This is a genomic window from Mesorhizobium sp. B2-6-1, from assembly GCF_006440475.1.
Classification (GTDB): domain Bacteria; phylum Pseudomonadota; class Alphaproteobacteria; order Rhizobiales; family Rhizobiaceae; genus Mesorhizobium.
Map to the genome: position 1 here is coordinate 1 of NZ_VFUH01000015.1, position 55706 is coordinate 55706.

General features: G+C 61.1%; 59 protein-coding genes (1 of these 59 running past the window's edge). 25 read left to right on the plus strand and 34 right to left on the minus strand.

The genetic code is table 11. The features are described from left to right. The first annotated feature begins 173 nt into the window (after window positions 1-173). Both ndk and FJ443_RS25245 read left to right on the plus strand, forming a co-directional pair. Window positions 174-596 (plus strand): nucleoside-diphosphate kinase, encoded by a 423-nt coding sequence (ndk, locus tag FJ443_RS25240; protein ID WP_010915217.1) that lies wholly within the window; start codon window positions 174-176, stop codon window positions 594-596. Between the two features lie 131 nt (window positions 597-727). After that, window positions 728-1336, plus strand: coding sequence for a class I SAM-dependent methyltransferase (locus FJ443_RS25245; RefSeq protein ID WP_140517867.1), 609 nt, complete (start codon window positions 728-730; stop codon window positions 1334-1336). A gap of 25 nt (window positions 1337-1361) precedes the next feature. Here the strand turns inward: FJ443_RS25245 and FJ443_RS25250 are convergent, their stop codons facing one another. From FJ443_RS25250 to FJ443_RS25275, 6 genes are all read right to left on the minus strand, one after another. Beyond that, on the minus strand, window positions 1362-2123 hold the full coding sequence (locus tag FJ443_RS25250) for a YbaY family lipoprotein (RefSeq protein ID WP_140494392.1): 762 nt from the start codon (window positions 2121-2123) through the stop codon (window positions 1362-1364). 91 nt (window positions 2124-2214) lie between these two features. Further along, entirely contained in the window at window positions 2215-2697 is a 483-nt protein-coding gene (locus tag FJ443_RS25255) for a molybdenum cofactor biosynthesis protein MoaE (RefSeq protein WP_140517865.1), read from the minus strand. A gap of 1 nt (window position 2698) precedes the next feature. Continuing rightward, a complete protein-coding gene (gene moaD / locus FJ443_RS25260) occupies window positions 2699-2953 on the minus strand; it encodes a molybdopterin converting factor subunit 1 (RefSeq protein WP_140517864.1) in 255 nt (84 codons plus the stop codon). Window position 2954: 1 nt separating this feature from the next. Then, window positions 2955-3551 carry a CDP-diacylglycerol--glycerol-3-phosphate 3-phosphatidyltransferase gene (pgsA, locus tag FJ443_RS25265; RefSeq protein ID WP_140494400.1) on the minus strand — a complete coding sequence of 199 codons (597 nt, stop codon included), beginning with the start codon at window positions 3549-3551 and terminating at the stop codon, window positions 2955-2957. Window positions 3552-3722: 171 nt separating this feature from the next. Further along, window positions 3723-5786: an excinuclease ABC subunit UvrC gene (gene uvrC / locus FJ443_RS25270; protein ID WP_140666182.1), complete on the minus strand. Its 2064-nt coding sequence runs from the start codon at window positions 5784-5786 to the stop codon at window positions 3723-3725. Beyond that, on the minus strand, window positions 5783-6544 hold the full coding sequence (locus FJ443_RS25275) for an SDR family oxidoreductase (protein WP_140494404.1): 762 nt from the start codon (window positions 6542-6544) through the stop codon (window positions 5783-5785). The genes uvrC and FJ443_RS25275 overlap by 4 nt, the downstream gene beginning before the upstream one ends. 411 nt (window positions 6545-6955) lie before the next feature. Between FJ443_RS25275 and FJ443_RS25280 the strand changes: the two genes are divergently transcribed. After that, window positions 6956-7612 (plus strand): outer membrane protein, encoded by a 657-nt coding sequence (locus tag FJ443_RS25280; RefSeq protein WP_140494406.1) that lies wholly within the window; start codon window positions 6956-6958, stop codon window positions 7610-7612. A 62-nt stretch (window positions 7613-7674) separates the two neighbouring features. Here the strand turns inward: FJ443_RS25280 and FJ443_RS25285 are convergent, their stop codons facing one another. The 3 genes from FJ443_RS25285 to FJ443_RS31305 all read right to left on the minus strand — a co-directional run bounded on the left by FJ443_RS25285 (window position 7675) and on the right by FJ443_RS31305 (window position 9415). Further along, window positions 7675-8271 (minus strand): glutathione S-transferase family protein, encoded by a 597-nt coding sequence (locus FJ443_RS25285; RefSeq protein WP_140494408.1) that lies wholly within the window; start codon window positions 8269-8271, stop codon window positions 7675-7677. A gap of 384 nt (window positions 8272-8655) precedes the next feature. Further along, window positions 8656-9102 (minus strand): histone, encoded by a 447-nt coding sequence (locus FJ443_RS25290; RefSeq protein ID WP_140657910.1) that lies wholly within the window; start codon window positions 9100-9102, stop codon window positions 8656-8658. Between the two features lie 142 nt (window positions 9103-9244). Next, window positions 9245-9415 carry a hypothetical protein gene (locus FJ443_RS31305; RefSeq protein ID WP_181171800.1) on the minus strand — a complete coding sequence of 57 codons (171 nt, stop codon included), beginning with the start codon at window positions 9413-9415 and terminating at the stop codon, window positions 9245-9247. A gap of 226 nt (window positions 9416-9641) precedes the next feature. On the opposite strand from FJ443_RS31305, the gene FJ443_RS25295 reads away from it, so the two are divergent. Then, window positions 9642-9953 (plus strand): transcriptional regulator, encoded by a 312-nt coding sequence (locus FJ443_RS25295; RefSeq protein ID WP_140584483.1) that lies wholly within the window; start codon window positions 9642-9644, stop codon window positions 9951-9953. Between the two features lie 133 nt (window positions 9954-10086). Here FJ443_RS25295 and FJ443_RS25300 read toward each other — a convergent pair whose 3' ends face one another. From FJ443_RS25300 to FJ443_RS25320, 5 genes are all read right to left on the minus strand, one after another. Beyond that, a complete protein-coding gene (locus FJ443_RS25300; protein WP_140494414.1) occupies window positions 10087-10539 on the minus strand; it encodes a hypothetical protein in 453 nt (150 codons plus the stop codon). A 113-nt stretch (window positions 10540-10652) separates the two neighbouring features. Then, on the minus strand, window positions 10653-10913 hold the full coding sequence (locus FJ443_RS25305) for a DoxX family protein (protein ID WP_181168496.1): 261 nt from the start codon (window positions 10911-10913) through the stop codon (window positions 10653-10655). Window positions 10914-10948: 35 nt separating this feature from the next. Next, on the minus strand, window positions 10949-11797 hold the full coding sequence (locus FJ443_RS25310) for a 23S rRNA (adenine(2030)-N(6))-methyltransferase RlmJ (protein WP_140666184.1): 849 nt from the start codon (window positions 11795-11797) through the stop codon (window positions 10949-10951). Next, window positions 11794-12405 (minus strand): hypothetical protein, encoded by a 612-nt coding sequence (locus FJ443_RS25315; RefSeq protein WP_140666186.1) that lies wholly within the window; start codon window positions 12403-12405, stop codon window positions 11794-11796. The genes FJ443_RS25310 and FJ443_RS25315 overlap by 4 nt, the downstream gene beginning before the upstream one ends. A gap of 37 nt (window positions 12406-12442) precedes the next feature. Beyond that, window positions 12443-13051: a TetR/AcrR family transcriptional regulator gene (locus FJ443_RS25320; protein ID WP_224519188.1), complete on the minus strand. Its 609-nt coding sequence runs from the start codon at window positions 13049-13051 to the stop codon at window positions 12443-12445. 136 nt (window positions 13052-13187) lie between these two features. Here FJ443_RS25320 and FJ443_RS25325 point away from each other — a divergent pair, with 136 nt between their 5' ends. After that, complete coding sequence (locus tag FJ443_RS25325; RefSeq protein WP_140494422.1) at window positions 13188-13652, plus strand: carboxymuconolactone decarboxylase family protein; 465 nt, start codon at window positions 13188-13190, stop codon at window positions 13650-13652. 140 nt (window positions 13653-13792) lie between these two features. Further along, complete coding sequence (locus FJ443_RS25330; RefSeq protein WP_140666188.1) at window positions 13793-14392, plus strand: YdeI/OmpD-associated family protein; 600 nt, start codon at window positions 13793-13795, stop codon at window positions 14390-14392. A gap of 93 nt (window positions 14393-14485) precedes the next feature. On the opposite strand, the gene FJ443_RS25335 is transcribed toward FJ443_RS25330, so the two are convergent. After that, window positions 14486-14935, minus strand: coding sequence for a DNA polymerase III subunit chi (locus FJ443_RS25335; protein WP_140494426.1), 450 nt, complete (start codon window positions 14933-14935; stop codon window positions 14486-14488). A gap of 9 nt (window positions 14936-14944) precedes the next feature. Beyond that, window positions 14945-16465 carry a leucyl aminopeptidase gene (locus FJ443_RS25340; protein WP_140666190.1) on the minus strand — a complete coding sequence of 507 codons (1521 nt, stop codon included), beginning with the start codon at window positions 16463-16465 and terminating at the stop codon, window positions 14945-14947. A gap of 362 nt (window positions 16466-16827) precedes the next feature. Here FJ443_RS25340 and lptF point away from each other — a divergent pair, with 362 nt between their 5' ends. The 6 genes from lptF (at window position 16828) to rsmA (ending at window position 24432) form a co-directional block, all read left to right on the plus strand. After that, window positions 16828-18030, plus strand: coding sequence for an LPS export ABC transporter permease LptF (gene lptF, locus FJ443_RS25345; protein WP_140494430.1), 1203 nt, complete (start codon window positions 16828-16830; stop codon window positions 18028-18030). Then, window positions 18027-19112, plus strand: coding sequence for an LPS export ABC transporter permease LptG (lptG, locus tag FJ443_RS25350; RefSeq protein WP_181175139.1), 1086 nt, complete (start codon window positions 18027-18029; stop codon window positions 19110-19112). Before lptF ends, lptG begins: the two co-directional genes overlap by 4 nt. Further along, window positions 19112-21532, plus strand: coding sequence for an LPS-assembly protein LptD (locus FJ443_RS25355; RefSeq protein WP_181175135.1), 2421 nt, complete (start codon window positions 19112-19114; stop codon window positions 21530-21532). Before lptG ends, FJ443_RS25355 begins: the two co-directional genes overlap by 1 nt. Before the next feature lie 90 nt (window positions 21533-21622). Then, window positions 21623-22555: a peptidylprolyl isomerase gene (locus FJ443_RS25360; protein ID WP_181165136.1), complete on the plus strand. Its 933-nt coding sequence runs from the start codon at window positions 21623-21625 to the stop codon at window positions 22553-22555. A 13-nt stretch (window positions 22556-22568) separates the two neighbouring features. Then, window positions 22569-23585 (plus strand): 4-hydroxythreonine-4-phosphate dehydrogenase PdxA, encoded by a 1017-nt coding sequence (pdxA, locus tag FJ443_RS25365; protein WP_181172276.1) that lies wholly within the window; start codon window positions 22569-22571, stop codon window positions 23583-23585. A 10-nt stretch (window positions 23586-23595) separates the two neighbouring features. Continuing rightward, window positions 23596-24432, plus strand: a complete 837-nt coding sequence (gene rsmA, locus FJ443_RS25370; RefSeq protein WP_140666196.1) for a 16S rRNA (adenine(1518)-N(6)/adenine(1519)-N(6))-dimethyltransferase RsmA — start codon at window positions 23596-23598, stop codon at window positions 24430-24432. 57 nt (window positions 24433-24489) lie between these two features. Here the strand turns inward: rsmA and FJ443_RS25375 are convergent, their stop codons facing one another. From FJ443_RS25375 to fabD, 10 genes are all read right to left on the minus strand, one after another. Beyond that, the gene (locus tag FJ443_RS25375; protein WP_140666198.1) at window positions 24490-26739 is read right to left on the minus strand and encodes a molybdopterin cofactor-binding domain-containing protein; all 2250 of its coding nucleotides are present in this window, start codon (window positions 26737-26739) and stop codon (window positions 24490-24492) included. After that, a complete protein-coding gene (locus FJ443_RS25380; RefSeq protein WP_140555748.1) occupies window positions 26739-27242 on the minus strand; it encodes a (2Fe-2S)-binding protein in 504 nt (167 codons plus the stop codon). The genes FJ443_RS25375 and FJ443_RS25380 overlap by 1 nt, the downstream gene beginning before the upstream one ends. Then, the gene (locus FJ443_RS25385; RefSeq protein ID WP_140555750.1) at window positions 27239-28615 is read right to left on the minus strand and encodes a c-type cytochrome; all 1377 of its coding nucleotides are present in this window, start codon (window positions 28613-28615) and stop codon (window positions 27239-27241) included. The genes FJ443_RS25380 and FJ443_RS25385 overlap by 4 nt, the downstream gene beginning before the upstream one ends. Window positions 28616-28842: 227 nt before the next feature. Beyond that, window positions 28843-29499, minus strand: a complete 657-nt coding sequence (gene gmk, locus FJ443_RS25390) for a guanylate kinase (RefSeq protein ID WP_140494448.1) — start codon at window positions 29497-29499, stop codon at window positions 28843-28845. Between the two features lie 3 nt (window positions 29500-29502). Next, the gene (locus FJ443_RS25395; protein ID WP_140555752.1) at window positions 29503-30393 is read right to left on the minus strand and encodes a YicC/YloC family endoribonuclease; all 891 of its coding nucleotides are present in this window, start codon (window positions 30391-30393) and stop codon (window positions 29503-29505) included. Window positions 30394-30563: 170 nt separating this feature from the next. Further along, on the minus strand, window positions 30564-31772 hold the full coding sequence (mltG, locus tag FJ443_RS25400) for an endolytic transglycosylase MltG (protein WP_140494453.1): 1209 nt from the start codon (window positions 31770-31772) through the stop codon (window positions 30564-30566). Between the two features lie 102 nt (window positions 31773-31874). Then, a complete protein-coding gene (gene fabF / locus FJ443_RS25405) occupies window positions 31875-33137 on the minus strand; it encodes a beta-ketoacyl-ACP synthase II (RefSeq protein ID WP_140494455.1) in 1263 nt (420 codons plus the stop codon). A 34-nt stretch (window positions 33138-33171) separates the two neighbouring features. Next, window positions 33172-33408, minus strand: a complete 237-nt coding sequence (locus tag FJ443_RS25410; RefSeq protein WP_006203723.1) for an acyl carrier protein — start codon at window positions 33406-33408, stop codon at window positions 33172-33174. A gap of 270 nt (window positions 33409-33678) precedes the next feature. Further along, on the minus strand, window positions 33679-34416 hold the full coding sequence (gene fabG / locus FJ443_RS25415; protein ID WP_140494457.1) for a 3-oxoacyl-[acyl-carrier-protein] reductase: 738 nt from the start codon (window positions 34414-34416) through the stop codon (window positions 33679-33681). Window positions 34417-34548: 132 nt separating this feature from the next. Further along, window positions 34549-35490 carry an ACP S-malonyltransferase gene (gene fabD, locus FJ443_RS25420; RefSeq protein WP_140494459.1) on the minus strand — a complete coding sequence of 314 codons (942 nt, stop codon included), beginning with the start codon at window positions 35488-35490 and terminating at the stop codon, window positions 34549-34551. Between the two features lie 489 nt (window positions 35491-35979). Here fabD and FJ443_RS25425 point away from each other — a divergent pair, with 489 nt between their 5' ends. Further along, complete coding sequence (locus FJ443_RS25425; protein ID WP_140666200.1) at window positions 35980-36828, plus strand: hypothetical protein; 849 nt, start codon at window positions 35980-35982, stop codon at window positions 36826-36828. A gap of 67 nt (window positions 36829-36895) precedes the next feature. Here FJ443_RS25425 and FJ443_RS25430 read toward each other — a convergent pair whose 3' ends face one another. The 5 genes from FJ443_RS25430 to FJ443_RS25450 all read right to left on the minus strand — a co-directional run bounded on the left by FJ443_RS25430 (window position 36896) and on the right by FJ443_RS25450 (window position 41208). After that, window positions 36896-37504: a hypothetical protein gene (locus tag FJ443_RS25430; protein WP_140666202.1), complete on the minus strand. Its 609-nt coding sequence runs from the start codon at window positions 37502-37504 to the stop codon at window positions 36896-36898. Window positions 37505-37691: 187 nt separating this feature from the next. Continuing rightward, window positions 37692-38564, minus strand: a complete 873-nt coding sequence (locus FJ443_RS25435) for a lysozyme inhibitor LprI family protein (protein WP_181175136.1) — start codon at window positions 38562-38564, stop codon at window positions 37692-37694. Next, on the minus strand, window positions 38557-39123 hold the full coding sequence (locus tag FJ443_RS25440) for a hypothetical protein (protein WP_140666206.1): 567 nt from the start codon (window positions 39121-39123) through the stop codon (window positions 38557-38559). The genes FJ443_RS25435 and FJ443_RS25440 overlap by 8 nt, the downstream gene beginning before the upstream one ends. A gap of 91 nt (window positions 39124-39214) precedes the next feature. Beyond that, complete coding sequence (locus FJ443_RS31470) at window positions 39215-40150, minus strand: HNH endonuclease (protein WP_210239618.1); 936 nt, start codon at window positions 40148-40150, stop codon at window positions 39215-39217. A 314-nt stretch (window positions 40151-40464) separates the two neighbouring features. Further along, entirely contained in the window at window positions 40465-41208 is a 744-nt protein-coding gene (locus FJ443_RS25450) for a hypothetical protein (RefSeq protein WP_140666208.1), read from the minus strand. 170 nt (window positions 41209-41378) lie between these two features. Here FJ443_RS25450 and FJ443_RS25455 point away from each other — a divergent pair, with 170 nt between their 5' ends. From FJ443_RS25455 to FJ443_RS25470, 4 genes are all read left to right on the plus strand, one after another. Further along, window positions 41379-41936, plus strand: a complete 558-nt coding sequence (locus FJ443_RS25455; protein ID WP_140666210.1) for a recombinase family protein — start codon at window positions 41379-41381, stop codon at window positions 41934-41936. Between the two features lie 120 nt (window positions 41937-42056). Beyond that, on the plus strand, window positions 42057-42536 hold the full coding sequence (locus FJ443_RS25460; protein ID WP_140666212.1) for a hypothetical protein: 480 nt from the start codon (window positions 42057-42059) through the stop codon (window positions 42534-42536). A gap of 242 nt (window positions 42537-42778) precedes the next feature. Further along, the gene (locus FJ443_RS25465) at window positions 42779-43069 is read left to right on the plus strand and encodes a hypothetical protein (RefSeq protein ID WP_140666214.1); all 291 of its coding nucleotides are present in this window, start codon (window positions 42779-42781) and stop codon (window positions 43067-43069) included. Window positions 43070-43145: 76 nt separating this feature from the next. Then, complete coding sequence (locus FJ443_RS25470) at window positions 43146-43724, plus strand: hypothetical protein (RefSeq protein WP_140666216.1); 579 nt, start codon at window positions 43146-43148, stop codon at window positions 43722-43724. Between the two features lie 9 nt (window positions 43725-43733). Here FJ443_RS25470 and FJ443_RS25475 read toward each other — a convergent pair whose 3' ends face one another. Continuing rightward, window positions 43734-44654: a hypothetical protein gene (locus tag FJ443_RS25475; RefSeq protein WP_246681244.1), complete on the minus strand. Its 921-nt coding sequence runs from the start codon at window positions 44652-44654 to the stop codon at window positions 43734-43736. Window positions 44655-44914: 260 nt separating this feature from the next. On the opposite strand from FJ443_RS25475, the gene FJ443_RS25480 reads away from it, so the two are divergent. Beyond that, window positions 44915-45220, plus strand: a complete 306-nt coding sequence (locus FJ443_RS25480; protein WP_140666218.1) for a TM2 domain-containing protein — start codon at window positions 44915-44917, stop codon at window positions 45218-45220. A gap of 129 nt (window positions 45221-45349) precedes the next feature. Here the strand turns inward: FJ443_RS25480 and FJ443_RS25485 are convergent, their stop codons facing one another. Beyond that, window positions 45350-47209, minus strand: a complete 1860-nt coding sequence (locus FJ443_RS25485; protein WP_140666220.1) for a recombinase family protein — start codon at window positions 47207-47209, stop codon at window positions 45350-45352. 208 nt (window positions 47210-47417) lie between these two features. On the opposite strand from FJ443_RS25485, the gene FJ443_RS25490 reads away from it, so the two are divergent. Continuing rightward, window positions 47418-49346 (plus strand): LTA synthase family protein, encoded by a 1929-nt coding sequence (locus FJ443_RS25490; RefSeq protein ID WP_246678907.1) that lies wholly within the window; start codon window positions 47418-47420, stop codon window positions 49344-49346. Window positions 49347-49391: 45 nt separating this feature from the next. On the opposite strand, the gene FJ443_RS25495 is transcribed toward FJ443_RS25490, so the two are convergent. Continuing rightward, window positions 49392-51101 carry a pilus assembly protein gene (locus FJ443_RS25495; protein WP_140666222.1) on the minus strand — a complete coding sequence of 570 codons (1710 nt, stop codon included), beginning with the start codon at window positions 51099-51101 and terminating at the stop codon, window positions 49392-49394. Window positions 51102-51550: 449 nt separating this feature from the next. Here FJ443_RS25495 and rpsF point away from each other — a divergent pair, with 449 nt between their 5' ends. The 6 genes from rpsF to FJ443_RS25525 all read left to right on the plus strand — a co-directional run. Then, window positions 51551-52045, plus strand: coding sequence for a 30S ribosomal protein S6 (gene rpsF / locus FJ443_RS25500; protein WP_140494463.1), 495 nt, complete (start codon window positions 51551-51553; stop codon window positions 52043-52045). Then, entirely contained in the window at window positions 52045-52293 is a 249-nt protein-coding gene (gene rpsR / locus FJ443_RS25505) for a 30S ribosomal protein S18 (RefSeq protein WP_006203718.1), read from the plus strand. Before rpsF ends, rpsR begins: the two co-directional genes overlap by 1 nt. Window positions 52294-52507: 214 nt before the next feature. Beyond that, on the plus strand, window positions 52508-53092 hold the full coding sequence (rplI, locus tag FJ443_RS25510) for a 50S ribosomal protein L9 (protein WP_140494465.1): 585 nt from the start codon (window positions 52508-52510) through the stop codon (window positions 53090-53092). A 216-nt stretch (window positions 53093-53308) separates the two neighbouring features. Then, window positions 53309-54601 carry a cyclopropane-fatty-acyl-phospholipid synthase family protein gene (locus tag FJ443_RS25515; protein ID WP_140517844.1) on the plus strand — a complete coding sequence of 431 codons (1293 nt, stop codon included), beginning with the start codon at window positions 53309-53311 and terminating at the stop codon, window positions 54599-54601. An 85-nt stretch (window positions 54602-54686) separates the two neighbouring features. Beyond that, window positions 54687-55010 carry a YnfA family protein gene (locus FJ443_RS25520; protein WP_140666224.1) on the plus strand — a complete coding sequence of 108 codons (324 nt, stop codon included), beginning with the start codon at window positions 54687-54689 and terminating at the stop codon, window positions 55008-55010. Window positions 55011-55013: 3 nt separating this feature from the next. Then, window positions 55014-55706: the 5' portion of a small ribosomal subunit Rsm22 family protein gene (locus FJ443_RS25525; protein ID WP_140666226.1), read on the plus strand. Its footprint extends 279 nt past the window's final position; only the first 693 of its 972 coding nucleotides appear in the window; it begins with the start codon at window positions 55014-55016; its stop codon lies beyond the right edge, outside the window.

Below are 55706 nucleotides of genomic sequence, written 5' to 3' on the forward strand. Positions count from 1 at the left end.
GTCCGCTTCATCCCCAGCCTCCATCCGCTGGCGATAAAACCGGACAACTCACGTGCTACCTAATCCGGACAACTCATGTGCTTACGACACCTCTGTCGACTTCCTCTTGGCAATGAGCCGGCCGGCTTGTATAGAGCCCGCCACTCCCAATCCAACCAGACAAGGACGACCCAATGGCGCTCGAACGCACCTTTTCCATGATCAAGCCGGACGCAACGCGGCGCAATCTCACCGGCGCCATCACCAAGATGCTGGAAGATGCCGGTCTGCGCGTCATCGCTTCGCGCCGCGTTTGGATGAGCCGCCGTGAGGCGGAAGGTTTTTACGCCGTCCACAAGGATCGTCCGTTCTTCGGCGAGCTGGTGGAATTCATGTCGTCGGCGCCGACGATCGTGCAGGTGCTGGAAGGCGAGAACGCCATTGCCAGGAACCGTGAGGTGATGGGCGCCACCAACCCGGCCAACGCCGCCGAAGGCACCATCCGCAAGGTGCATGCGCTGTCGATCGGCGAGAATTCGGTGCACGGTTCAGACGCGCCGGAAACCGCCGCGCAGGAGATCAAGTACTGGTTCTCCGACACCGAGATCGTCGGCTGAGCCGACCCTGGCATTGTGACCGAAAAAGGCCGGCGGATTGCCGGCCTTTTTCATTGAAACGGATCGATCCGGCACTGCCGTTGAACCCTTGCCCGCGCTAAAGTCGGTCAGGCACAGGGAGCCGGCGAAGCATGACCAGCACCATTCCCGGCTTCTTCCAGGGCACCGAGATGCCATCGAGCGGCTGGTGGGAGGTGCTGTGGCCCGACCCCGGTGCCGTGCTTTCGTCAACGGGACTGAAGCCGGGCATGGAGGTGGCCGACCTCTGCTGTGGCGACGGCTGGTTTACGTTGCCCATCGCCAGGGTCGCCCGCCATGTCGTCGGCATCGATATCGATACCGACCTGCTCGACGTCACCCGTCGCCGGCTCAATGAAAACGGCACGAGGAATTTCGATCTCGTAGCGGGCGATGCCTATGAACTCGCGAGCCTGATATCCCGCCCCGTCGATTTCATCTTCATGGCAAACGCCTTCCACGGCGTGCCGGACCGGCCACGGCTGGCGCGAGCCGTTAGCGAAGCGCTCGTCCCTGCCGGACGCTTTGTTGTCGTCAACTGGCATCAGCAGCCGCGTGAACAAACCACGGTGCTCGGCGAGCCCCGCGGACCGAAGACCGAATTGAGGATATCGCCGGAACAGACCATTACGGCCGTCGAGGCGGCCGGCCTCAAATTCATCGAGCTGGTCGAGGTGCCGCCCTACCACTATGGCGCCGTGTTCGAAAAAATGGGCGGCTGACCTCCGCCGACAGGGTTTCACGGCATCAGCTCGCGGCGCTGAAACGCAGGATCTCGCGGCCGTTCCCGTCGGCGATGGTCAACTTGCCGGCATCGACTTTATACGAAGCCGCCTTTGCCAGAGCCTCGAACAGCGCTTTTTCCTCCGCCATCACCTCGGGCGCGCAGGCCTTGTAGGTCGAGCCGATGTCGCTGATCGCGATCTTCTGGCCATCGAGGTTGGCGGTGGCAAAATAGCTGTTGCAGGGACCGTTGCCGTCGGCCTTGCCTGCTTCACTCACCCGGAATGTCGCTTGCGATGCGGTGATGGCTACGCCGTCGACATAATCGAGAAGCCAAAGCTGATCGAGAACGGAAGCAGTGGGCTCGGGACTTGGCGTCACCATCTTGAGCATGATTGTTTGCGGCGCATCGGTCAGCGGATCGACTTGATGGCGCTCATCCGAGATGAACAGGAGCCTGTCGCCGACGGTGATGCGGGCCTGCAACGCATAGGTCATCCGCCGCTGGATCCGGGACGGATCGAATTTGACCGCAAAGCTGATCGGCACCTGGCCTGCCGGCGTCAGCTTCTGTTCGCCGACGATTTTGGCGGGCGCGTCGGCCAACGAGACATCGGCAAGCTGGACCGAGAGCACGGCATTGGGCGGCAAAGCGATGCGCTCGCGGTAGGTCACCTCGCCTTTCAGGGCTTTTTCGGCGGCCACGGAGAGTTCCGGCACGGCCAGTATACCGACGACCAGAGGCACGAAACCGAAGACGAAGAACTCCGCTATCCTGTCCAGCACGACCATCTCCCTTCCCCGGGCTGGCCACAGCCCAGGCTGACCAACAACGAATTGGCCAAAGGATTGCGGTCAATGCGTGGCTGATGCAAAATTATTCGGACGGTGGCCTTTTCCAGCGCCCTGCCGCCTGCTCGTCTTTCTCCTTGGCCTCGACCCAGCCGCCCTCGGAGCCGTCGGCATGATGCTCCTTTTTCCAGAAGGGAGCCTGCGACTTCAGATAATCCATGAGGAAATTCGCCGCCTCGAACGCGGCTTGCCGATGCACGGAGGCCGCCACCACCAGCACGATGTTCTCGCCTGGCCGGATCTTGCCATGACGGTGGATGGCGGTGATGCCCTGCAGCGGCCAGCGCTGAACCGCTTCGGCCGCGATGCGGGCGATTTCGGCCTCTGCCATACCCGGATAATGCTCGAGCTCAAGGGCCGAGAGCGTCCCCTGCTCGTCACGGCACAGGCCCGAGAAGGTGACCACAGCGCCGATGTCGGCGCGGCCTTGCGTCAGTCTGGCGATTTCGGCGGCGACGTCAAAATCCTGCGCCTCGACGCGCACGACAGGTACGACCGCGCCGGCCATCTCAGCCCCCGGTCATCGGCGGAAACAGCGCGATCTCGCGCGCGCCAGATATCTTTTCGCCGTGCTCGACATGTTCCTGGTTGATAGCGACGCGGATCACGTCGGGATATTGCAGCGCATGCTCGTATTCCTCGCCGCGCGACTTCAGCCAGCGCAAGAGGTCCGCGACCGTCTCGACGCCATGCGGCAAGTCCACGTCTTCGTCCGGCTTGCCGATTCGCTCCCGCACCCAGGCGAAGTAGATGAGCTTCGTCATCCTATTCGTCCATGATGTGCTTGAGGCCGGCACGGAAATAGTCATAGCCGGTGTAAAGCGTAACCAGGGCGGCGATCCACAACAGCACCAGGCCGGTCTGTGTGGTCAGCGGAAAAATCTTGTCGCCGGCCGGACCGGCGAGCAGGAAGGCGATGGCGACCATCTGGATCGTGGTCTTCCATTTGGCAAGCTGCGTCACCGGCACGGAGACCTTGAGCGCCGCCAGATATTCGCGCAGGCCCGAAACCAGGATTTCGCGGCACAGGATGATGATCGCCGCCCACAGCGACCAGCCGGCAATGCCGGCATGGCGGTCGGTGTCAGCGGCAAGCAGCAGCAGGCATGTCGCGACCAGCAGCTTGTCGGCAATGGGGTCGAGCATCTTGCCGATGTTCGAGGTCTGCTTCCAGGCGCGGGCGAAATAGCCGTCGAAATAGTCGGTGATGGACGCCAGCAGGAAAATGATCAGCGCCGACCAGCGGGCGAAGTCGCTCGACTTCAGATGCCCCTCGAGGAAGAAGCACAGCACCACCAGCGGCACCGCGATAATGCGGGCGTAGGTGAGGATGTTCGGGAGGTTAAACGCGCGCTGAGCCATATCCGGGGGAACTCTTTCTGCCTGCGTACTCAAATCAGAAGCTGATGTAGGGGGTCAACAGGCCAAAATCGATTGGCCAGCAAAAATAGGCCAATCTTGTCATCTCGCGGGCTACGCCGCGCCGCTCCTTGCTTCGCCCGGGAGCCGACGGTCGCTTTCGGGCGACATGCATCAGTTCTCGTGAAAATGGTTGTAAACCAGTCTGGCCACCTGCTCGGAAATGCCGTCGACCTTTACCAGGTCCTCGATTGCCGCGCGACCGACCGCCTTGGCGGTGCCGAAATGCATCAGCAGCGCCCGTTTGCGGCTGGGGCCGATGCCGCCGATCTCGTCGAGCGGGCTCTTGACCATCTCCTTCTTGCGGCGGGCCCGGTGCGAGCCGATGGCGAAACGGTGAACCTCGTCGCGTAGGCGCTGGACAAAATAGAGCACCGGGTCGCGTACCGGCAGCGAAAACGAGTCCCTGCCCTTGACGAAGAAGCGCTCGCGGCCCGCGTCGCGGTCCTGGCCCTTGGCGATGCCGATGGCCACGACCCGGTCCTCGATGCCGAGATCGGCGAGGATCTTGCGCACGGCGCTCATCTGGCCCTGGCCGCCATCGATCAGGATGACGTCGGGCCAGGCAGGGAAGCCGCCCGACATGTCGCCCTCATCGCTGTCCGCCTCGCCTGCCGCGGCATCATTGGGTGTCACATCGCCATGCTCCTTGAGCAATCGTGAAAACCGCCGCTCCATCACTTCGCGCATCATGCCGAAATCGTCGCCGGGCGTGATCTCGGTCGAGCGGATATTGAATTTCCGGTACTGGTTCTTCACAAAACCTTCCGGCCCGGCGACGACCATGGCGCCGACGGCGTTGGTGCCCATGATGTGCGAATTGTCGTAGACCTCGATGCGCACCGGCGGCTTTTCGAGCCCGAAGGTCTCGGCGAAGCCGGCGAGCAACCTGGCCTGCGTCGAGGTTTCGGCCAGCCGACGGCCGAGCGCCTCGCGGGCATTTTGCAACGCGTTGTCGGTCAGGTCCTTCTTCTCGCCGCGCTGCGGCACCGAGATCAACACCTTGCGGCCGGCGCGGGTCGAGAGCGCCTCGGCCAACAGTTCCTGGTCCTCCACGGCGTGCGACAGCAGAACGGCGCGCGGCGTCGGCTTGTCGTCATAGAACTGCGCCAGGAACGAGCCCAGCACCTCGGCCCCTTCCAGCGCCGGATCGGCCTTCGGAAAATAGGCGCGGTTGCCCCAGTTCTGGCCGGTGCGGAAGAAGAACACCTGGATGCAGACCTGGCCGCCCTCCTGATGGATTGCGAAGACATCGGCCTCGTCGACGGTCTGCGGATTGATGCCCTGGTGGCTCTGCACGTGCGAGAGTGCCGCCAGCCGGTCTCGATAGATGGCGGCGCGCTCGAAATCGAGGTCTTGCGAGGCCTGCTGCATGGCGGCCGAAATCTCGGTCTTCACCTTCTGGCTGCGGCCGGAAAGAAAATCCTTCGCCTCGGCAACCAGCTCGGCATAGTCGCTATGCGAAATCTCGCCGGTGCACGGACCGGCGCAGCGCTTGATCTGATAGAGCAGGCAAGGCCGCGTGCGGTTCTCGTAGAAGGAGTTGGTGCAACTCCTCAGGAGGAAGGCGCGCTGCAAGGAATTGATGGTGCGGCCGACCGCGCCCGCGGAAGCGAAGGGGCCGAAATAATCACCTTTGCGCGAACGCGCGCCGCGATGCTTGTAGATGCCGGGCGAGACATGGTCGCCCGTCAAGAGAATGTAGGGAAACGACTTGTCGTCGCGCATCAGCACGTTGAAACGTGGCCGCAGCCGCTTGATGAGGTTGGCCTCCAACAGCAGCGCCTCGATCTCGGTGCGGGTGACGACGAACTCCATCGTCGCGGTCTCGCGCACCATGCGGCCGATGCGGTTGGTGTGGAAGCGGCCTTGCGCGTAATTGGTGACGCGCTTCTTCAGGCTGCGGGCCTTGCCGACATAGAGCACGTCGCCATTGGCATTCATCATGCGGTAGACGCCCGGCGCATTGGGCAGCCGCTTGACCAGCGTCTGGATCACTTCGGCGCCGACCATGCCGTCGGCATCGCCGGCATGCGGCGTCCAGTCGATGGCGGTGAAGGCGACGTCCGGGCCGGCCGGTTCGACGGTCTCCTCCGCCGCCTCGTCCTCGAGGTCGATTTCGGGTGGCAGATCGTCGGCGCCGCCACGCATCTTGTGTTTCTGCTCTGCGGGACTCATTCCGTCATGCCTGTCACATCAGGTGTGCGCCATGCAAGATGCTGGCCGCCATCAAGCGCGATCATCTGCCCGGTAACCGAGCGGGCTTCCCAGAGATAGCGGATTGTGGCGCCGAATTCCGGCAATTGCGGGCCGCGTTTCAAAATGAGACCGGCGAGTTGCGCGGCAAAGTCGCTGTCGTCCTGGTGCGCGTTCTTCAAGGTCGGGCCGGGACCGATGGCGTTGACGCGGATGCGCGGGCCGAGCGCCTGCGCCATCATCTGGGTTGCCGTCCACAAGGCGGACTTCGACAGCGCATAGGAGAAGTAGCGCGGCGTCGGCCGCCAGACACGCTGGTCGATCATGTTGACGATCAGCCCCTCTCGCCTGTCCGGCAGGGCCCGGGCAAAGTTCTGCGCCAACAGCGCCGGGGTCTTCACATGAATAGCGAAGTGGCGGTCCCAGGCCTCCCAGTCGAAGTCAAGAACCGAATCGTCCTCGAACAGCGAAGCGTTGTTGACCAGCAGCGAGATCGGCCCGAGCGCGGCTTCGGCGCGGCCGACCAGGTCGCCGACCTCGGCCATGTCGGTCAGATCGGCGGCGACCACGGCGGCGTGGCCGCCGGCGCGGTTGATCCGCTGGGCAAGCGCATCCGCGTCGTCGCGCGAGCGGTTGCAGTGAATGGCGACGGCAAAACCGTGGGCGGCGAGATCCTCGACAATCGCGCTACCGATCCGTTTTGCCCCGCCCGTCACCAGCGCCGCGGTGGCTTTGCTCATCTGTTGTCAATCCTCGGTTTCGGCGCGAAGGAGGGCGCCGGCAAATTATGGCCCGCCACCCGTCAAATGGCGTTCGCAGCTGCGGCAACATTGTGGCGAAACGGCCGGTTCGGCATCTCGAGCCGGCCGGCAATGAGCCGGCCTCAACACAATATAGGAGGCTGGACTCCTTGCACCAAGCCACCTGCGGTGCAGCACGGCCAATCTGCTGACATTTCGCTGTTGCGAAGATGCAACGCCAAATTTCTGCCTCATTCGCGCCGGGGAATGACCCAAGTTCAGGTTCGCTTCAGCCGTATTTCGACACGACATTTGGAACCGACGAACGCCAGATCCGTTTCACCCCCCGGACGGGTTGATGGGCGATCGTAAGAACAAGCCTGTGTCCTGTGGCTTAAGGAGTAAACAACAATGCAAGCCAATCTCAAATTCGCACGGCCGCTGGCCGTAGCGCTCGGGCTCTTCGCCCTCGGTGGAACTGCCTATGCCGCCGATGTGGTCCAGGAAGAGCCGCCGGCGCCTGCCCCGGTCGCCGAACTGCCCGTCGCGTCCTGGGCCGGCCCCTATGCCGGTCTTAATCTTGGCTATGGCTTCAGCGGCCGTACCAAGGAAAAGGATTTCGACGTTGAAACCGATACCAAGGGCTTCATCGGCAGCGTCTTCGGCGGCTATCAGTGGCAGCAGGAGAACTTCGTCTACGGCGGTGAAGCCGAACTCGGCTACAACGGCGTCAAGGGCGACGATAATGGCATCGATTCCAAGGCCGGCTTCGAAGGCTCGCTGCGTGCCCGTCTCGGCTACGCTGTGACCCCGGAAATCCTGCTGTACGGCACCGGTGGTCTCGCCGGCAGGAGCCTGAAGGTGGAGGACAGCGTCCTCGGCGCCAGCGACCGCGCCACCATGATCGGCTGGACCGCCGGTCTTGGTACCGACATCAAGCTGACCGACAATGTGTTCGGCCGCGTCGAATACCGCTACACCGACTTCGGCAGCAAGGACTTCGATGGCATCGGCAAGGTCAAGGCCACCGACAACCGCGTCACCTTCGGCGTCGGTATGAAGTTCTAAGTCGTTCAAGCCACGACACGAAGAAGCCGGGCCTCGCGCCCGGCTTTTTTATTGTCGGCCGCTCACGCGGGAACGCAGGGTTTCAGGTCCGGGAATTTCTCATCGAAGCGCGCGGCCCAGCGGACCAGCCGGTTGCGGCCTTTTTCCCATTTCCCGGCGAAACGCAGCGCCAGGTAGCCAAGGCAGGCGCGCAGCGCCATCTGGCCGGCGGTGATCTTCTTCGGCAGTTTCGGCGGATTGGCGTTGAGTAGATCGAGCGCGGCGGTGATCTTCGCCCACTGGCGATCGAGCCAGGGCTGGTAGACCATCTCCTCGGGCCGCGTGCGGCGCTCATAAACCATCGACAGCGCACAGTCGCAGATGCCGTCCGCCAACGCTTCCAGCACTTCCGCTTCCAGCCGCTTGTCGGGATTGCGCGGAAACAGCGCGCTCTTCGACATCCGGTTGAGCTGCTGGGTGATGGCTCGGCTGTCGTGGATCGAGCGGCCGTCGTCGAGCACCAGCACGGGGATCTTGCCCAGCGGATTGGCGCCGATCAGTTCCGCCGGCTTGTCTTCGGTTTTGACAGGCGCCAGGTCGACCGCGATGCCGGCATAAAGGGCCGCCATTCGTACCTTGGAACTATAGGGGGACGTGGAGGCGTAAAGCAGCTTCGGCATGATCGGGTTCCTGTTGGCAGCCCGTCACTGTTGACCGGGCGCCCTCCCCCGCGCAACAGCCAGAAGCGGAAAAACCAGCCGCCAGCAGCCGGCGACCACTCCTGCATGCCCTGGTCTCTTGTACGCCTTGATCAGGATGCGCCACATGTGATGACGGCAACACTCCGACAGGCCGGACAAGACCAACGATCGTTCCGCCGCCGCACGATAGCGCGCAACAAAAAGCCCACCGGACTTCGCCCTGCGGCGAAGTCCTGGGAGCTGCGAAAGATATCTGACGTCCGCCCCTCTCGTTGCGCCCCAATGCCAGAGCAGAGGGCGCGAGGCCTCAACGGCACCTGCCCTCATTTCTGCCGACACGGTCCCCGGCGCGAAGAAACGTGACTACTTCTTCGCGGCCTTCACTGGCGCTGCTTTCTTGGCGGCTGGCGCCGCCTTCTTCACCGGTGCCGAAGACTTCGCCGCGGCAGCCTTGGCCGGAGCCTTGGCAGGGGCTGCCTTCTTGGCAGCGGGCTTGGTCGCGGCCTTGGCAGCCGGCTTCCTGGCCGGAGCGGCTTTCTTTGCCGGAGCGGCCTTCTTGGCCGGTGCAGCCTTCTTTGCGGATGCGGCGCTGGCCTTGGCGGGCGCTGCCTTCTTCGCCGCCGGTTTCGCGGCAGCCTTGGCTGCCGGCTTCTTGGCCGGTGCCGCCTTTGCCTTCGGCGCTGCCGCCTTCGGCTTGGCAGCGGGTGCTGCTTTCTTGACCGCGGTCGCGGCTTTCGCCGCCGCCGCTTTTACAGGTGCTTTCTTTGCCGGTGCCTTGGATGCCGGCGCTTTTGATGACTGCTTAGCCATGCGATGCCCCTTGCGTTATGCCGACGACCGTTAATGGCCCGGCGTGTCATGCTTATCTGACTCGCGCCTCGCTAGCCAGCGAAGCAATGATATGATTTTCTCAGCTTAAATTTTCGTTGCGATCGACACATGATCACACTCATCATCGCAAAAATATGGCGTTATCTTCCGATATCGCCAGCAATTTGGCATCGACATTCTCGATGCGCTGCGTGGGCGCGCCTGCCATGAAGCTGCAAAGATCAGGAAGCAGCTTCGCGCATTGATCTTCGGCTGCGAATATCATGAGCTGCGGCTTATAGAGAATGATCATCTTTTGCAGGCGACCGGTCCCTTCGGATTACAAGTGCAATGCGATGCGCCGATCTGGCGATCACCTTGTCAAGCCTGGCTTCATCACTGAATTGACAGATTACTCTGCATGCCAGAGTATTCTGACAAGTGTGTTCGATGTCTTTCACAAAGGCGAATGGTTAGTACTGCCCGAGCTGCAGAGCCGTAGGGTGACAGCTCAAGGTCCGCAGCGTTGGAGCCAATTGATGAGTGCCGACGACATCATCCATCAGAGTACGCGTCTCAGGATCATGGCCGCCCTGAACACGCTGGAAAGACGCGAGGCGCTGGAGTTCACGCAACTGAAAGCCATGATCGAAACCACCGACGGAAATCTCGGCGCGCATCTCGATACGCTGGCCAAAGCGGGCTACGTCGATGTTGAAAAGCTTTTCGTCGGGCGGCGGCCGCGGACACGGATCAAAGCAACGACGATCGGTCGCCGCGCTTTTCGCGGTCACGTTGCCTTTCTTCGAAAGATCATCGGTGAAGCCGAGGCGACGCGAGGCAGGAAATAGCACTGCGATTGGCAAACATTGTCGGCGCGTGCCGCGCGGCACATATTTTCGTCAGGGCCGATACCCCGAGTCGCAGAAAAGGGCCGCGGCTTGAGCCGCAGGCTCTAACGAAATCGAGACTGGAAACCGCCCGCTAGCGCAGGATGCGGCAGCGGCCGTTGTAGACCATCCAGCGGTCGAAGCCCGAGACGCAGAATTCGACATTGTCGCCGATCGAGGCAAAGCCCTGGCCTTCCTCGATCAGGTACCAGATGGCGCGGTCGCGGCCATCTGACAGGGCGACCGTGGCGCCGCAATAGCGCCGGCCGATCGGCCATTCCTCGCTGGCCGGCAAGTAGCGGTGCTGGTGGATGCGGTGGAAATCGGTGATCGCGACATCCGGCAGGTGCGGGACGTGCCGCACCTGATAGGAGAAGCGGCTGGTGATCTTGTTCAGCACCCAGGCTTCGCCGCAAATGCCGCTGTCCTCGTCAGAATAGACGGCAAGATCGGCGGCTTGCGCCGCCTGGGTGAAGCCAAGCGATGTGCCAAATGGCGTGCAGAGCGAGATCAGGGCGGCAAGGGCGGAGCGGGCGAAGCGAGTCATGGCAGCCTCTCAAGGTCGATTGCGTGCACTGTGCGGGATTCGCCGGGCGGCGGTCAAGCGATTGCATTGACAATGGTTTCCAGGGCGTGGCCGCCGGCTTTGGCCGCCGGCCATCAGCCGGGGCGCGCCGCCAGCAGCAGCCCGCCGATAACGGCGATGTTGACCAGGAAGGCGGACCTCAGCGCCTGTCTTTGCGGCCCGTGATGGCGCCAGAAGGGCAGGACGAGCAGGTTCGCCGCCACCGTGAACAGGATGAGCGCGCCGGCGGCATAGGGCACCGCGGCGCCGATGGCGAGGCAGAAGCCGGCCACCAATTCCAGCAGAGCGGAGCCGGGCCGGCCGCAGACCCGCTTTAACTGTTTGTCTTGGCGCATTTGTAAGGACGCCGCTCGCAGCCTGCATCCCGCTGCTACTCCCCTGCCAGCCAGTTCAGCGTCCAGTGGGCCGGCTTTTCCAAGACCAGCAATTTGTGCAGGGCCGGCAGGAGAATGCGCAATTCACCTTCCAGCGTGAAAGGCGGGTTGGCCACGACCAGGCCGCTGCCGTCGAGGTTGGGCTCTTGCGACGCGGGCCGGATTTCGAATTCGATGTCGAGCAATTTCGGAACGCCGGTTTCCTTCAGTGCCTTGCGGAAGCCAATCACCGCCTTGCGGTCCTTGATCGGATACCACAGCGCATAGATGCCGCCCGGCCAGCGCTTGTGCGCCTTCGCCAGCCCGTCGACGAGGCGGCCGAACTCGCCCTCTTCCTCGAATGGCGGATCGATCAGCACCAGTCCGCGCTTTTCCTTCGGCGGCAGGTGTGCGCCGAGCGCCAGCCAGCCGTCGAGCTCGATCACCCTTGTCTGGAAATCGCCGGCGAATTCCGTCTTCAGCTTCGCGACATCCTTCGGGTGCAGCTCGATCGCCGATAGCCGGTCCTGCTTACGCAGAAGGTGCCGCGCGACCAGCGGCGAGCCCGGATATTTTTTCAATGGACCGTCTGCGTTGCACGCACGCACCGCGTCGAGATAGGGAGCGAGCAGCATTGCGGCCTGGGCTTCGGGCGCGGCATCGACCAGCCGGCCGATGCCGCCTTGCCATTCGCCGGTCTTCTGCGCCTCGGGCGAGGACAGATCGTAGCGGCCGATGCCTGCATGAGTGTCGATGACGCGGAACGCCTTGTCCTTCTGCTTCAGATATTCAAGCAGCCGCGTCAGCACGACGTGCTTGAGGACGTCGGCAAAATTTCCGGCGTGATAGGCGTGGCGATAGTTCATGTGGAACCCCTGCCCCAACGTGGCGGCGGTGGCTGTGAATTCGGATTTTGCGGCCGGCCGCCGGCAGAACGCAAGGACAGCAGGAAGCCGATCAAGCCGATCGCCATCAGCGCGAAGCCAACCGGTCGCGCACGGCTGTCGGTCTCGCCCACACCGGAGCGCAAGACAAGATCGACCGCGCGTATCGGGATGTCGTCGGCGTCGCCGGGACCGACGGTGAAGACATAGGGGCCGGGGCCGACGGTCCGGATCACGCCAGCCTCATCGCGGAAGATCTTGTCGGGCAGTTGCGGGCTCGCCTGACGCGGATTGTCGGAATGATTGAACTGAAGCGTCGAGGCAAGCACCGTGCGGCCGCCGGAGGCGGCTGTCAGCGTCAGCACCGTGCGCTGCTGCGAAACGATGCGCTCGGCCCTCGCGGTCAAGTCGACCAGCACCCTGACCGGCGCATCGCGCGCGGCAAGCGGCACTGTGACCTGCCTGAAGCGGCCACCCTCATAGACCCGCCAGTTGCCGATCTGGTGACCGGAGAAATTGGTCATCGCCCATGGATAGATGGCGCCGACGCCGATGCCGGCGAGCAGGATCAACAGGAACAGAAAGCGCATTCAGGGAATCACCTTGTAATCGGACGTTGCCGGACAATTAGCCTGCATTGGCGCTGTCGCGCAGGCGCTCCATTTCGTCCAATAGCATGTCGAGGCCGAGTTCGAATGTCTTGTCGAAACCGCCGGTGCCGAAATAGGTCCCGGCCGCCATGACACTGGGGAAATCCTTCGCCAGTTGCTCGTCGTCGACGGTGGTCACCGCCGACGGGCCCTTGGCGTAGCCCGCTGTCTCGTCGAGGATCGCGCCCATGAGATAATAGCTGGCGGTGCGAAACAGCCTGGCGCTGAGTTCCGGGCCGAAACCGCCAGCCTCGAACAGGCCGATGACGCCGTTCAGCATCGCAAGGCAAGGCGGCGAATTCATCCGGTAGACGACAAGGAATGGCGCAAAGGCCGGATGCTCACTCGCAACACGGCGAAACTCATGCATGACCATCCGAATCCTGTCGCGCCACGGCATGCTGTCGTCGGGGATAACCATCCCGCTGACCTGGCGATCGACCAGCGCTTCATAGAGGTGCGCTTGCGAGGGGAAGTGATGATAAATGCTCATCGCCTCGCAGCCGAGCACGGCGGCGAGCTTGCGCATCGAAAAACCGGAAAGGCCCTCCTTCTCGATCACCTCGAAAGCGGCATCCTCGATCATCTCGCGGGATAGCCGTCCGCGTGCTCGCTTTTTTTTGATCGATGAGTCCATGGCCGCGCTTGACAACTTACAGCGTAAGGTTCATTTTTCGCTTCACCTTACACAGTAAGGCTAACAAAGACCAGAGGAGGAAAACATGTCACACCATCGCATTGCCAAATCCGTGCATTCGTCCCTCCATCGTGCGTTGGCTCTAACCGCCGTGGCCTGCGTCCTCGCCGCGGCCCCTGCCTATGCCGACGACTACGATGCAACCATAAAGGACATCCAGTCGACCATGGGCGGCGTGCCGAGCTTTGTGAAGCAACTTCCCAAAGCCGGTCTGCCCGGCGCCTGGGCCGAGGTCAAGGCCATCGAACTCAGCGACAAGACGGCGCTGCCGCCAAAGGTAAAGTCATTGATCTCGCTGGCAGTGGCGGCGCAGATCCCGTGCAACTACTGCATCTGGTCGGACACGCAAAACGCCAAGCGCGCCGGCGCTACCGATGAGGAAATCCAGGAGGCGGTGGCGATGGCGGCGCTGACCCGCCATTGGAGCACCATCTTCAATGGCATGCAGGTCGATTTCGACACGTTCAAGAAGGAAATGGGCGGGCAGTGAAACGACACCCGCGGTGGTCCGCGCCTGCGGGCCACCGCAGAACTGCCCTCATCCGACAGCCATCATCTTCGCCTTCGATTGTCATCCAGCGGGAAATGCCGCATTGAAAGTGCAATCGCAAAGCATGGACGAGGCCGCAAATGGCGCCGGTCAAGGTCGAGCCCGACAAGGTGCACGAATTCGAGGACGCCGAGAGCTTTTATACCTGGCTCGGCGAACATCATGACAGGGAAACCGAGGTCTGGATCAAAATCCACAAGACTGGCTCGGGACTGAAGTCGATCTCGGCAAAGGAAGCGATCGAGGTCGTGCTGTGCTGGGGCTGGATCGACGCGGTGCGCAAGGGGCTCGACGACAAGAGCTTCCTGCAGCGTTACACGCCGAGGACGAAGAAAAGCATCTGGAGCCAGATCAACATCGACAATGTCGCCCGGCTGATCGACGACGGCCGGATGACGCGGCATGGGCTCGCCGAGGTCGAAGCCGCCAAGGCCGATGGCCGCTGGGCGCGTGCCTATGCCAGCGGCAAGGACATGAAAATTCCCGATGACCTGCAGGCCGCGATCGATGCCGAGCCAGAGGCTCGGCAAATGCTCGAAAAACTCAGCGCGCAGAACCGCTTCGCGCTCGCCTTCCGTATCCACAACATGAAGACCGAAGCCGGGCGCAGGAAGAAGATCGAGAGTTTTGTCGAGATGCTCAAGCGCGGGGAGACGATCCATCCGCAAGTGAAGAAGTAAGGCTGCTCATGTGACGAGCGACAGGTTTCTTCCGGCTCGATGATCGCGATCCACATTATCAACAAGGCAGTGATCAGCCGCCGCTGACGTCCCTCAGGCCTTGCGTTCCCAGCGGCGGTCGGGCGTCTGCTGCCAATACGTCACCGCGTGGCCGGCGTCTTTCATCGTCTTCCAGTGCCCGCGGGCGGCCTCGACCTGGGCCGCATCGTGGCCGTCGAACAGGAACACGGCGCGCTCGTAGCCGCCAAGGTCCGGCGGCGCAGCGCCGTCCACCAGGAAGCGTATCTGCGCCGCGTTCGGGTTGCCTTCGCCGGTGGTCAAAAGGATCGGCTGTTCAGCGGGATGGGCTTCGCGATCAGTGGCGTGCGCGAGGAAAGAATCGTCACGGAACGTCCACAGATGCTGGTCGAGCGCGTCGCGCCGCTCCTCGGTGCCTGTCTGCACCACGGCGCGCCAGCCGCGATCGACGCTGCGCTCAAGGAGGCCGGGCAGCGCATCCTCCAGCGTCGATTCGGTCAGGTGATAAAACAGCACGTCGGCCATGGGTCCCGATCAGCTCTCGTAGTGGTCGCGCACGAGCCGGTCGAGCAGCCGCACGCCAAAGCCGGAACCCCAGGACTGGTTGATTTCGTTCGACAGCGCCCCCATGGCGGTGCCTGCGATGTCGAGATGCGCCCAGGGCGTGTCCTTGACGAAGCGCTGCAAGAACTGCGCGGCGATGATGGCGCCGCCATAGCGGCCGCCGATGTTCTTCATATCGGCATTCTTGGAATCGATCAGCTTGTCATATTCAGGACCGAGCGGCATGCGCCACAGTCGCTCCTGCGTCGACTGCCCGGCTGTCGCCAGGCGTTCCGCCAGTTCGTCATTGTTGGAGAACAGGCCGGCATAGTGCTGGCCGAGCGCGACCATGATCGCGCCGGTCAACGTCGCCAGATTGACCATGAACTTCGGCTGGAAGCGGTCATTGCAGTACCAGAGCGCGTCGGCCAGCACCAGGCGCCCCTCCGCATCGGTGTTGAGCACTTCGATGGTCTGGCCCGACATCGAGGTAACGATGTCGCCGGGACGCTGCGCATGGCCGTCGACGGCATTTTCCACAAGCCCGATGATGCCGACGACATTGGCCTTCGCCTTGCGGCCGGCGAGCGCATGCATCAGCCCGGTCACAGCCGCGGCCCCGCCCATGTCGCCCTTCATGTCCTCCATGCCGGATGCCGGTTTCATCGAATTGCCGCCAGTGTCGAAAGTGACGCCCTTGCCGATGAAGGCGACCGGGCTGTCCTTGGCCTTGCCGCCGTTCCACTGCATGACGGCCATGCGGGCGCCGCGCGGCGAGCCTTGCGCAACACCGAGCAGCGACCCCATGCCGAGTTTCTTCAGTTCCTTCTCGGCCAGGATCTCGACCTTGACGCCGAGGGCCTCCAGTTCCTTGGCGCGGGCGGCAAACTCGACCGGTCCCAGGACGTTTGCCGGCTCGTTGACGAGGTCACGTGCCAAAAGCACGCCGTCGATCACCGCCTCGGTCTCGGCGAAGGCCTTCTTCGCACCCGCCGGATCGGCGGTGTGGATGGTTATCTTGGCCGGCTTTTTCGGCTCGGCCTTGTCGCCTTGGCCATCGTCCTTGTCTTTCCTGGTCTTGTACTTATCGAAGGAATAGCTGCGCAGAAGAATACCCGCGGCAAGGCTGGCCGCCTGCGCACCGCTTGACGAGGCGCCGACCACGTCGAGCACCACCGCCACGTCCGTCGCCTTGCGTAGCGACCCCGCGATGGTGCCTCCAAGCTTCGTCCAGGCGTATTCGTCGAGCCCGGATACCTTGCCGGCGCCGATCGCGACCAGCCTGTCGAGCGAGCTTGCCTGTGGCGTCAGCACTTCCACCACGCTGGCGAACTTGGCCGTGAATTCGGCCACAGGGAAGGCCCGTTCCAGCGTCTTGCCGGGATCATACGCCGCGGCGGTTTCGCTCAGGCCACCATCATCCGCCGCCAGCACGAAGACCGTCCCCCTTCTGTTCGCGGCGGTCTGCGGCGCGGCGAATTTTGCGAAGGCGATCGAGGGTCTCTGGTTCATCATGTCCTGCTTTCGGGGAATGCGCGGCTCGCGCGAAGCGGTTGGGAGCGATCCGCGACATTTGGTCGTTTTCCGGCATTTGGCAAGACTTTGCCAAACGGGCTCCCCATATGGCACATGAATCGACGGCGATTCGTCGCGGCACGGCTCCGCTTTTTGGCCGCAACCTGTTGTTAACCATCGATGTTCGCCCTTTCTTATCCAATCCCGCCGACACTCCGGCCCAACGTGGCGCGCGATGTGGGACGGGAACCGGATCGTCTGCCTGACAGAGCCCGACGCAGCCAGTTGTGCGGGCGTCGCCGGACGGCTACCCTTATCCGGTGGCATGATGCCGTTCGAGAAAATTGAGAAAAGCCTTCATGAAGGTCGTTGAACGCTACATCATGCGCCGCGCTTTCGTGGTCTTTATTGCAGCGCTGGCCTGGACGCTGGCCATTGTCTGGACGACGCAGGTGCTGGCCAAGATCGACCTCGTCACCGACAGCGGCCAGTCGGCGCTGACCTTCTTCGAGGTTGCCGCCCTCATTCTTCCCTCGATCATTCCGATCGTGGTGCCCTTCGCGCTTGTGGTGGCGGTTGCGCAGACGCTCAGCGTCATGAATTCGGATTCGGAGCTTGCCGTCGTCAACGCAGCGGGCGCCTCGCGCTGGACCATCGTGCGGCCGATCATGATTCTCGCGGCCGCAGCCAGCGTCTTTTCCTTCGCCGTCGACAACGGCATCGACCCTTACGCGCGCCAGAAGAACCGGATGCTGGTGGCGGAGTCACGCGCGGATCTTCTGTCGCTGATCATCCAGGAGGGCACATTCCGCAAGATCGATGATGGGCTGTTCCTGCAGATAGGCGAGCGGCTTCCCGACAACCGGCTGGGCGGCATCTTCGTCGCGGATTCGCGCGAGGAAGGCGTCAACCTCGTCTACTATGCCAAGACCGGCAGCATCGTCGAACGCGGCGGCGAAAAGGTGCTGATGATGAATGACGGCGTCATCCATCGAAAGACGCTGACCGGCGACCTCTCGGTCATCCGCTTCACCTCTTACGCCTTCGACATGTCGGCCTTCATGGCGGCAGCGTCGGAGGTGACGCTGATGCCAAAAGACCAGACGACCCAGTACCTGCTCAACCCGAGTGCCAACGACAAGGTCTATCAGCAGCGCCCGAACGAATACCGGGCGGAGGTCGACCAGCGGTTCTCGGAATGGCTCTATTCCATGGTTTTCGCCCTGATCGCACTCGCGGTCGCCGGAGACGCACGCTCGCATCGCGAGGCGCGCGTCAATCCGCTGATCACGGCCATCGCGATATCGCTGTTCGTGCGCTGGCTGGGCTTCTTCGCCGCCAGCAAGGCCGACGAGGTCCCGCAATATGCGTATATGGTCTACGGCGTGCCCATCGTGTCGTCGGCGGTGGCAATCTGGTTCATCGCATCCAACCGGACGATGGAACTGCCAGTGGCCTGGGCAGATTGGCTGACGAATCTCGCCAGCCGGATGGCTGACGCCTGGAATGCCGTCAAGCTGCGCCTGTCCAGGCGCAGCGCCTCGGGCCAGGGGGTCAGCTGATGGGCTGGACGCTGGGACGCTACTTCTTCTTCCGCTATGTCACGATCACCGTGTGGTTCTTCATCGGCCTGCTTGCGCTGGTGTTCCTGATCGATTTCACCGAGCTTTCCGGCCGCACGACCGGCCTGCCCGGCTTCACCTATGGAACGGCGCTGGCCATTTCCGGACTCAGGATGCCGATGATCATGCTGCAGACCGTGCCGTTTGTCGGTCTCTTTTCGGCGATGGCGACGCTGGTCTCGCTCAACCGCAGGTATGAACTGGTCATAGCGCGCTCAGCCGGCGTTTCGGCCTGGCAGTTCCTTTTGCCGTGCTGCATCGGAGCGCTGTTGTTCGGCGTCCTGTCGGTCGGTCTCATCAATCCGCTCGCAGCGCACGCCTTTTCCTGGTCCGAACAGATCGAAACCCAGTTGCGCTCGGGCAAGTCGAATACGGTGTCGGCCGACGCCGCGCCCTGGATCCGGCAGAAAACCAGCTCCGGAGACACCATCATCGGAGCGCGCGCCATCCTCAACCAGGGCCTGGAGATGGCTGACGCTGTCTTTTTCATCCTCGACCCGCAAGGCGATATCGTCGAGCGCAAGGATGCCGCGCACGCCTACCTGCGGGACGGCTACTGGGAATTGCAGGACGTCAAGACCTTCAGGAACGGCACCATCCAGCCTGCGGCAAACGATCGCGTGCCGACCAATCTGAAGCCCGAATTCGTGCAGGAGCGGCTGGCGCGCCCGGAGACCATTCCATTCTACGATCTGCCGGGAAAAATCGAGGTTGCCCGTTCCTTCGGCCTCAAGGCAAATGCCTTTGCCATGCAGTTCGATTCGCTGGTGGCGTTGCCGTTCCTGCTCGTCGCCATGACGCTAATTGCGGCAACAGTTTCAATGCGATTTGCGAGGATGGGGCAATCGGCAACGATGATTCTGGGTGGCGTCGTTGCCGGGTTTCTGCTTTATGTCGTTTCGGTGCTGGTGAAGGCATTCGGCGTGGCGGGGTTCGTGCCGACTGTCGTAGCTGCCTGGGTGCCGGTCGTGGTAGCTATGTTCTTCGGGGTGACTTTCCTGCTATACAAGGAAGACGGCTAGTGAGGGAGGCCTTTTTGCCCAGTAACAGGCAGGCCGGTTTGGCGCGCCTTTATGCGGCGACCGCCTTGGCATGCCTGTTTGCATGCGCGGTTCCGCTGCCTGCGATCGCGCAGGATGTCGGCGACATGGCGACCAAGGTGCCGTCCGGCTCGCAGATGCTGCTGGCGGCCGATACGCTGGTCTATAACAACGACAATCAGACCGTGACCGCCGTCGGCGGCGTGCAGATCGACTATGGCGGCAACCGACTTGTCGCGCAGAAGGTCGAGTACAACCGCAACACCAAGCGCATGGTCGCAAGCGGCAATGTCGAGGTGATCAACAGCGACGGCACCAAGATCAATTCGGATCATATCGACATCACCGACGACTTCGCCGACGGTTTCGTCAACGCGCTCCGCGTCGAAACCATCGACAAGGCCTATTTCGCCGCCGAAAGCGCCGAACGCATGGGCGGCGTGCTGACCACCTTCCACAATGGCGTCTACACTGCCTGCGAACCGTGCGAGGACAAGCCCGACAAGGCGCCGACCTGGCGTGTGAAGGCCAGGAAGATCATCTGGAACGGCGAAAAGAAGACGGTCCGCTTCGAGAACGCGAATTTCGAATTCTTCGGCTTCCCGCTAGCCTACCTGCCGGCGTTCGAGATCGCCGACCCGACGGTGAAGCGCAAGAGCGGCTTCCTGATCCCCGGCATCGTCTTCAAAAGCGATCTGGGCGTGGGGGTGAAGGTCCCCTATTATTTCGCGCTCTCGCCGACCTACGACCTGACCGTCACCGGCACCGGCTTTACCAAGCAGGGCTTTCTTGGTGAGGCCGAGTGGCGCCAGCGCTTCAACAATGGCGAATACAGCCTGAAGATCGCGGGGATTCAGCAGCGAGACCCCGATGCCTTCATCGACGCCGCCGGCCGCAATATCGATTCGGGCGAGGCCGGCGATCCCAACAAATTCCGCGGCATGATGGGCACACAAGGCCAGTTCGCCATCAATTCGCGCTGGAATTTCGGCTGGGACGTGCTGCTGCAGACCGACAAGAACTTCTCGAACACCTACGCCATCGACAAATACAACGGGTCCGTTCACCAGTCGTCCGTTTACCTGACGGGGCTCGACGGCCGTAATTATTTCGACCTGCGCGCCATGCATTTCGAGGTGCAGGAAAACACACTCGACAGCAGCATCGCTGCGCGAAGCGGCCAGCAGCCCTGGGTGCTGCCCTCGCTCGACTATGCCTACATTCCGGATACATCGGTCGCAGGCGGCCAGTTGTCGTTCAACGTCAATTCGCGCGTCATTCGCCGCGATGACCTCGACGAGACCTATTTCACCCCTTACGACCCCAATTCAGGCACCCAACGTGTGCGCGGGATCGAAGGCGAATCCGGCCGGCTCACCGCCCAAGCCGAGTGGAAGCGGTCATTTGTCACCGATGACGGGTTGGTGCTGACACCCTTGCTGGCGCTGCAGGGCGACGTCGACTATGTCAACGCGTCATCAGCTTCACTCGCGGCCGTCAACCACATGGCGACGAATTTGGGCGAGCAGGATGATATGCGCTCGTCTTTCGCCCGCTATATGGCAACCGCCGGACTCGAGATGAGCTGGCCGCTGCTGTTTTCGATGGCCAGCGGCTCCAGTCATGTGTTCGAGCCGATGGCGCAGGTCTTCCTGCGCCCGAACGAACAATATGTCGGCGGCCTTGCCGTCCCGAACGAAGATGCGCAGAGCATGGTTTTCGACGCGAGCACCTTGTTCGAGCGCGACAAGTTCTCTGGCTATGACCGCATCGAAGGCGGCTCGCGCGCCAATGTGGGCCTTCGCTATTCCGGTTCCTACATCAACGGCTGGGGCACCAACGCCATCTTCGGCCAGTCCTACCAGATCGGCGGCGAGAACTCCTTCGACGCGCCGGACCTGGTCAATGTCGGCGCCTATTCGGGCCTCGAAAACACCAAGTCGGACTATGTCGGCCTGTTTGGCGTCAGCAGCCCGAACGGGTTCGCCGCCTCGGTCAGCGGCCGTTTCGACGAGCAGAGCTTCGAGGTTCGCCGCGCCGAGGTAAAGGCCGCCTATTCCGGCCTACCGGTGTCGCTGAGCGCCAAATACGCCTTCATCCAGGCTCAGCCGCTCTATGGTTTCACCACCGACCGCCACGAGGTCACGCTCGGCGCGTCCACGCATCTTGCCGAGAACTGGCGCGTGTTCGGGACGGGAACCTATGACCTCGAGGAAAGCCTGCTGGTCAAGGACGGGGTCGGTTTCGCCTACAATGATTCCTGCTTCACCTATCTGATGACGTACTCGCAGTCGCGCGACCTGCACACCAGGGAGGTGACGCAGAGTGTCGGCTTCAACCTGTCGTTCCGCACCCTCGGCGATTTCGGATCGTCGAGCAGCGCCTTCGACACCACCCAGTAGTCCGCGACATCGTTTCGCCGCATAGGGCTGGCAGGGACTTCACAAACCCCGAAGAAGGATGAAGTTGGGCGGGACCGGGATAGAATTGGGATGTTTGCGATGAGGAAATACCTCTTTTCAGCAGGGTTGGCGCTGCTTGTGGTGGCGACATCCGTGTCGATGACCGTCATCACGCCGCCGGCGTTCGCCAGCGAGATCAAGTACGTCGTCAACGACATACCGATCACCAGCGGCGACATCGCGCATCGCGCCGCCTTCCTCAAGCTGCAGCGCAAGAAGGGCGACGCCGGCCAGGAAATGATCGATCAGACCTTGCGCATGGCCGAAGCCAGACGGCTTGGGATTCACATCAGCGACGCGCAGGTCGAGGCCGCGTACCAGCGCTTTGCCTCGAGCAACAAGATGCAGCTCAGCCAGCTCGACGGCGTCATGGAAAAGTCCGGCGTCAGCAAGGGCCATTTCAAGGAGTTCATCCGCGCCCAGATGGCCTGGAATCAGGCCTTGAGCGCGCGGTACCGTTCCGGCGAGGGCGGCAGCGTGACCGAGCAGGACGCGGTCAGGCGCATGCTCGACAAGGGCGGCTCCAAGCCGAGCGCCACTGAATACATGCTCCAGCAGGTCATCTTCGTCGTGCCGGCGGCCGAACGCAGCGCGACGCTGGGCAAGCGCAAGCGCGAAGCCGACGCCATGCGTGCCCGCTTCAACGGCTGCAACACGACGCGGCAGTTCGCCAAGGGCCTGATCGACGTCACGGTTCGCGATCTCGGCCGGGTGCTGGCGCCGCAACTGCCGCCGGACTGGGCCGAGCAGATCAAGGCCACCAAGGTTGGCGGCGCCACGCCTACCCGCCAAACTGAGCGCGGTGTCGAGTTCATCGGCATCTGTTCGTCGCGCGAGGTGTCCGACGACAAGGTCGCCCAGATGGTGTTCCAGAGCGAAGGCTCCAACGACAAGGCGGCCGACGATCTCAGCAAGAAATATGTCGACGAGCTGAAGGCAAAAGCCCGCATCGTCAAGCGCTGAGGTGGACAGGGCGATGCGCGCGCTGGCGTTGAGCGTCGGCGATCCATCCGGCATCGGGCCGGAAATCGCGATTGCCGCGTTTCTGGCGCGTACAGCCGCAGCCCTTCCGCCCTTCTATCTCCTCGCCGATCCCGCGCTGATCGCCTCGCGGGCGCGCCGCCTCGGCGTTTCGCTGCCTATCGAGGAAACGACGCCAGCGCAGGCAACCGAGGTCTTTGGCCACGCACTGCCGGTCGTTACGCTGGCTGCCCGCTTCATCGACAGCCCCGGCCAGCCGGACCCGGCCAATGCGGCGGGTATCATCGAAGCGATCGATCGGGCGGTGGCCGCTAGCCTCGCCGGCGACGCCGCGGCCGTCGTCACCTGCCCGATCGCCAAGAAGCCGCTCTACGACGCCGGCTTCCGCTTTCCCGGCCACACCGAATATCTGGCGTATCTGGCGGCGCAGCACAGCGGCGTGGAAGCGATGCCGGTGATGATGCTGGCAGGCCCCGACCTGCGCACCGTTCCCGTCACCATTCACATCGCGCTGGCCGAAGTGCCGAAGGCGCTGACCACCGACCTGATCCTCGCCACGACGCGGGTCACCGCCGCCGACCTCAGGGACCGCTTTGGCATCGCCAACCCACGGCTCGCCATCGCCGGCCTCAACCCGCATGCGGGCGAGGATGGCTCCATGGGCCTGGAGGACCAGCGCATCATCCGACCGGCAATCGAGATCCTGCGAGCCGAAGGCATCGACGCGTTCGGGCCGTTGCCCGCGGATACCTTGTTCCATGCCCGGGCCCGGGCCGGCTACGACGTGGCGCTGTGCATGTATCACGACCAGGCGCTGATACCGGCCAAGGCGCTGGCCTTCGATGAAGCGGTCAATGTCACGCTCGGCCTGCCCTTCATCCGCACCTCGCCCGACCACGGCACCGCCTTCGATATCGCCGGCAAGGGCATCGCCCGGCCCGACAGCCTGATGGCGGCGCTGCGGCTTGCACGGCAGCTGGCCGACACCGACGCCAAATTTGTCACGCAATGAGGCTCAACTCATGAGCATGGATGGGCTGCCGCCGCTGCGCGAGGTCATCGAGCGCCACGGCTTGCAGGCAAAGAAGGCACTGGGCCAGAATTTTCTGTTCGACCTCAACCTGACCGGCAAGATAGCGCGCGCCGCCGGCAGCCTGGCGGAGACGACGGTGATCGAGGTCGGCCCTGGCCCTGGCGGGTTGACAAGGGCCCTGCTTTTCAACGGCGCGCGCAAGGTCGTCGCCATCGAGCGCGACGAACGCTGCCTGGCGGCCCTTGCCGAGATAGCGGCCCATTACCCCGGCCGGCTGGAGGTCGTTTCCGGCGACGCTCTGAAGATCGACTTCCCGACGCTTGCCGCGACCGCCGGTGACGGCGGTCCGGTCAGGATCGTGGCCAACCTGCCCTACAATATCGGCACGGAACTGCTGGTCCGCTGGCTGACCGTCGCGGATTGGCCTCCCTTCTATGCCTCGATGACCCTGATGTTCCAGCGTGAGGTGGCCCAGCGTATCGTCGCCGCGCCTGGCAGCGAAGCCTATGGCAGGCTCGGCGTGCTGGCGGGGTGGCGCACGCAGGCCAGGATAGCGTTCGACGTGCCGCCCCAGGCGTTCACACCGCCGCCCAAGGTGACCTCCTCCGTGGTCCATCTCGAGCCGCGTGTGACACCGCTATGCGCCGACGTGAAAAAACTCGGCCGCGTCACGGAAGCCGCCTTCGGCCAGCGCCGAAAGATGCTGCGGCAGAGCGTGAAGAGCCTCGGCGGCGAGGCCCTGCTCGAACGCGCCGGGATCGACCCGACCCGGCGCGCCGAGACGCTCGATGTCGAGGAGTTCGTGCGGCTGACCAATGCGGTGTAATGCCGCCGGCCGTGGAAGCGCGGCGCAATCCGATCCTTGTCGGGCGCATGCTTCGAACTACACGCCCAACACCGCTTTCACGCGCTCGCGCGTGTAGGGCAGGTCATAGATGCGTTTTCCCGCCGCATGGCGGAAGGCGTTGGCGATCGCGCCGGCTGTCGGGCCCTGCGCTGCTTCCGCGACGCCGAGATAGGGCGTGCCGGGATTGTCGACGACATGCACTTCCACGCTGTCCGGAACGGCGCTGAAGCGCAGGATCGGATAGGCTGACCAATCCGCGCTCAGGATGCGGGTGCCGTCGAAATGGACGGCCTCGTAAAGCGTCCAGCTTAGCGACTGCAAGATACCGCCTTCGGTCTGGTTGATGATCGAATCCGGCGCCACCGCTTCGCCGCAGTCGACCGCCGAGACCACATGCGAGATGGCGATGGCGCCGCTGTCGCGATCGACCTCCGCTTCAAGCGCGACTGCGAGATAGGCGGCGTGATTCTTGTACTTGGCGAAGGCGAACCCCCGACCGCGGCCCTCCGGCATAGGATCATTGCTCCAGCCGAATTTTTGCGCCGCAACCTCGATCACCTTCCTGGCGCGCGGGTCCTTCATATGCCTCAGCCGGTATTCCACCGGGTCGGCGCCGGCCGCGAGCGCCAGCTCGTCCATGAAGCTTTCGATCGAGAAGACGTTGCAGTAGGCGCCGAGACCGCGCAGCGACGAGACGCGCACCGGCATGTCGGCGACGAAATGCCAGTTCACCCGCTGGTTCGGCACGTCGTATAGCGGGATGGCGTTGCGGTCGCCGTTGCCGAGCGGCGAAATCTGCAGCTTGGCCGGATCAGGCGGGAAATGCTTCGCCACCAGCCGGCCGGCGATCAGCGAACCTGCCGTTCCCGGCCGCGTGCCGTGGCTGTTGCTCCACAGGTCATAGTGCCAGTTGACGATCTTGCCGCCGGCGTCGAGCGTTGCGCTGGCGCGCGTCAGCATGCCAGGGCCATAGGGCTCCCACAAATGCTCCTGATCACGCATCCACTGCACGCGCACCGGCGTGCCGGGCAGCGCCTGCGCGATCAGCGCGGCGTCGGCCGCCGCGTCGTCGGCGCCATTGTGGCCGTAGCAGCCTGATCCCTCGGTGTGGATGCAGCGCACCTTTTCCGGTCCGACGCCGAGCATCTCGGCAATCGCCTTGCGGTCTGGATAAACGCCTTGAGTGTGCGTCCACACCGTGATGAGACCCTTGTCCGACAGGGCAACGGCAGCCGAGGGGCCGATCGACCCGTGCATCTGGTAGGCGCGGGTGAACTGCGCCTGCAGCGTCTTTGCGCCGGCTGCCGTGTCCGCGCCGACCGAGGTCACGGTGCCGACCTCGGCGACCGAGCGTTCGAGGAAGGCGGGGATATTGTCCTGGTCCGGCAAGGCCGGCTGCTCCTGCCACTTCGCCTTGGCGGCCATGGCGCGCATGGCCTGGACCGCCTGGAATTCCTGCCTGGCCACCACGGCCAGGAAGTCGCCGTCGCGGATCACCGCCAGCACGCCCGGCATCGTCTTGATGGCGGCCTCGTCGACGCTGACGAGCTTGGCCGAATAGCTTGGTGGGCGAACGACGCGGGCATGCACCATGCCGGGAAGCCGCATGTCCTGAACATAGGCCTCGCCGCCCGTTACCTTTGCCGGAATATCGACGCGGGCAAACGGCTTGCCGATCGCGTGATAGCTGTCCGGCGATTTCAGCGCTGTGTCGGCCGATGCGTCCACATGCAGCAAATCCGCCACCACCAGTTCGCCATAGCCCACGGACTTCCCATCCGGCCCGGTGATCCTGCCGCTTGCCGCCTTGAGCTGGTCGGCCAGAACGCCGAGCTTCTCGCTGGCCTTGGCGACCAGGATCTGGCGCACCTGCGCCGAGGCGTAGCGTATGGCGGTGCCGCTGTTCTGGATCGTCTGGCTGCCGGCGGTATAGCCCTCGTTCGGCGTCAGCGCGGTGTCGGCGGTGATGAGCTTGATGGAAGCCGGCTCGACCTCCAGTTCTTCGGCGGCGATCTGGCGTAGCGACGTCCTGGTGCCTTGGCCGAGCTCGGCCTTGCCGGTGAAGACGGTGATCGAACCGTCGGCATCCAACCTGATCCAGGCGTCGAGCGAGGGGGTATCGGCAAGGCTGCCCGGCAGTTTCTTGGCCGGGGCCGGCGTCGCGGGCGTCTGTGCCGAGGGCGCCGCCTCCTGAGCCTGCACGGGAATGGTGAAGGACACGACCAGCGCGCCGGTCCCGGCGAGAAAGCCGCGTCGTGTCAGGTCGGGAAAGGTCGGCGCGTTCATCATGCCCTCCCTGCGGCCGCGGCCGGCGCGAGGCCGGCCGATTTCGATTTCATCAGGTCGCGCGCGCGACTCACTGCCCGCAGGATGCGCATATGCGTGCCACAGCGGCAGAGGTTGGGCTCCAGCGCCTGCCTGATATCGGCCTCACCGGCATCGGGTTTGGCCTCGAGCAGCGCTTGCGCCCGCATCATCATGCCGGCGATGCAATAACCGCATTGCGCCGCCTGCTCCTCGATGAACGCTTTCTGCATCGGACCCGGGTTCTCGATCGTGCCCAAGCCCTCGACGGTCTTGACCTCGCGGCCCTCCACCAGCATCGCTGGCGTCAGGCAGGAGAAGACGGGCTTGCCGTCCACCATCACCGTGCAGGCGCCGCATTGGCCAAGGCCGCAGCCGAACTTGGCGCCGTTCAGCTTCAAATCGTTGCGCAGCACGTAAAGCAGCGGCGTCGCGGGATCGACGTCGACGTGGTGGGAGATGCCGTTGACGTTGAGATTGATCATCTGTCCTTCGCTCCTACATTGTCCGGGCCGCGCTCGATGCCGTCCGAGGGCCGGACGCTGACTTGGTATTTTCCGCTCCTGGTGTCGGCGATCCTGGCGGCCGCATCCTGCCAGGCCGGCTTGCCGGCAAAGGCATCGCGCAGATAGGCCAGCAGGTTATTCACCTGGTCGTCCTTCAGCGTCGCTGCGAATCCCGGCATGATGGCGCTCGGGCGCCCACTCGCCGCCGGCAGGCCAAACAGCACCGTGTTGATGACGTTCTGCGGATCTGGCGCGTTGACCGCGCTCGACAGATGGAAATTGATACCGCCGAAAGGCGGCGGACGGCTGCCGTCGTGGCAGGTGGCGCATGCCGCCTGGTAGATGACGGCTCCACGCGCCGCCGGCGTATCGGCGGATGTCGGCGCCACGCCGGCGGTCGACGCCGGGTCGGCCGCGGCGCGGCCGCGGATGGCCCGCGCGGCGGCCGTCCGTTCGGCGGATGGTTCGCCCATGAGCGACATGACGTAAGTGGCCATGGCGTCGATGTCGGCATCGGGAAGCCGGCCGAGATTGCCCGTCACTTCGCCCATCGGGCCATTGGCGACGCCGTGGTCGGCATGCCAGCCTTGCCTGAGATAGGCAAACAGGCTGTCATGCGTCCACGGTATCGGCGCCGGTGAAGTGCCCTCGAGCGCAAAGGCCGTCCAGCCTTCGGCCTCGCCGCCGGCCATGTGCGACCCCTTCTCTTCCGCGCCGAACCGATTGCGCGGCGTGTGGCAGGCGCCGCAATGACCGAGCCCATCGACCAGATAGGCGCCGCGGTTCCACTGCGTGCTTTGCGACGCATCGTTTTGATAGGCGCCCCTGTCGAAGAACAGCAGCTTCCAGCCGGCCAGCACCAGGCGCATATCGAGCGGGAAAGGCAACTCGTTCGGAGGCGGCGGGTTGTTCACCGGCTGGCGCGTCATCAGATAGGCGTAGAGCGCGCGGTTGTCCTCATCGGAGACACGCGTGAAATGATCGAATGGGAAGGCCGGGTAGAGATGCCTGCCCTCGCGGTCGACGCCTTCGCGCATGGCGCGGTTGAAGGCTGCCTGCGACCAACGGCCTATGCCGGTCTGCGGATCTGGCGTGATGTTGGTCGAATAGATGGTGCCGAACGGCGTCGGCACGGCGAGCCCGCCGGCATAGGACTTTTCACCGGGCCTGGTGTGGCAGGAGGTGCAATTGCCGACCGAGGCCAGCACAGCGCCTTTCTCGATCAACGCCGGGTCGAACGACGATCGTTGCGGCGGCTCGACAGGATCGATTGCCGGCTTCCAGGCATAGGCGAAAAATCCGGCGCCGCAGACAATGATGATGGCAAGAACGCCCAGCCAGAAGCGTTTCAAGATCTGCTCTCCCTCATGGCGGTACGCTGAAACGCTGCCGCCCCGGCCGTTACCGGCGCCGCGGACGCGTTCGTGCGGGAGAAACTAGGGGCGCTGCCCTCTTCGTCAATTGTCTGATTTATGGCGCCGAAAAGCGCATCTTGCAGGCGCGACCTGCCCGGGCACATCGTTTGGTGCTGCCGGCCTTCGGCTTGTCCGCCGGCCCATCTTCGTGGGCAAAGGAAAGGCTAGCTCGTCTTCTCGTCCAAAAGTCCCGAGACGAAGTCGAACAAGCCGGGCCGACGATCGCGCCGCAACCGCTCGGCGACAACGATGCCGCGCACTTCGGCGAAGGCGCGATCGAGATCATCGTTGACGATGACGAAATCATACTCCTTCCAGTGCTCGATCTCGTTGCGCGCGTTCTTCAGCCGCGTCTCGATCACCGCTTCCTGATCCTCGGCGCGGCGCTTCAGCCTTGCCTTCAACTCCTTCATCGACGGCGGCAGGATGAAGATCGAGACGATGTCGGCGCGCATCTTCTCCTTGAGCTGCTGGGCGCCTTGCCAATCGATGTCGAACAGCATGTCGCGCCCTTGAGCGAGCGCAAGTTCCGCCGGTTCGCGCGGTGTCGCGTAGCAATTGCCATGCACCTCCGCCCATTCGAGCAGGGCGTCCGAATCGCGCAGCCGCTCGAACTCGCGCATGGTGCGGAAATGATAGTGAACGCCTTCGATCTCCGAGCCGCGGCGCGGCCTGGTGGTGACGGAGACCGACAGTTCGAGGCTGGAATCGCTCTCCAGAAGGTTGCGCGCAATTGTCGACTTGCCGGCGCCCGACGGCGACGACAGCACGAGCATCAGGCCCCGGCGGCGAATGCGGGACCCTAAATCCCTGGCGACCATCGGCTACTCCAGATTCTGGACCTGTTCACGGAACTGATCGACCACGGCCTTCAGTTCCAGTCCAATGGCGGTGACCGCGGCAGCGTTCGACTTCGAGCACAGCGTATTCGATTCGCGGTTAAATTCCTGTGCTAGAAAATCGAGCTTGCGTCCGATGGCGCCGCCGCCGGAAAGCAATGCACGACCGGACGTCACATGCGTCTTCAAGCGGTCGATCTCCTCGCGAATATCGGCCTTGGTGGCGAGGAAGGCGGCTTCCTGGTGCAAGCGGCCGACATCGAGGTTGGCCGAAGCATCCATCAAGAGCCGCACCTGTTCGGCGAGGCGCTCGCGGATGGCCGCCGGTTCGCGCGACGGATCCGCTTCAGCGCCCAGCGTCAGCGCCTCGATGGCGTCGATGTGGCCCAGCAGAAGCGTGCGAAGTGCCGCGCCCTCACCCTCGCGGGACCGCTCCAGCCCCTCCAGCGCCACATCGAGGGCCGCCATGACGGCGTTGTCGAGCGCCGTGCGCACATCCTCGGTTTCGGTGGTCTCGGGAATATCGAGCACGCCGCGCAGCGACAACAATCCGTCGGCGGTCGCAGGAGCAACACCAAATTGTTCCTCGATCCGCTTGGCGAGCCCGGCCAGGTCCTTGAGGAAGGCCTCGTTGACAACGGGCTGGGACTGCATTCCGGCGGCGCGCGTGATGGTCAGCGTCGCCTGAAAATTGCCGCGCGCGAAACGTTTCTGAAGCGTCTGCCTGATGGCCGGCTCCAGCCGCTCGAAGCCCTGCGGCAGCCGCAGCCGCACCTCGACGCTCTTGCCGTTGACGGATTTGACCTCCCAGGCAATCGAGGTGCCGTCATGCTCGGCGACAGCACGCGCAAACCCGGTCATGCTCTGCAAATTCATGGTGCCTGCATACCCCCTGGCGCGTATTACGGATACTGCTTGATCCGGCCTCGCGCACCTTCAGAAAGCCGAAATGCCCGCCTGCCAATCGGCTTACGAGGCGCCCCGATAAATCCAAACGCTCCTGTCTTCAACCGATAGCGTGGACGAGCTGGAAAAACCGTGCGCCGCTACTGGGCCGCCCCCGCGTCGCCGTCAATGGGCGCGTCGGTCTGCCCCTCCACCTTGGCATCAGCCTTGGCCGCGTCGTCGACTTGCTTCTTCTGCTGGGCTCGATAGCGCGCAACGTTCTCATTGTGCTCGTTAAGCGTGGCGGCGAAGACGTGTCCGCCAGTGCCGTCGGCAACGAAATAGAGGTCGTCGGTCTTTGATGGATTGGCTACCGCCTCCAGCGCCGCGCGGCCGGGATTGGCGATAGGCGTCGGCGGCAGGCCGTTGATCACATAGGTGTTGTAGGGCGTCGGCTTCTGGATGTCCGACTGATAGATCGGCCGGTCGGCGGGTTTGCCCTTGCCGCCGAACAGACCGTAGATGATGGTCGGATCGGATTGCAGGCGCATGCCCTTGGCCAGCCGGTTCAGGAAGACCGCGGCGACGCGCGAGCGCTCATCGCCCTTGCCTGTTTCCTTCTCGACTATCGAGGCCAGCGTGACGAACTCGTCAATGCTGGCGAGCGGCAGGTCGGCGGCGCGCCGCTGCCAGACCTCCTCGACCAGCTTCTTCTGGTCGGCCAGCAGCTTGTCGATCATCTGCTGGCGCGTGGCGCCGCGCGTGAAGCGCAGCGTATCGGTGGCGAGACTGCCCTCTGGAGGCACGGTGGCCGGCATGTCGCCGCTCAAGGCGGGCTCGCCTGCGATGCGCGCCAGCGCCTGCTCGACTGTCAGCCCTTCGGGAATGGTCAGCGAGTACATGACCGACTTGCCGCTCTTCAGCAATTCCATGATGTCGCGCATGGACGCCCGGGGCTTGATCTCGTATTCGCCGGCCTTCAGCGCCGAATCATTGCCGAAGGCCCTAACGCCAAGACGGAATATGCGGGCGTCGCTGATCAGGCCGCGCCGCTCGAGCTGGTCGGCGATATCCTGGACGCCGGTGTTCGGCTTGACCAGGAAGGTGTCGCCATTGGCCGATGGGCCGGGCTCGGTGAATTCCTGCTTGCCGAAGTAAAGCGCGATACCCGCCGCCAGAACCATCAGCATCACCAAGGAGATGACGAAGTTCATGAACACGACGACCTGACTGCGCGAAGCACGCGAGCGCTTCGGCGGCGGCGTGCCGGCCTCCGGCCGCAAGGCTTCGGCGGCTGTCTTCGGTACGATCGGCCCCGATGTCGCCTGCCCTTGCCCGAACTCTCCGTTGCCGGCCGGATTTGTGTTCATTTCGCCCTACCGTTTGATCTCTCAACGAATCCCCTGCGGCAGAGTAGGGGCGAATATGGCAAAATTGACGACACGCCGAAGCGCCGTCCGGCAGGCGGACGGTCAGCCATTGTAGCGCTGGAAGACCAGTGAAGCGTTGGTGCCGCCGAAGCCGAAGGAATTGGACAACGCCACGTCGATCTGGCGGGCACGCGGCTTGTTCGGCACCAGGTCGATCGCGGTCTCACGCTCCGGATTGTCAAGGTTGATGGTCGCCGGCGCGATGTTGTCGCGGATGGCGAGGATCGAAAAGATCGCTTCGGCAGCCCCTGCCGCGCCGAGGAGATGGCCGATCGACGACTTGGTCGACGACATCGAAATCTTCGATGCGGCATTGCCGACCAGCCGCTCGACAGCGCCGAGCTCGATCGTGTCGGCCATGGTCGAAGTGCCGTGCGCGTTGATGTAATCGACATCGGCGGGCGTCAGCTTTGCCCGGTTCAACGCCGCCGTCATGCAACGGAATGCGCCGTCGCCATCTTCAGCCGGTGCGGTGATGTGATAGGCGTCGCCGGTCAGGCCGTAGCCGGTCACTTCCGCATAGATCTTCGCGCCGCGCGCCTTGGCATGCTCGAGTTCCTCAAGCACGACGACGCCGGCGCCCTCGCCCATGACGAAGCCGTCGCGATCGCGGTCATAGGGCCGCGAAGCCGTTTGCGGCGCGTCGTTGCGCTCGGTCGAGAGCGCACGGCAGGCAGCGAAGCCAGCGATCGACAGTCGCGTCACCGGCGCTTCGGCGCCGCCGGCGACCATGACGTCGGCATCGCCCCAGATGATCAGCCGGGCTGCGTCGCCGATCGCATGCGCGCCGGTCGAGCAAGCGGTGACGACGGCATGGTTGGGGCCTTTCAGCCCATGCCGGATCGAAACCTGGCCGGAGACGAGATTGATGATCTGGCCGGGGATGAAGAAGGGGCTGATGCGGCGCGGGCCGCGCTCCTTCAGGATCATCGCGTTCTCGGCGATGCCTTCGATGCCGCCAATGCCCGAACCGATCAGAACGCCGGTGGCGCACTGCTCGGCATGGGTCTTCGGCTGCCAGCCGGAATCCTTCAGCGCCTCGTCGGCGGCTGCGATCCCGTACAGGATGAAGTCGCCGATCTTGCGCAGTTCCTTCGGCTCGAGCACCGCCTCGGGATTGAAGGTGGCGTTGCTGCCGTCACCACGCGGAACGACATGGGCGATCTTGCAGGCAAGATCCTCCACCTCGAACTCGGTGATGCGCTTGGCGGCGCTGCGGCCGGTCAGAAGTTCCTTCCAGCTGTGCTCGAAGCCCATGCCGAACGGCGACAGCAACCCAAGGCCCGTGACGACGACACGCCTCATCGCAGGTCCTCCCCGGTGATGACTGCGGAAAGCGTCAGGCCGAAGCCTTGTCGATGTACTTCACGGCATCGCCCACCGTCAGGATGGTTTCAGCCGCGTCATCGGGGATCTCGACGCCGAATTCTTCTTCAAACGCCATGACGAGTTCGACCGTGTCGAGACTGTCGGCGCCCAGATCGTCGATGAAGCTCGCCTGCTCCGTCACCTTGTCGGCATCGACGCCCAGGTGCTCGATGACAATCTTCTTGACGCGCTCTGCGGTGTCACTCATTTGGGGCATCCTCGTCTTTTGGTTGTCTGTCTTCGTTAGCGGGCGGAATGCCGCTAATCAAGCTGAAAGATGGTCCCGCCGGAAACGCAATGGCCGCAGACCGGTTTTTGCCCGAACCGCCGGGTTGCGGGCCGCATTTACACGAAAAATCGTGGGCGTCCAAGCCGAAATGGTCCCTTTTCACAGCCCGCCCAGGCGTTGCCTGTCGCCGTCTCAAAGCCACCGCGAATGCCCGGGCCCGGCCCGAAATGCATGCTTTGGCCGACCCGATCAGATCATCGCCATGCCGCCGTTCACATGGATGGTTTGGCCGGTGACGTAGCCGGCCTCGTTGGAGGCAAGATAAGCGACGGCGGACGCCACTTCGGCGCTGGTGCCCATGCGGCGCGTCGGGATAGCGGCCATGATCGCCTCCTTCTGCTTGTCGTTGAGCTTGTCGGTCATCGCCGATTCGATGAAGCCCGGGGCGACACAGTTGACGGTTATGCTGCGGGTGGCGATCTCCTGCGCCAGCGATTTGGAAAAGCCGATCATGCCGGCCTTGGAGGCGCAGTAGTTGGTCTGGCCGGGATTGCCGGTGACGCCGACCACCGAGGTAATGTTGATGATGCGGCCGTGGCGACGGCGCATCATCGGATGGGTCAGCTCACGCGTCAGCCTGAACACGGCCGTCAGATTGACTTCGAGCACGCTGTCCCAGTCGGCGTCCGACATCCGCACGAACAGCCCGTCCTTGGTGATGCCGGCATTGTTGACCAGGATGTCGACGCCCTCGAGATCGGCCTCCGCTTTCTGGCCGAGCGCCTTGACCTCATCGCGGTTCGACAGGTCGGCCGGAAACAGCTTCACCCGGTCGCCCAGGTCGGCGGCCAGCGCCTCCAGTCTCTCGACGCGCGTGCCGTGCAGGCCGACGATGGCGCCTTGCGCATGCAGCACCCTGGCGATCGCCTCGCCGATGCCTCCCGACGCGCCGGTGACAAGTGCCTTGCGGCCGGTCAGTTCGAACATGTGTTTTCCTCTTTGGTTTCGGAAGCTCAGCGAGCAACCTTATCTGTATACGTCTCGCGGGTATCCGATTGCCATCACCAACGGAATATCTTCAGCGATACAAGCCGCGCCATCAAATTCACACGCGGCGCCTCACCCGAGCGCCGCCAGTGCGGTTTCGACCTCGGCCGCGGAACCGACCGATGCCGTGGCGATTTCGCGGTTGATGCGCCGGGCCAGCCCTGAAAGCACTTTTCCCGCGCCGACTTCATAGAGCGTGGTGACGCCGTTCGCGCCGAACCACTCCACCGTCTCGCGCCAGCGCACGCGGCCGATCACCTGTTCGAACAGACGGCGCGCAATGATTTCGGGATCGCTGGTCGGAGTGACCGTGACATTGGAGACGAGCGGCACGACAGGCGCGTTCTTGGTTACCCCGGCCAGCGCCTCGCGCATGATCTCGGCGGCGGGCGCCATCAGCGCCGAATGGAAGGGCGCGGAGACCTGCAGCATCAGCGCTCGCTTGGCGCCTTTTTCCGTGCACAGTTTGGCAGCCAGTTCGACCGCTGCCTTGGCGCCGGAAATCACCAGCTGGCCACCGCCATTGTCGTTGGCGATCTGGCAGACCGATCCTTTGGCAGCCTCGGCGCAGGCGGCTTCGACATCGGCCTGCTCCAGTCCGATGATCGCCGCCATGGCGCCTTCGCCGGCGGGCACCGCCGCTTGCATGGCATTGCCGCGGATGCGCAGCAGCCTGGCGGCATCGGCAACCGAGACGAAGCCGGCGGCGGCAAGCGCCGAATATTCGCCCAGCGAATGGCCAGCGACGTAGGTAATCTTGTCCTTCAGCGAGAAGCCGCGCGCTTCCAAGGCCCTGATCGCGGCCAGCGATACGGCCATCAGCGCCGGCTGCGCGTTGGCGGTGAGCGTCAGCGTCTCTTCCGGCCCTTCCCAGATCAGCCTCGACAGGTTTTCGCCGAGCGCGTCGTCGACTTCGCTAAAAACCCTACGCGCCTCGGGGAAGGCATCGGCGAGGTCCTTGCCCATGCCGACAGCCTGGCTGCCTTGTCCCGGAAAGGTGAATGCAACGGCCATGTGTGGGCTCCCAAAGCTCGGTTCTGCTTGCCTGATACACGAATTTTCCTGCCTGTGACGCAACGCGGCCTGCCAAGTCAAGCCCGGTTCGACCCGGCCCCTTGGCAGCTTTGCCGGCCGAGTGCCTGTTCCAAAAGGCTTTTTGGCGATCACACTCGATGAATCAATTAGCCACCCTGTCTTCAGCAGTTGGAACATCAGCCGCTCCAACTCGAAGCCGAGGAGCGCTTATTCGAAACACGGCCATTTCGGCTCGCTGACCTCTCATCAGTCAATTCCATCCGGCTTGGGAGCTTTTCCACGTTTCGGTGCCGTTCGTTGACTGCTTCCGATCAAAACTTTCAGATTCCAACATATAGATTCGGATTCAACCTATAGAATCTTGTTTCCAACATATAGAATCAGGTTTCTGAACTATAGAATTTTCAATGCATTGACATCGCCGTAACAACCGCTACATGGCCTCCAGATGTGCTAGGGATTGGAACCATGGACGAAGCAGATACGCAGCATTGGACTGAGTTGGCAGAGAAGTACTGGACTTCGTTAGACGAGCGCTATTCCGCACTCGCCAAAGATTGGGATATGCTCACCCGCTGGTATGACCGCACCAAGAGTTACACGGCAAACAGAGAGCCTTGGGCGGAAACCAGCATTGAAGATTTCGAGAAGATTCTGAAACTGGCTTCAAAGCTGATCAACTCAGTGAAGGATTATAGGAATTACGGACCACCTTCCCCGCCACCACCGCCACCGAAGCCGCCACGCATTGGCAAATATGATCGTCTGTTTGAGCGCTTCCAAGCTTTGATGTTGAAGCTGCTGGCACACAAACCAAGCGAACTTAGCGGGAAGAAACACCAGAAAAAGAAAGACGCCATGACATGGGCTGAATGTGTCAAGCGGGTTTCAGATGAAATTCGTGACTGCCATTGGGGCGATCGAAGTTTCGGTGATGTGGATCCCTATATTTGGGGATTCATCACGGAATATCGTGCCGGACGCTGGATTTGGCGAGGTGAAACAGAGGAAGAATGGGTGGAATGGTACGATTGGTGTGTGTGGATTTTGAATCAGATTGATGATGCGTGGAGCGCTGCGGACTATGGCGAAATGCGGTGGGAGGATGGTAAAGAAGAGTGGGAACCAGAACTGTCACCGATGATGGCCGTGTTCAACCGTGAACTAATTCTCGGGAAGTACGGCAACGATGAAAAAGCCGATGCGTTTTTCGATGCGTGGTTCCAGAGAATGAGGCGAGCATTTCGCAAGGAATGGGTAGCGGAAGGCAACGAACCGACTCCTGCATTCAATCACATTCGGAGTCGATGGTGGTGACGATGACACCAAGCGCACAATTGAACCGCCTTCCGACTGCCCGGCCATCTCACGCCACATTTCCGCCCTAACGAGTTAAATGCCTCAGAAACTCGTCCGGATTCAGCAACAGGTTCCAGTAGGCGTAGGCGCAAGACAATGCGGGAGGAATGTTGGGATATTTCGAGCGCACGACGGTCTCGAAAATCCGACCGCTACTTAAGGAACCAGCGAGATTAGAGAACGCCACGGTCCCCGTATCGGTTCCTTTTTCGGCCATTATTGAGATAGCCCTCTTTTCCGCCGCATCACAGGCTGAGGAGCTGTTTTCAGCAAAAATCGGAAAGCCAAATCCGAACGCCGCAATCAATGCAATTATGGTCAAATCCCTGAGATACTTGGATCCCTTGCTCGCTCTATAGGCATTATTGTGCTTATCCGCAGCCGTGCGGGTCTTGCCGTTCCTCTCCTCCATTTTGCCCGCATAAATCAAAGAAGATACGGTTTTCTCAAATTCCTTCTGGTCAACGGTTTTGTTACAAAGCAGCACGTATAGTTTTTCAATCTCTTCCGAGATTTTGATACTCTTCCCGCTTGTCAGAAGCGATCTTGCATAATCGTGCCCACGCTTAGATATAATTCCTCTCTCTCTTAGAGAGGCCAACTTCTCGATCTCGTCCGCAACTTCAACATTCATTGGCAAATCCCCTGCCCGCTTTGCTGTCTAGCTTTGTCCGGAACTCTTGGCTGAGAGGCTGAATGCCAAGAGCCTCTCTCAGGAGCCAATATCGCTCCTTTCTGTTGACCCGCTCCAGAGCGGCTTCGAGTCCTGCCATCGCCCCCCTCTAGGTGCTGCTCGGCTCACTGCTACCGCAAGTTCCGCTCTATTCCGAAAGATAATCCATCGGATCAGCCAACCGCTCCTGCTTCACCGCTTCTGCATCAACTCGATAACCCAACCGCTTTGCCTTCGAAGCCATCTGACCATAAACATCAGTGATTTCGATATCGTGGCAGGCGGCGAGATATTCCGTGTATGCCGACTCGTTGTAGCCGAAAATCCCACCTGGATCGTTAGGGGATAGCGTCGAAACAACCCAGCTATTTTCTGCGCTGTCGTGGAAGATCGTGGCCGGACGAGTCAGCGAACAGAACGCATACCAATCGCTTCGCCCATTGTCTTTCAAAGGAGCCGGCGTGTCATAGGTGCCTTCAGGATGTTTTGTTTCCCAATGCCGACTTTCAACCTTGTACAGGACACCATGGGGCACACGAGCGGCGACACTGCGCCTCTCGATACTAAACCAACCGCAATAATCCATGTGACAACGGCCTTGTATCCGTCGCCCGACAATGGAATTCGACATCGTGGCGGCGCTACCTTCCGGTGGCAACTCGCTTCGCATGGTAAGGTTTAGGAGCTCGGCCCAGCGATTTTCGGTCGCAGAGATCAGGCAACTGATCTGCATCGCCTTATCGCCCCGAAGAAGGCACATGCTTCGTGTTTCCAGCCAATCCTTCTGATCGGCCAGAAGAGCATCCTTATCGTCGGATTTTTTGCGAGCCGCCTTAAATGCGTCCGCCATCTGGCCGTCAACGTCCGACAGATTCCGGTTTGTGCAAATCAGGCGCTCCTCCTTGCTTGAGGCCTTTCGACAATCGAAGCTGGCCGCAGCACCAATGCCCATCGGCATTAAACAGAACGCAAGAGCCGCACCCAGAAGCGCTCGTAAAGACGGATGCGTCGGATCATTCAACAAAGCGTCCGCACCCCGTCCAAACATGGCCCTTTTCGTCCGAGAAGCTATTTCCGCTGAGCTTCTTCCAAGCGACCGTGTCGACCGTGCTTTCGCCCTCGGTCTCGCACACCTGCTTAAATTTTACGGCGTTCCCTTTGACTGAGACGCCTTTCACTGTGCAGGATGTCTCATAGTTCGAAAGTTCGCTCCCCCGAATGTCATACAGGGTGAATTCGGATTCACCGTAGGCTTTTTCCCTGCTCATTTTGCAGAACTTTGCGTCGGAGGCATATGAACCGTCTGGAAAAGGGAGCTTGTCAGCAGCCATGCCCACTTGCAACGACATTCCCATTAGCCCCATCGCAAAGATAACGACTAAAGCGCTTTCATTCCGGCCTCCAAATTGCGAGCCCAAGCTATTGAAAACTGACATCATAGAACGGCGCCTCCGAGTGGTTACCGGAACGCTGCGGAGCAGCAGGACCATCAGTTTGCATTTCTGCCAGTGGTGTTTTTTTGGATAGGCCCAGAACGAGTTCAAAACCCCAATCGGAACCAACGCAACGAGGGCCGCCAATAGCGCCAAATCCCGATCAGTGCAGAAATCGCATTCATTGCGGGGTATCCACGTCCATATCCATATCGTGCCCTCCTTCCGAATATCCTGATTAAGCCAATATGTTCTTGATTTGCGCCTTTCTAAGCCAAGGCCGCCGGCGATCGAGCATTCGATGGCAGTTTGAACAGACGACTGCCATATCCTCTACCCTGCTTTTGTCCCTGTCCCTCAGAGTGTGGACAGGGATGGTGTGGTGAACCTCAATGAAATTGTGCCCCAGTTCGCCATAGAAAGCCCCAAAATCAAATCCGCACACTTCGCAGAAGAGTCTGCCGTCGTTTTCTCTTTTGAAGATACTCTTCGTACGATTAATAAGCGCTTTTGAACGCTCTCGGCGCTTATGCCTCGTTTCAAAGAGCTTCCCTTCGGGGAAAGACTCATTTTGCGTCGAACGTCTACCGTAAACCGCCGAACAAGATTGCTTTATCGCTGCGTATTGTTCTACCGAAATTCGGGTTGCTGTTCCAAAATGCTTCCCCATTCGCTCAATTCCGTCAAAGGTAACCTCCAGAGGCGCTGGAAGAAGGACGGCTTGGCCGACTGGAACCACGATGCGTGACGATTTACTGGCGTTTCGTACGTAACTCCGAAACTGCGGCAGCGTATATGTACGGTAGGGGTCCGAGAGATGGCGACGTATGACGTGCAGCGATTGCGCCCGTCGCTCTATTATCTCATCGGGAAGCATTCTGCCGCTTTCAGCGAAAATGGCATCTTCATAGAAGCCGGCCACACTCCATCGTCCACCAGTTTCGTAAACAGCAAATACTATGTTGTAGTCGCCTTGGGGCTTTGCCGGGTGATATCGAGAGTAGCCGTGCAAATTTCCTTTGACCGCATCAGCGAAGGCAAAATTCCAGTCGTCGCCTGCGAAGCCAGTGGAGTTTAAAAATCCTCTGTCAATTTTGGCAGATTGTCTGCCCGGTGACGGAGAGGCCCAAGCGTGTTCGTTGTGGACGATTCGCTGAAAGAGATATGTGGTCATCGGCTAGCTTCGGTCCACTTTGACGCAACCGCAGCAAGCAAAAACGATCAGAATCAAAAGATCCACTTCGCCGCCCCCAACAGCCCGGCTGGACAGTAGAGCGATCTAAAGCATTCTGCAAGACTCACTCACCCGTTAGGAGTGCGCTTGCCAGCCTTGAGCGTGGCCGTGGCGCCTTGTTCACACAACATTCGAGAACCGGGCCATCGTATTGCTTGCCGTTCATTGGGCACGCCTCTAAGTCGCCGAGAACGATTTGCTCACCAAAAGCTAGCCAACGGCCTCATCAGGGTCGGCAAAATGTGTGGCCGGCCTTAGTCAAATTCCACGTCCCCTGCTCCCCAGCTCATATGCCGGCTGCGGTCTCCATTGAGAGCCCTTGCCGGCTTCAAGCCCTCAGCAGCCTTTCGCACGTGCCAACGAAGGCGCTCCAAAGAACCGGTATCAAGCGCACGCTGGCCGGTCAGCATGCTGCTGAAGAAAACTGCTGTCGGCTTGCTATCCATTTCCAGACGATGAAACCCAACCTTGTCGTCAAAGGGAAGATGGCCTTCAAAAAGCAGCTTAAAGCACTTGGAGGCGTAGGCGTTCGCAACCACGATGATTGCGGGTTTCAATCTGCGGATCGTCGCCTCGAATAGCCGGTCTAATCTAAGCTTGAGGGCGGGTCGCCCGTCGAGGAAATCAATCGTTTGTTGCTGGTTCGTGTTCCGCCAAGGGTAAAGATCAAGATGAGCCCACTTCATTCCGACATGCTCGGCAATCTCTCGCATCGGTGCAAAATAAGGGAAATCCTCCAAAAATCGATGCTGAATATCTTGCATCTTTGGAATCCGTTCGTCGATGAATTCACGCCACCTGTAAAACTCGCCCACATCGACATCGGGGGCCCGTGCCTGCGTTGCTTCGATTTTGAACGACGGATTGAAACCGACGAACAGCAATTCTGGCGGGCCATGATCTGGATAGAAAAGAGGTGCGAGCACTCCCTCCTCTTGGACCGCAAAATGCTCCCGCCAGATCGCCAGTATCTCTGCGTTTAAAACATCCCAAGCCAAGCCGCACTCCTCCCTATCAGTTCGGAATGGGACCGCCTCGGAGATTGGGTCCCATTAGCCCCTGCCCTTGTGGGAATGAACTTATCTATGGAATGGCGTCCCACAAGAGCCACCTTGACTTTTTGAGACATTTGTCTCACAATGTCTAGGACTCTTGTGGGACAACATTGATGCTTATTGGGTATGCCAGAACCAGCACCTTGGAGCAGCAGGCCGGTTACGAGGCGCAGCTCCGAGACTTGCAATCTCACGGCTGTGAGAAGGTCTTCAGCGAACAAGTCTCTTCGATCAACGCACGCCGAACGGAACTTGAACGAGCCATCGAGTTCGTACGTGACGGCGACAGTCTTGTGGTCACGAAACTCGACCGCCTTGCCCGTTCCGTTGCCGACTGGTGCCAGATTATCGCTCGGCTTGAGGCCAAGAAGGTCGGCTTGATTATCCTCAGCATGAAAATCGACACGGCCACGCCAACTGGCCGGCTGATGTTGAACATGCTTGGTTCAATCGCCCAGTTCGAACGGGAATTGATGCTTGAGCGTCAGCGTGAAGGTATCGCCAAGGCCAAGGCTGAACATAAGTTTCGTGGCCGTGCACCCACCGCCCGGCGCAAAACATCTGAGGTCGTCTCGATGCATCGGGCAGGCAAGAAGCCAACTGAAATCGCCAAGGCAATCGGGGTGGGTCGCTCGTCGGTTTATCGGATTTTGGCTGAGGCCGCCGCTTGATGGCTCAAACGGCGATTAGGGCACTGCTGGAGCAGTTGCCGGACAATGCCAGGGCGTGGATCGGCAACCTTCCCCTGCCCGCTCGTGCGGAGATTGACAGGCTGCTGAAAGAGACGGGAGTTGAAAATTTCAAAGCCCAGTGGCGAGAACACAAAGCCGATCTTGACGAACTGGAATGCAGCTTCAGGGCCAAGCCCTAAAGCCGGACAGCGGTGTTCTCGCCACCGGTTTAAGGTCGAAGGACTGCTATTCGAATTCGAAGCCACAACTGGCGGCCCCGTCAAGTTTAGAGTTATCGGTGGCGCTACGCCGATAAAACCCTACACCGAAGGTTCATGGTTGGCTTGGGATGACGAGTTGGCACCATTCAACGAGGGCGGCTACTTTCGGAGCGGATTTCCGGTGCTGCGGCAAGTGGCGTCACTGACAACCGAATGGGTGTTGCGGGAAAAACCGTACAGCTTTCATTTCGAAGCCACAGATCGAAGGAAGCACGAGATTTATCGGCGACTTGTCGCCCGGCACGGCATGCTCGCTGATCAACCGTACATGCACTACATTAGCGGACCGCAATTCTTTTTTGTCCGCCGTGCGGCATAGATCAAGATGAGAGCGTCATTACGTCAGCATCCGACCAAATAGCGAAATTTTATTCCCGTTCTACCGATCAAAAAGCAATAATATTTCGCAGTTTTATTAAGCAACATGAGATACATACTAATATTAAATCGTATTACGGTAACTATATCGTTGATGATTTGAAGCGCCAAGCGCTTTGTTATGTACATTTTTGAAAGGCACTAAGCCACCAACTCTATTACCTCGTCCAAAGAAAGCAATGAATGAAAACCGAAAAGATTACTAACATATCAAACAACAAACATTGTCAATGTAAAGAACTAAGAACAAGCGTTGCAAGAAGTGCATTTGGGATCGACGGAGACGAATATTACATCGATCAGTTGATCAAATCATGTCAATTCCAAATTAAACAGGTTATAGAGCGCAAAAATAGGAGCTCATATATGATTAGGCTCGAAAATGCGGTGAGAGAACTCAATACTCTTGCTAAAAACATCACGATTGTTACAGAAGAATTGCAAGCGACTGACTTTTCTCCACTCGATGATTAACGTCCGTCTCGACCCCACCACGCACAACGCCCTTGCCACACTGGCAAAACGATCCGCTTCAGGAAACACCAGCGCCTTGGTCCGAAAGATCTTCGAAGACCATTTGGCCAAGGCCGGCACTGGCATAGCCAAGGAACTCATCCTTGGCGAAGTGCAGAAGCACGATATGACCCAATTCGTCACGATTTCTTTCGTGGCATCAAACGATCCTGAGGCAGCGTACCGGCGACTGTCTGGCAAGACCAAGGAAGGGACAATGCCGGTGAAGGCATTTGCTCTGTCCGAGAGGGACCGCCCGACAGGAGATCGCCTCGTGAGAGCCTATTTCTCAGCCATGCGCAGAAAATTTGGCTCCGACAGAAAGCTGCCGGCGCTGGGCGTCTGTGAGACGATCAAAAAGAACGGCATTGATGACACCTTCCTTCATTATCACTGCCTCCTTGCCGTTCCCTGTGTCAAAGAGAGCCTATTTCAGGAAGCATCGCAGGACTTCTGGGCGAAGATAGGAAAGCGCCATTTTGGCGCTCCCATCGTGTGCAAGGCCGAGCGTGCAAATTCCAAGGAAGCCGTCGCTCGATATGCGTTGAAAAACGTTGACGATCACTACCCAATCGATTCGATCATCATGGTGGGTTTCGACCGAGCGCCCAGCTAACGCCGTCTGTCAGCACCCATTGAGCGCACGTATCTTGCTGATCAGTGTCTTGCCGTACTGATAGGTGGTCTGCACCTCTGCCTTGCCTTGGCAGGCCGACCCATCAGCTCGGGCGTATGTATAAGCGACGGCGACCTTATCCGCACCACGCCGTGAAACGGCTTGAAGTTGCAGCGGAGAAGAAAGCCCCCCGAAATACGAGTGAATAGACGCTTCGTTGAAGGGACCGATGCCACGTTTTTCCGGAACTACCAGTGCCGCTGCGGAAGTGCCATCGGCATTGGATAGCGCATTGTAGAAGGCGGCGGCGACCCTCATAGGGTCGTATGGCTCTGGAGCGGTTTGCGTCACCACCGTCGCTGGCGAACCGGCCTGTGTTTGATACGTGGCGAATTGCACGCCCAATTCGCCCGCCTGTTTCCCTGATAGCCAAGCCATTCCCTCAGGCGGTGCAGAGGTGACAAAGACAATCGCATCCTGCGAAAGGCCGAGCTGATTCAAATAGGCGCCTATCAGGGCATTCCCGACGCCGGTTTCGCTGGGAGTCCCATCCTTGACGACATATGAGGCGTGGAATCCGATATTAGCGCTTTGGCCTGCATATCTTGGCGCACCAGCAAGCCACGTCAGAGCACACGCAGAGGCGCAGAGAGTGTCGCTCGCCACGGCGGTGGCGAAACCCTTCAGCCTGATAGCTCGGCCAATCTCAAGGGCCGGCAATACGGCCCCGCCCTCGCTGTTGAGAACAACAATCGCTTGTCCGGCCGTGGCGGCGACTTGATTGAACTGGAGATCGTCGTTGGGCTCGATTACGCCTGTAATCGTAATCAAGTCCGGCGAACCCACCGCCTGAGGCCCCTTCTCGATAACCGCCGCAGTCGCATTTCCCACAAACAGCGTCGCCGCTACCGACCAGAGCAATTTGCCCACTGTGTCCTCCCACCCCTGAGGTTTGCATTCTGCCAAGAGCTATAGGGTAGCGCAACACATCGATAGGGGATCGTCAGAAGACATCAGAAGGATTCCTGATTCCGGAATTCAATAGCTCTGTTGGGAGTTGTCCAACGTATGAGGGGAACCAACTTCCGCCAAACAGATTTGCACCGATTTCTTCCAAGGCAATTGTGGTTCAAACCACTTTTAAAATCGAACGGTTGGGCTATGTTCGATACCGGGTTTGGGAGAGCAAAATGAAGTCTGGTATCGTTGCATTCATTCTTTGGTGTGGTGGATTTTTCCTGATTTGCGGCCTGCATAGGTTTTATACCGGCAGGACAGGATCTGGTATCCTATGGCTGCTGACCTTCGGGCTGCTCGGGATCGGACAGATTGTCGATCTGTTTTTGCTCGGGTCCATGGTCCGGCAGGCGAACTTGATGAGGGGCTTGGCCGGCGCAGGTGCAACTGCGTATGCGCATAATCACAACGTCGTTGCTCCTGTTATAAACATACAAATCGACCCTCGGCATCTGGCCGACCCCAACAAGCCTGGTTGATCACAACACAGAGGCGACCTCCGATTTTTGGACCGAAGATGGGAAAGTGCCATTTGGCGCTCCCATCACGTCCGAGGTCGAACAGGCAAATTCAAAGAAGCCGAAATTGCTATTGGATTGCGGAACGCCCTACTTGCTCAATCCTAACTCTTTCGCTTGCGCCTGCAACGTGTCCACCACGTCTTCAAACTTTCTTAGAGCGTCCTTGACCCCCTCCCGACGATCATCGGTCGTGGCTTGATCCGCCAGCCACCCGAATTCCTGCCCAATATCCTGCAACACGTATTTCCGCATTTCGGCGGCTGTCTCTGCATCCTCTGGAATGAGGTCGGCCATCTTGGATTTGTGAGAGTTGGTGACCGCAAAGGGTTTTCGTGGGTTCGAATAGTCCACATAGACGAGCCGAGAACCACCGCCTGCAAAGTCCACTAAGAATGTCGAACTAAACTTGCTGGAGCGATCCCTTTTCAAGGTCACAGATTCCACAATGGTCCTGATGTGCTCAGCAACTTTTGCCCGCACCTTGGCATCTTTTGGCAATTCTACCGGCAGCAGTTCGGATGACGCCCTGCGCTCCGCATGCATCTTTTTTCGTTCGTTTTCTAGAACCTGTACCTGTTCGTTGATGGCATTCAGCTTGGCTTGATCTTCATCTATGGCTGAAGCATACCTTGCTGCGCCTATGCGATTCTCACGGATCAAGTCCATAAAGGTTTTGATGTTCCGTTCGAGCTCTAATCGCTGACCGCATAAGGCCTGAAGCTGCCTTGTGATTTCGGCCAACTTTGACTCCGAACCACCATCAATGATTGCCGGGAGATCAATCTCACGAACGAACGCTAGGAAGGCGGTTTCAAACACGTCATAGTTCCACGGCTTGTGTTTGCACGTCTTCACGCCAGCACCCTTGCAACGCAATTGGAGGGGCTTGTTAGGGGTCCTCTTGTTTCTGCCGTTCTTGATGTTCATGGCTTCACCGCAATAATGGCACTTGGCGATGCCTTTAAACAGGTTGGTGTAGCCCTTCCCGTTCCTGCCCCTTGTGGTGACGTAACGCTTGGCCCTTGCTGCCTCTGCCCTGTAAAAATCTTCCTTCGAAACGATCACCGGGAAAATGCCGGGAATAGGGTCAGCCGTGTTCGGGTGATAGTCGCCATACACAGCCTTGTAGCGAAGCAGATAGGCAACGCTGGTGATGGTCCAGAAGTTTGAACGGTTCTGGATCGTCTTGCGCTTGTGTAGGGCCAATGGAGGCACATCAGCTTCGTTCAACGTCTGGGCGATTGCTGTCAGCCCGAGGCCGGAAATGCACATGTCGAATATCCATTGGACGATTGCCACCTTGGCTTCATCCATCTGCAAATCCCCGTTGGCGTCATAGTAGAGCCATGCAGGAAGGTTGCCGGGGATCGGCTTGCCGGTTTCCCGTGCCAGCTTGGTCCTGCCAACCCAACTGTCTTTCACACGTTTCGAAAGCTTCTGGACGAAGCGATGGCTGGACTTCATTTCGTCGATGGCGTCTTCCAAATCTCGTTCGTTGATGTCTTCCCAACGGAAGCGCTTTTCGTCGTCTTCCCCGAGCGTGACGAGCACGATTCCAGCATGGATGATGTCGAGGAAGATTCGCAGCACTTCCACGGTGCGCATGCGGCTTAAGCGATCAAGCGACTCCAGCAAGAGGAACGAACCCTTTAGAATGCTGCCGGCCTTCGCAGCGGCCACGAATGCGCCCAAGGCACCTTCCTTCAAGTTCTTGCCCCGGTATGCCGAGATGCCGGCATCGATCATGATTTTGTCATCGGCCAGCCTGATGCCGTTTTCCCGGCACCACTTTTCAGCCATGTGCTTTTGACGACGCAAAGAGTCCCCATCGCCTTGGATGGCTGATGACCAGCGGATGTAGGAATAGGCTAGTGGACTACCTGCGGTAGCCAATGTTTCAACATCTTCCGTATATGAATGAGATTTTAAAAAAGACAACGATTTCATTGGCTTCCACCAGTTTAACCGCCATATGGGAAGCCAGCCGGGACATACAAGCCTCCCCGTGGTGGTAGAAGCTTTACTTGATCACTCCTGATGAAAACCGCTCACGAATCGTTTGCTGGCTCCTCTTATTTCCGCCACAGGCGCTAGCTTTGCGTGACAATTCCATGACAATCGAGTGACGGGTCTGTCGCTGGGTGGGGAAGTTAAAGTGGCTAGGATTTCGAAAGGCGCAGGCAAAGCCGCGCCACAGTTTCTGGAAGACGATCCTTCCACCGGCTACCTGCCGGGACGGAAGTGGCCGACCATACGCTATGGGCTGACCAGCCTGCTGATCGCGGCCGTCCTGGTGTTCGCCATCGAATTGATCGTGCGCGGCGACTTCGCCGGCACGGTTTCCTTCTTCCTGCAGCCGCTCAAGCCGGGCTGGACCACGATCGTGGTGTTCGCACTGGTTCTGGTCGGCCTCGATGCCGTTTTCGGCCGCAGCTATCAAAGCCTGATGATCGTCGCGCCGCTGACGCTCTCGCTGGCTTTCATCGGTCACCAGAAATCGCATTATCTCGGCGATCCCCTCTACCCGACCGATTTCCTCTACTCCCGCCAGATCGTGGCGCTGCTGCCGCTTCTGGTGCGTGACCGCCCGATGACTGCCCTTGCCATGATTGTCGGCATCGTCGCCGGCCTGTCGCTGCTCATCTATGGCTGGCGGGTCTGGCGTCGAAAGGTGCCCATACTCAGCCGCAAGGGCCGTCTCGCCCGGCTGACGCTGGCGGTGCCGCTGCTCGCCTTCTTCGTCTCGATCATGGACTATGCCACCTTCTCCTGGACCCGGGACCGGCTGCAGATCATCCCGATTATGTGGGACCAGAAGGAAAATTACGCCTCCAACGGCTTTGCGCTCGCCTTCGCGCTCAACGTGCCGATGGCGCATGTCTCGGCGCCGCCAGGCTATTCGGAAAAGGCGATCGCGGCCATCGACAGGCCGCAGGTGACCGCCTCGGTGCCCCAGGAAAAGCCCGACATCATCGTCGTCATGAGCGAATCCTTCTGGGATCCGACCAAGCTGCCCGGGGTCACCATCACGCCCGATCCGATCCCCAATGTGCGGGCGCTGCGTTCGGGCTCCATGTTCTCACCCGAATTCGGCGGCATGACCGCCAATATCGAGTTCGAGGCACTGACCGGCTTCTCCAACGCCTTCCTGCCGGCCGGCAGCATCCCCTACCAGCAATATGTGCGCACGCCGACGCCGTCGCTGGCGACCTTCCTGAAGAGGGAGGGCTACAGGGCGCGCGCCATCCATCCGGGCACCAACTGGTTCTGGAACCGCGGCGCGGTCTATGCCGATTTCGGCTTCGACGACTTCAGATCGGAAGAGACGCTGCCGCCGATGCAAAAGCGCGGGCCGCTGGCATCCGACGCGGCGATGACGGACGAGATCATCAGCGAGGCCGATGCCAGCGATGCCCCGGTGTTCTTCTTTGCCGTCAGCCTGCAGAACCACGGCCCTTACGAGCCGAACCGCTACTATAATCCGACCCACACCGTGCAGGCCCCGATCAGCCAATGGGCGCGTGAATCGCTGCTGAGTTACACCGAGGGCTCGGCCGACGCGGACCGCGGTCTCGAACGCCTGGTCGAATGGGCAAAGAAACGCTCTCGCCCCACCGTCATCGCCTTCTTCGGCGACCATCTGCCGCCGCTTGGGCCGGTCTATGTAGAGACCGGGTTCATGAAGGACAATGTCGCGCCGCGCAAGGAGGCTTCCGCCGAGGCGGCGCTGGAGCATCATCAGACGCCACTGGTCATCTGGTCGAACCGCACAGGCCCTGCCAAGGACATGGGCGCCGTCAGCCCCGCCTTCCTGCCCTATCACATCCTGAAAACGGCCGGCATCACCCACCCCTACTATACCGGCTTCCTGGGCGAGATGCGCGAACGCTACCGCGTGGTCGACCGCAATCTGCTGCTGACGCCGGCGGGAGAAGCCACGCCCGATTGGGCGCGGCAAAAGCAGATCGACCCGGCGATCCGCGACTTCCGGCTGCTGCAATACGACATGATGTTCGGCAAACGCCACGCGGCGCCCGACTTCTTCCCCGAAACGGTGGACAAGGTCGTCGCCCATATGAGCTGAAATTCGCGGCATCCTTCCAGGATGCCGCCCAGCGGGGTCGAGCGTTCAATTCGTCAGTTGCAATTTCGAGAATTTGTTGGCGATCTGCTGGAACACGTTCGGCAATTTGTTTGGATCGTTGACGGCATAGTAGTCGCTGGGATCCGAGGCGCACGCGCTGTAGAGCGTGCGGTTGGCGGCGGTGTCGGATTGCAGCACCATCGTGTAGATTTCGGCGCCCTGCTTCTTCAGCTGCGTGCAGACGCTTTTGGTCCATCCGTCGACATTGCGCGCGGCGGTGGTCTGATTGTCCGATCCAAGCCGACCGGCAGCGCCATAGGCTGAGCCCGCGAGAAAACCATAGGACGTATAGTCGGACTTGGTCGTCTCGTTGCTGGCGCCGTAGACGACATTCTCGCCGTCGGTGAGCAACATGACGATCTTGCTCACCCCAGGCGTCTTCCAAGGCGTCCCCTCGGCATATGGCGCACTCGGCGACAACACTCGCTGGCCCCAGGCCAGGCCCTCGGAAACATTGGTGCCGGACCCCGCCCATGCAAGCATCTTGGCGGCCTCGTTGCGAAGTTTTGTAAAGTCTTCGGTCAAGGGGACGATTGGCGAGGGACAGGACCGGTTTGGCCCCACCGTCAATTGCAAGGCGTTTGGATCGTTTGTGACCGCGGTGGCAATGGCGGTGTTCTGCGGCGCCACATATTTGGCGACTGTTTCAAGATCACCCCGCAAAAGCCCGGCAGCACTTCCGAGCAAGCCGCTCAGATCTATTCCGAGAATATTCAGTCCGCCATTCCGAGCAAGTTTGGCCTCATCAGGGGCGTCGTCGATAAAGGAATTGTTGTAGTGATAGGCATCGTTTGAATAGCCGCTGGAAGGTCTCGTCCCCTTTCCCGGACTGTCCGGCGCGAAATAAGGCACGAACAGAGTGTCAGGGTAACGTGGATCAGGCGGCGTATCGGCGATATTAAGGACACCAGGCCGCGCCTCGACGCAGCCTTTCCAACCCGTATCCTCCCCCTTGCCGTCCTTCCACCCCGTCAATTTGGCGGCAGAGGCCGGATCTTTCATCAACTGCCTGAACAGCGCCATATGATTGGGACGCTTGTCGTTGATGACGGGGAAATTGATTCCATTGGTGGATGACTTGCCGTCCATGTCGATCCAGGACGGGTCGAACCCGTCGCCGTTGACATTGACAGCCGTGACGAAGGGTACCAGCGCCACGCGGACCTTGCGCGTCGGTGATTGCGCCGCTTCCAGATATTTGAGCAGATTGTCCGTCGCTGTCTTGAGGGCAGCAATTTTGGCGCCGGCCATCGAGCCGGTGTTGTCCAGAACCAGCACGACTTCGAGCTGGTTGTTCGATTCGACCGCCGAGGCATCGACCACGATGTGCCTGCTCTCACCGAGCAGGAAGGCGAAGTTCAAATCGACGTCAGCCGAGGCGACGGCCTTCGTCTTGACGAAGTTGACGCCCCTGTCGACCGTCAACGTGGCCCGCGCATTTGTGAGTTCGCCATGTCCGGCTACGTTGGCCTGGAAATAGCGGTTGAAGGCGTCGGTGCGGGTGATGTCCAGATCGCCGAGATGCGAGGAGGCGAGATTTGCCGCGTCGAGCGCATTCTGCAGGTTGCTCTTGGCCCGCATGATGGTGGAGACATCGGCTGCGAAGGCCACCGCCGACAGGATGGCCGGCAAGCCGATCCCGAGCAAAAGCGCGAAGTTGCCGCTTTTCGAGCGCCAGAATTTCTTGAGAAGCATCCTTACCCCCGGAAATGCCTAGCCCGTTGCTGACAGCGGGATGCCGCTTTTTGCGCCAGACATGATGAATCGGCGGTTGATGCCGGGGCCGCAACCCCATACAACCTGTCATGGTGGTTAAGACCTGGTTTCCGGGAACCACGGAGTCCTATCGCCGCACATGCCGGTTTTCCGGCCCTGCGACATCCGGGATTGCCGCCTGCTCTTGCCTTCCACGTGGATTGCTATATAGACGCCGCCAATCTGCCGGTCCCAGCTGGGGGCTGAACGGAGGGCCGGAGGTTTTCGAAAACCTTCGCGTGAAGCCAGAAGCGCTTCCGCCTCCCGTGTCTCCGCTCTCGACCGTCTCGTCATGCTCCTTTCTTCCCCGCTCCTGGCGGGTCAGAGAAGTTGCAGAGGCTTTTGCCGCCGGGAACCGGGAGAGAAACGAAGAAAGGCGAAAAGACATAATGGCTCTTTACGAACATGTGTTTCTTGCCCGGCAGGACCTCTCGCAGCAGCAGGTCGATGCGCTTGTCGAACAGTACAAGGGCGTCATCTCCGCCAATGGCGGGTCCGTCGGCCGGGTCGAGAACTGGGGACTGAAGTCCCTCACCTACCGGGTCAACAAGAACCGGAAGGCATACTACACGCTGATGGATCTTGACTGCCCGCCGGCAGCGCTCAACGAAATGGAGCGCCAGATGGGCCTGTCCGAGGACGTGCTGCGTTTCCTGACCATCAAGGTCGATGCGCATGAGGAAGGTCCCTCCGCCATGATGCAGAAGCGCGAAGAGCGCTCGGAACGCGGCGGCTTCGGCGACCGCGACCGCGGCGACCGTGGTCCGCGCTCGTTCGGCGACCGTGATCGCGGCGATCGTCCGCCACGCAGCTTCGGCGGCGACGCTGGTGGCGATCGTGGTCCGCGCCGTCCGCGCGAAGGCTTTGAAGGGGGTGCAGAATAATGGTCGACATCAACCAGATCCCGACCCGGCGCCCGTTCCATCGCCGCCGCAAGACCTGCCCGTTCTCGGGCGCCAACGCGCCCAAGATCGATTACAAGGACGTGCGCCTCCTGCAGCGCTACATTTCCGAGCGCGGCAAGATCGTGCCGTCGCGCATCACCGCCGTCAGCCAGAAGAAGCAGCGCGAGCTCGCCAAGGCGATCAAGCGCGCCCGCTTCCTCGGCCTGCTGCCCTACGTGGTTCGCTAATCCTTGGCGCGGGCGGCTCCGCCGCCCGCTTCTCTTCCACGGCGACGGGCGCCGCTGGGTTGCGCATCAAATCCCGAGTTGAGGCCAAAAGCCTCTAACTGCCGCGACAGGCAGGACAGCGACACCGGCGGCAACGCCCTTTTGCTTCCTGACCTGTTCCAAAGAATTTCGCACCGATCCCGTGATTGGCGCCCTAACCAAAAGGAACAAAACCATGGAAGTCATTCTTCTCGAACGCGTTTCCCGCCTCGGCCAAATGGGCGACACCGTCAAGGTCAAGGACGGCTTTGCCCGCAATTTCCTGTTGCCGCAGGGCAAGGCGCTGCGCGCCAACGAAGCCAACAAGAAGAAGTTCGAAGGCCAGCGCGCGCAGCTCGAAGCCCGCAACCTCGAGCGGAAGTCCGAAGCCTCGCAGGTCGCCGAACAGCTCGACGGCAAGAGCTTCATCGCCGTTCGCTCGGCCGGCGAGACCGGCCAGCTCTACGGCTCGGTGTCGACGCGCGATATCGCCGACCTGCTGACGGCAGAGGGCTTTTCGGTCAACCGCAACCAGATCCAGCTCAACCAGCCGATCAAGACCATCGGCGTGACCAATGTGGCGATCGCGCTGCATCCGGAAGTCGAGGTCACGATCACGCTCAACATCGCCCGCACGGCCGACGAAGCCGAGCGGCAGGCCAAGGGCGAGACGCTGACCACCGCCGAGGCCATCTATGGCGAGGACATCAACGACAATGCCCGGCCGGAGAACTTCTTCGACCCGAACGCCGAGTTCGAGGGCGGCGAAGAGAACGCCTGACATCGGCGCGGCGCGCCTGCCGGCGCGCCGCATTCGGCTTCGGCCAATCAGCTCCGATCAGACTGGCAGCTCCGATCAGACTGGCAGTTCAAGCCAGACTGGACCAATGCCCGGGTTCACCACCTGGGCATTTTTGTGCCAAAAGGAACTTTTCGAAACCCTATATATTGATGCAGAGTAGGACAGCCTGTCTGACCGAGAGGGGACATTTGGGTCATGAATATTCTGTTGAAACGCGTTCTGGACCGCCTGGTGCGCACAGGCAATCTCAAGGTGACCGGCCCACAGGGCACGACATTCGTGTTCGGTGACGGCAGCGGCGAGCCGGTGCACCTGCACATCAAAACCAGGCACGCCGAGCGCGCCATTACTTTCGATCCGATGCTGGCCGTGCCGGAAGCCTACATGGATGGCGAACTCGACATCCTCGAGGGCGGCGTCCTTGGCCTGATGCGCATCGCTTTCCAGAACATGGGCAGCGGCGGCATCGACGCGACGTGGTCGAAAGCCATCGAAGGCCTGCGCCACGCTTTCCGCCGCCTGCAGCAGATCAACACCGCGTCGCGTTCGCGCCGCAACGTGCAGCGCCACTATGATCTGTCGGGTGACCTTTACCGGCTCTTCCTCGATGAGGACATGCAGTATTCCTGCGCCTATTTCGAGCAGCCGGACATGACGCTGGACGAGGCGCAGGCAGCCAAGAAGCGCCACATCGCCGCCAAGCTCAGGCTGAAGGCCGGGCAGACGGTGCTCGACATCGGCTCCGGCTGGGGCGGGCTAGGCCTCTACCTTGCCAAGGCCTTCGACGTCGACGTACAGGGCGTGACACTGTCGACCGAGCAGCACGGCGTCGCCACCGACCGGGCGCATGCCCAGGGCCTGGAAAACCACGTTCACTTCGAGCTGAAGGATTACCGCGAACTCAACGAACGCTTCGACCGCATCGTTTCGGTCGGCATGTTCGAACATGTCGGGGTCAATCACTACCGCACTTTCTTCGACAAGAGCGCGACGTTGCTGAAGCCTGATGGCGTCATGCTCCTGCACACGATCGGCCGCTCCGGTGTGCCGTGGGCGACCAGCGCCTTCATCCGCAAATACATCTTCCCGGGCGGCTACATTCCCGCGCTTTCCGAAGTCATGCCGGCGATCGAGAAGTCAGGCCTCGTCGTCACGGACATCGAAATCCTGCGGCTCCATTATGCCGACACGTTGAAGCATTGGGGCCAGCGCTTCGCCGCCAACCGCGACAAGGCCAAGGCGATCTATGACGAACGCTTCTGCCGCATGTGGGAATTCTATCTGGCAGCCTCGGAAGCCGCCTTCCGCTGGCAGGATCTGGTCATCTTCCAGATCCAGCTTGCCAGGAAGAACGACACCCTGCCGATGGCGCGCGACTATATGGTCAAATGTGAAAAGGCGCTCGAAATGCGCGACATGGGCCATCGCGAAGCGGCTCCGGTCGAAGAGGCCGCCAAGCCCGCCCGGCGCCGCAAGGTGGCGGAATAGGAACAGACCGCTTTGCCGCATTGGCGCTTGCCATTCCCGGCTCGTGCCCTGAAAAAGGCCTCGTGATCGTCGCGAGGCCTTTTTCATGACCTACCTCCTCTATGCAGCCGCGGCGCTCGCCGAGATCGCTGGCTGTTTTTCGGTGTGGGCGTGGTGGCGGCTGGAGAAATCGCCGCTGTGGCTGCTGCCAGGTTTCGTTTCGCTCGTTCTCTTCGCCTGGCTTCTGGCCCTGGTCGACACCAGCGCGGCCGGCCGCGCCTATGCCGCCTTTGGCGGCATCTACATCGCGGCGTCGCTGGCCTGGCTTTGGTTGGTGGAAAGCGTGCGTCCCGACCGGTGGGACCTTGCGGGGGCGGCGCTCTGCATAGTGGGCGCCTCTGTCATCCTGCTCGCACCACGAGGGGCATGAGCCGTGGAACTGCCTGCCCCGCTTCGACAGGCTGTCGATCGTGCCCTTGAAAACGTGCCGCTGCCGGTGCTCAGGCAGGCGGCGAAAACCCTGTCGGACCGTTACCGCGCCGAGATGCGCGACGGTCGCCTGCATATGGCGCAGGATATGGCGGTCAAGGCTTATCTGGCGACGCGGCTGCCGGCGACCTATGCCGCCGTCCGCGCCAGCCTTGACGCGGTGAACGAAGCCCAGCCGGAATTCGCGCCGGAAACCCTGCTCGATGTCGGCGCCGGCCCGGGCACCGTGCTTTGGGCCACGGCGGACCTGTGGCCCGATCTTCAGCATGCCGTTTTGCTGGAGGCCAGTGCTGCGGTGCGCAAGGTCGGCGAGGCGCTTGCCGCCGATGCGATCGCTACCCGGATCGCCTGGCAGGCCGGCGATGTGACCATCGACCTTGACGGTTCGCAGCCGGCGGACCTCGTCACCTGCGCCTATGTGCTGGACGAGATCACACCGGCATCACTGCCCAAAATGGTCGATCGGCTGTGGCAGCTTACGACAGACACGCTGCTGATCGTGGAGCCGGGCACGCCGGCGGGCTGGCAGCGTGTTCTCGCGGTTCGTCGGCAACTGATGGAAGCGGGCGCGCATGTACTGGCACCTTGCCCGCACGAAGCCCCCTGCCCGCTCATCCCGCCCGACTGGTGCCACTTT

Coding starts and splice junctions, on each gene's coding strand:
- FJ443_RS25295 (WP_140584483.1), top strand. CDS start 9,642: ATGAGTGCCGACGACATCATCCATCAGAGTACGCGTCTCAGGATCATG.
- FJ443_RS25360 (WP_181165136.1), top strand. CDS start 21,623: ATGTTTGCGATGAGGAAATACCTCTTTTCAGCAGGGTTGGCGCTGCTT.
- FJ443_RS25305 (WP_181168496.1), bottom strand. CDS start 10,913: ATGCGCCAAGACAAACAGTTAAAGCGGGTCTGCGGCCGGCCCGGCTCC.
- FJ443_RS25520 (WP_140666224.1), top strand. CDS start 54,687: ATGACCTACCTCCTCTATGCAGCCGCGGCGCTCGCCGAGATCGCTGGC.
- FJ443_RS25290 (WP_140657910.1), bottom strand. CDS start 9,102: ATGGCTAAGCAGTCATCAAAAGCGCCGGCATCCAAGGCACCGGCAAAG.
- FJ443_RS25395 (WP_140555752.1), bottom strand. CDS start 30,393: ATGAATTTGCAGAGCATGACCGGGTTTGCGCGTGCTGTCGCCGAGCAT.
- FJ443_RS25245 (WP_140517867.1), top strand. CDS start 728: ATGACCAGCACCATTCCCGGCTTCTTCCAGGGCACCGAGATGCCATCG.
- FJ443_RS25465 (WP_140666214.1), top strand. CDS start 42,779: ATGAAAACCGAAAAGATTACTAACATATCAAACAACAAACATTGTCAA.
- FJ443_RS25315 (WP_140666186.1), bottom strand. CDS start 12,405: ATGCGCTTTCTGTTCCTGTTGATCCTGCTCGCCGGCATCGGCGTCGGC.
- fabF (WP_140494455.1), bottom strand. CDS start 33,137: ATGAGGCGTGTCGTCGTCACGGGCCTTGGGTTGCTGTCGCCGTTCGGC.
- FJ443_RS25275 (WP_140494404.1), bottom strand. CDS start 6,544: ATGAGCAAAGCCACCGCGGCGCTGGTGACGGGCGGGGCAAAACGGATC.
- mltG (WP_140494453.1), bottom strand. CDS start 31,772: ATGAACACAAATCCGGCCGGCAACGGAGAGTTCGGGCAAGGGCAGGCG.
- FJ443_RS31305 (WP_181171800.1), bottom strand. CDS start 9,415: ATGATCATTCTCTATAAGCCGCAGCTCATGATATTCGCAGCCGAAGAT.
- FJ443_RS25255 (WP_140517865.1), bottom strand. CDS start 2,697: ATGGCCGGCGCGGTCGTACCTGTCGTGCGCGTCGAGGCGCAGGATTTT.
- FJ443_RS25285 (WP_140494408.1), bottom strand. CDS start 8,271: ATGCCGAAGCTGCTTTACGCCTCCACGTCCCCCTATAGTTCCAAGGTA.
- FJ443_RS25455 (WP_140666210.1), top strand. CDS start 41,379: ATGCTTATTGGGTATGCCAGAACCAGCACCTTGGAGCAGCAGGCCGGT.
- fabD (WP_140494459.1), bottom strand. CDS start 35,490: ATGGCCGTTGCATTCACCTTTCCGGGACAAGGCAGCCAGGCTGTCGGC.
- FJ443_RS25430 (WP_140666202.1), bottom strand. CDS start 37,504: ATGAATGTTGAAGTTGCGGACGAGATCGAGAAGTTGGCCTCTCTAAGA.
- FJ443_RS25335 (WP_140494426.1), bottom strand. CDS start 14,935: ATGGCCGACGTGCTGTTTTATCACCTGACCGAATCGACGCTGGAGGAT.
- FJ443_RS25425 (WP_140666200.1), top strand. CDS start 35,980: ATGGACGAAGCAGATACGCAGCATTGGACTGAGTTGGCAGAGAAGTAC.
- FJ443_RS25515 (WP_140517844.1), top strand. CDS start 53,309: ATGAATATTCTGTTGAAACGCGTTCTGGACCGCCTGGTGCGCACAGGC.
- rpsF (WP_140494463.1), top strand. CDS start 51,551: ATGGCTCTTTACGAACATGTGTTTCTTGCCCGGCAGGACCTCTCGCAG.
- FJ443_RS25485 (WP_140666220.1), bottom strand. CDS start 47,209: ATGAAATCGTTGTCTTTTTTAAAATCTCATTCATATACGGAAGATGTT.
- FJ443_RS25380 (WP_140555748.1), bottom strand. CDS start 27,242: ATGATCAATCTCAACGTCAACGGCATCTCCCACCACGTCGACGTCGAT.
- moaD (WP_140517864.1), bottom strand. CDS start 2,953: ATGACGAAGCTCATCTACTTCGCCTGGGTGCGGGAGCGAATCGGCAAG.
- FJ443_RS25410 (WP_006203723.1), bottom strand. CDS start 33,408: ATGAGTGACACCGCAGAGCGCGTCAAGAAGATTGTCATCGAGCACCTG.
- rpsR (WP_006203718.1), top strand. CDS start 52,045: ATGGTCGACATCAACCAGATCCCGACCCGGCGCCCGTTCCATCGCCGC.
- ndk (WP_010915217.1), top strand. CDS start 174: ATGGCGCTCGAACGCACCTTTTCCATGATCAAGCCGGACGCAACGCGG.
- pdxA (WP_181172276.1), top strand. CDS start 22,569: ATGCGCGCGCTGGCGTTGAGCGTCGGCGATCCATCCGGCATCGGGCCG.
- FJ443_RS25280 (WP_140494406.1), top strand. CDS start 6,956: ATGCAAGCCAATCTCAAATTCGCACGGCCGCTGGCCGTAGCGCTCGGG.
- FJ443_RS25375 (WP_140666198.1), bottom strand. CDS start 26,739: ATGAACGCGCCGACCTTTCCCGACCTGACACGACGCGGCTTTCTCGCC.
- FJ443_RS25300 (WP_140494414.1), bottom strand. CDS start 10,539: ATGACTCGCTTCGCCCGCTCCGCCCTTGCCGCCCTGATCTCGCTCTGC.
- lptF (WP_140494430.1), top strand. CDS start 16,828: ATGAAGGTCGTTGAACGCTACATCATGCGCCGCGCTTTCGTGGTCTTT.
- pgsA (WP_140494400.1), bottom strand. CDS start 3,551: ATGGCTCAGCGCGCGTTTAACCTCCCGAACATCCTCACCTACGCCCGC.
- FJ443_RS25320 (WP_224519188.1), bottom strand. CDS start 13,051: ATGATCGAGGATGCCGCTTTCGAGGTGATCGAGAAGGAGGGCCTTTCC.
- FJ443_RS25330 (WP_140666188.1), top strand. CDS start 13,793: ATGGCGCCGGTCAAGGTCGAGCCCGACAAGGTGCACGAATTCGAGGAC.
- FJ443_RS25340 (WP_140666190.1), bottom strand. CDS start 16,465: ATGAACCAGAGACCCTCGATCGCCTTCGCAAAATTCGCCGCGCCGCAG.
- fabG (WP_140494457.1), bottom strand. CDS start 34,416: ATGTTCGAACTGACCGGCCGCAAGGCACTTGTCACCGGCGCGTCGGGA.
- uvrC (WP_140666182.1), bottom strand. CDS start 5,786: ATGAGTCCCGCAGAGCAGAAACACAAGATGCGTGGCGGCGCCGACGAT.
- FJ443_RS25495 (WP_140666222.1), bottom strand. CDS start 51,101: ATGCTTCTCAAGAAATTCTGGCGCTCGAAAAGCGGCAACTTCGCGCTT.
- rsmA (WP_140666196.1), top strand. CDS start 23,596: ATGAGCATGGATGGGCTGCCGCCGCTGCGCGAGGTCATCGAGCGCCAC.
- FJ443_RS25310 (WP_140666184.1), bottom strand. CDS start 11,797: ATGAACTATCGCCACGCCTATCACGCCGGAAATTTTGCCGACGTCCTC.
- gmk (WP_140494448.1), bottom strand. CDS start 29,499: ATGGTCGCCAGGGATTTAGGGTCCCGCATTCGCCGCCGGGGCCTGATG.
- rplI (WP_140494465.1), top strand. CDS start 52,508: ATGGAAGTCATTCTTCTCGAACGCGTTTCCCGCCTCGGCCAAATGGGC.
- FJ443_RS31470 (WP_210239618.1), bottom strand. CDS start 40,150: ATGACCACATATCTCTTTCAGCGAATCGTCCACAACGAACACGCTTGG.
- FJ443_RS25325 (WP_140494422.1), top strand. CDS start 13,188: ATGTCACACCATCGCATTGCCAAATCCGTGCATTCGTCCCTCCATCGT.
- FJ443_RS25480 (WP_140666218.1), top strand. CDS start 44,915: ATGAAGTCTGGTATCGTTGCATTCATTCTTTGGTGTGGTGGATTTTTC.